This is a genomic window from Lysobacter sp. A286, from assembly GCF_054052105.1.
In genome coordinates this window covers 455,446-510,463 of record NZ_JBSVRJ010000001.1, presented here as the reverse complement: position 1 = coordinate 510,463, position 55,018 = coordinate 455,446, and the positions used below count along the sequence as shown (strand labels likewise).

61 protein-coding genes (2 of these 61 running past the window's edge) are annotated in these 55,018 nt (G+C 63.8%); 11 read left to right on the top strand and 50 right to left on the bottom strand.

Annotation, left to right across the window (positions count from 1 at the left end):
* The 3 genes in view from hutI to ACW7G0_RS02410 are tightly spaced (at most 55 nt apart) and all read left to right on the top strand, a layout consistent with a single transcriptional unit that may run on beyond the window.
* Positions 1-703, top strand: the 3' portion of a protein-coding gene (gene hutI / locus ACW7G0_RS02420) for an imidazolonepropionase (protein ID WP_456989432.1). It extends 491 nt beyond the left edge of the window; 703 of the gene's 1,194 nt are visible here — the last part of the coding sequence; its start codon lies beyond the left edge, outside the window; its stop codon occupies positions 701-703.
* 55 nt (positions 704-758) lie between these two features.
* The gene (locus ACW7G0_RS02415) at positions 759-1,793 is read left to right on the top strand and encodes a hypothetical protein (RefSeq protein WP_456987392.1); all 1,035 of its coding nucleotides are present in this window, start codon (positions 759-761) and stop codon (positions 1,791-1,793) included.
* A complete protein-coding gene (locus ACW7G0_RS02410; RefSeq protein WP_456987391.1) occupies positions 1,790-2,539 on the top strand; it encodes an ABC transporter ATP-binding protein in 750 nt (249 codons plus the stop codon). Before ACW7G0_RS02415 ends, ACW7G0_RS02410 begins: the two co-directional genes overlap by 4 nt.
* A gap of 51 nt (positions 2,540-2,590) precedes the next feature.
* Here ACW7G0_RS02410 and ACW7G0_RS02405 read toward each other — a convergent pair whose 3' ends face one another.
* Both ACW7G0_RS02405 and ACW7G0_RS02400 read right to left on the bottom strand, forming a co-directional pair.
* Positions 2,591-2,782: a 30S ribosomal protein THX gene (locus tag ACW7G0_RS02405; RefSeq protein WP_456962183.1), complete on the bottom strand. Its 192-nt coding sequence runs from the start codon at positions 2,780-2,782 to the stop codon at positions 2,591-2,593.
* A gap of 138 nt (positions 2,783-2,920) precedes the next feature.
* On the bottom strand, positions 2,921-3,328 hold the full coding sequence (locus ACW7G0_RS02400; RefSeq protein WP_456962184.1) for a MerC domain-containing protein: 408 nt from the start codon (positions 3,326-3,328) through the stop codon (positions 2,921-2,923).
* Positions 3,329-3,413: 85 nt separating this feature from the next.
* On the opposite strand from ACW7G0_RS02400, the gene ACW7G0_RS02395 reads away from it, so the two are divergent.
* Positions 3,414-5,630, top strand: coding sequence for a TonB-dependent receptor domain-containing protein (locus ACW7G0_RS02395; RefSeq protein WP_456987389.1), 2,217 nt, complete (start codon positions 3,414-3,416; stop codon positions 5,628-5,630).
* Positions 5,631-5,636: 6 nt separating this feature from the next.
* Here ACW7G0_RS02395 and ACW7G0_RS02390 read toward each other — a convergent pair whose 3' ends face one another.
* Positions 5,637-6,125 (bottom strand): transcriptional repressor, encoded by a 489-nt coding sequence (locus tag ACW7G0_RS02390; RefSeq protein ID WP_456987388.1) that lies wholly within the window; start codon positions 6,123-6,125, stop codon positions 5,637-5,639.
* A gap of 37 nt (positions 6,126-6,162) precedes the next feature.
* Positions 6,163-7,569 carry a glutamate--tRNA ligase gene (gene gltX / locus ACW7G0_RS02385; RefSeq protein ID WP_456987386.1) on the bottom strand — a complete coding sequence of 469 codons (1,407 nt, stop codon included), beginning with the start codon at positions 7,567-7,569 and terminating at the stop codon, positions 6,163-6,165.
* Positions 7,570-7,660: 91 nt separating this feature from the next.
* Between gltX and lpxH the strand changes: the two genes are divergently transcribed.
* Positions 7,661-8,395 (top strand): UDP-2,3-diacylglucosamine diphosphatase, encoded by a 735-nt coding sequence (gene lpxH, locus ACW7G0_RS02380; RefSeq protein WP_456987384.1) that lies wholly within the window; start codon positions 7,661-7,663, stop codon positions 8,393-8,395.
* Between the two features lie 95 nt (positions 8,396-8,490).
* Here lpxH and ACW7G0_RS02375 read toward each other — a convergent pair whose 3' ends face one another.
* From ACW7G0_RS02375 to ACW7G0_RS02330, 10 genes are all read right to left on the bottom strand, one after another.
* Positions 8,491-8,952, bottom strand: a complete 462-nt coding sequence (locus tag ACW7G0_RS02375; protein ID WP_456987383.1) for a COG3650 family protein — start codon at positions 8,950-8,952, stop codon at positions 8,491-8,493.
* Between the two features lie 52 nt (positions 8,953-9,004).
* Positions 9,005-9,838 carry a ferritin-like domain-containing protein gene (locus ACW7G0_RS02370; RefSeq protein ID WP_456987381.1) on the bottom strand — a complete coding sequence of 278 codons (834 nt, stop codon included), beginning with the start codon at positions 9,836-9,838 and terminating at the stop codon, positions 9,005-9,007.
* A gap of 8 nt (positions 9,839-9,846) precedes the next feature.
* Complete coding sequence (gene purF / locus ACW7G0_RS02365) at positions 9,847-11,316, bottom strand: amidophosphoribosyltransferase (protein ID WP_456987379.1); 1,470 nt, start codon at positions 11,314-11,316, stop codon at positions 9,847-9,849.
* Positions 11,317-11,387: 71 nt separating this feature from the next.
* Positions 11,388-11,978: a CvpA family protein gene (locus tag ACW7G0_RS02360; protein ID WP_456987377.1), complete on the bottom strand. Its 591-nt coding sequence runs from the start codon at positions 11,976-11,978 to the stop codon at positions 11,388-11,390.
* A gap of 19 nt (positions 11,979-11,997) precedes the next feature.
* Entirely contained in the window at positions 11,998-12,990 is a 993-nt protein-coding gene (locus tag ACW7G0_RS02355; RefSeq protein WP_456987375.1) for an SPOR domain-containing protein, read from the bottom strand.
* 84 nt (positions 12,991-13,074) lie between these two features.
* On the bottom strand, positions 13,075-14,412 hold the full coding sequence (gene folC / locus ACW7G0_RS02350; RefSeq protein ID WP_456987373.1) for a bifunctional tetrahydrofolate synthase/dihydrofolate synthase: 1,338 nt from the start codon (positions 14,410-14,412) through the stop codon (positions 13,075-13,077).
* Positions 14,413-14,468: 56 nt separating this feature from the next.
* Positions 14,469-15,110 (bottom strand): histidine phosphatase family protein, encoded by a 642-nt coding sequence (locus ACW7G0_RS02345; protein ID WP_456987371.1) that lies wholly within the window; start codon positions 15,108-15,110, stop codon positions 14,469-14,471.
* 10 nt (positions 15,111-15,120) lie between these two features.
* Positions 15,121-17,283 (bottom strand): S46 family peptidase, encoded by a 2,163-nt coding sequence (locus ACW7G0_RS02340; protein WP_456987369.1) that lies wholly within the window; start codon positions 17,281-17,283, stop codon positions 15,121-15,123.
* Between the two features lie 135 nt (positions 17,284-17,418).
* Positions 17,419-19,635, bottom strand: coding sequence for a S46 family peptidase (locus ACW7G0_RS02335; RefSeq protein WP_456987368.1), 2,217 nt, complete (start codon positions 19,633-19,635; stop codon positions 17,419-17,421).
* The gene (locus tag ACW7G0_RS02330) at positions 19,628-21,805 is read right to left on the bottom strand and encodes a S46 family peptidase (RefSeq protein WP_456987366.1); all 2,178 of its coding nucleotides are present in this window, start codon (positions 21,803-21,805) and stop codon (positions 19,628-19,630) included. The genes ACW7G0_RS02335 and ACW7G0_RS02330 overlap by 8 nt, the downstream gene beginning before the upstream one ends.
* 178 nt (positions 21,806-21,983) lie before the next feature.
* On the opposite strand from ACW7G0_RS02330, the gene tdh reads away from it, so the two are divergent.
* Together tdh and kbl are read left to right on the top strand one after the other, a co-directional pair.
* The gene (tdh, locus tag ACW7G0_RS02325) at positions 21,984-23,018 is read left to right on the top strand and encodes an L-threonine 3-dehydrogenase (protein ID WP_456989431.1); all 1,035 of its coding nucleotides are present in this window, start codon (positions 21,984-21,986) and stop codon (positions 23,016-23,018) included.
* A gap of 69 nt (positions 23,019-23,087) precedes the next feature.
* On the top strand, positions 23,088-24,281 hold the full coding sequence (gene kbl / locus ACW7G0_RS02320; protein ID WP_456987364.1) for a glycine C-acetyltransferase: 1,194 nt from the start codon (positions 23,088-23,090) through the stop codon (positions 24,279-24,281).
* Positions 24,282-24,361: 80 nt separating this feature from the next.
* On the opposite strand, the gene ACW7G0_RS02315 is transcribed toward kbl, so the two are convergent.
* From ACW7G0_RS02315 to ACW7G0_RS02300, 4 genes are all read right to left on the bottom strand, one after another.
* Positions 24,362-25,141, bottom strand: coding sequence for a hypothetical protein (locus tag ACW7G0_RS02315; RefSeq protein WP_456987362.1), 780 nt, complete (start codon positions 25,139-25,141; stop codon positions 24,362-24,364).
* A 192-nt stretch (positions 25,142-25,333) separates the two neighbouring features.
* Positions 25,334-26,422 (bottom strand): OmpA family protein, encoded by a 1,089-nt coding sequence (locus ACW7G0_RS02310; protein WP_456987361.1) that lies wholly within the window; start codon positions 26,420-26,422, stop codon positions 25,334-25,336.
* A 224-nt stretch (positions 26,423-26,646) separates the two neighbouring features.
* Positions 26,647-27,774, bottom strand: a complete 1,128-nt coding sequence (locus ACW7G0_RS02305) for an OmpA family protein (protein WP_456987360.1) — start codon at positions 27,772-27,774, stop codon at positions 26,647-26,649.
* A gap of 181 nt (positions 27,775-27,955) precedes the next feature.
* Positions 27,956-29,404, bottom strand: a complete 1,449-nt coding sequence (locus ACW7G0_RS02300) for a bifunctional 2-methylcitrate dehydratase/aconitate hydratase (protein ID WP_456987358.1) — start codon at positions 29,402-29,404, stop codon at positions 27,956-27,958.
* A 184-nt stretch (positions 29,405-29,588) separates the two neighbouring features.
* Here ACW7G0_RS02300 and ACW7G0_RS02295 point away from each other — a divergent pair, with 184 nt between their 5' ends.
* The 3 genes from ACW7G0_RS02295 (at position 29,589) to ACW7G0_RS02285 (ending at position 33,195) form a co-directional block, all read left to right on the top strand.
* Entirely contained in the window at positions 29,589-31,625 is a 2,037-nt protein-coding gene (locus ACW7G0_RS02295) for an oxidoreductase (protein WP_456987357.1), read from the top strand.
* A 380-nt stretch (positions 31,626-32,005) separates the two neighbouring features.
* Entirely contained in the window at positions 32,006-32,464 is a 459-nt protein-coding gene (locus tag ACW7G0_RS02290) for a cell wall hydrolase (RefSeq protein WP_456987356.1), read from the top strand.
* Positions 32,465-32,583: 119 nt separating this feature from the next.
* Positions 32,584-33,195: a glutathione S-transferase N-terminal domain-containing protein gene (locus ACW7G0_RS02285; RefSeq protein WP_456987354.1), complete on the top strand. Its 612-nt coding sequence runs from the start codon at positions 32,584-32,586 to the stop codon at positions 33,193-33,195.
* 117 nt (positions 33,196-33,312) lie between these two features.
* Here the strand turns inward: ACW7G0_RS02285 and prpC are convergent, their stop codons facing one another.
* The 4 genes from prpC to ACW7G0_RS02265 form a co-directional block, all read right to left on the bottom strand.
* Complete coding sequence (gene prpC, locus ACW7G0_RS02280; RefSeq protein ID WP_456987353.1) at positions 33,313-34,464, bottom strand: bifunctional 2-methylcitrate synthase/citrate synthase; 1,152 nt, start codon at positions 34,462-34,464, stop codon at positions 33,313-33,315.
* 99 nt (positions 34,465-34,563) lie between these two features.
* On the bottom strand, positions 34,564-35,550 hold the full coding sequence (locus ACW7G0_RS02275) for a malate dehydrogenase (RefSeq protein WP_456987351.1): 987 nt from the start codon (positions 35,548-35,550) through the stop codon (positions 34,564-34,566).
* A gap of 78 nt (positions 35,551-35,628) precedes the next feature.
* Positions 35,629-36,834, bottom strand: coding sequence for an aminotransferase class I/II-fold pyridoxal phosphate-dependent enzyme (locus ACW7G0_RS02270; protein WP_456987350.1), 1,206 nt, complete (start codon positions 36,832-36,834; stop codon positions 35,629-35,631).
* An 89-nt stretch (positions 36,835-36,923) separates the two neighbouring features.
* Entirely contained in the window at positions 36,924-37,424 is a 501-nt protein-coding gene (locus ACW7G0_RS02265) for a peptidylprolyl isomerase (protein ID WP_456987349.1), read from the bottom strand.
* Positions 37,425-37,573: 149 nt separating this feature from the next.
* Between ACW7G0_RS02265 and typA the strand changes: the two genes are divergently transcribed.
* Entirely contained in the window at positions 37,574-39,400 is a 1,827-nt protein-coding gene (gene typA, locus ACW7G0_RS02260; protein WP_456987348.1) for a translational GTPase TypA, read from the top strand.
* 112 nt (positions 39,401-39,512) lie between these two features.
* Here typA and ACW7G0_RS02255 read toward each other — a convergent pair whose 3' ends face one another.
* From ACW7G0_RS02255 to rplC, 28 genes are all read right to left on the bottom strand, one after another.
* Entirely contained in the window at positions 39,513-40,901 is a 1,389-nt protein-coding gene (locus tag ACW7G0_RS02255) for a class II 3-deoxy-7-phosphoheptulonate synthase (protein ID WP_456987347.1), read from the bottom strand.
* A gap of 94 nt (positions 40,902-40,995) precedes the next feature.
* Positions 40,996-41,499 carry a disulfide bond formation protein B gene (locus tag ACW7G0_RS02250; protein ID WP_456989430.1) on the bottom strand — a complete coding sequence of 168 codons (504 nt, stop codon included), beginning with the start codon at positions 41,497-41,499 and terminating at the stop codon, positions 40,996-40,998.
* A 197-nt stretch (positions 41,500-41,696) separates the two neighbouring features.
* Complete coding sequence (gene rplQ / locus ACW7G0_RS02245) at positions 41,697-42,071, bottom strand: 50S ribosomal protein L17 (protein ID WP_036196002.1); 375 nt, start codon at positions 42,069-42,071, stop codon at positions 41,697-41,699.
* A gap of 15 nt (positions 42,072-42,086) precedes the next feature.
* Positions 42,087-43,085, bottom strand: coding sequence for a DNA-directed RNA polymerase subunit alpha (locus ACW7G0_RS02240; RefSeq protein WP_456962212.1), 999 nt, complete (start codon positions 43,083-43,085; stop codon positions 42,087-42,089).
* A 57-nt stretch (positions 43,086-43,142) separates the two neighbouring features.
* Positions 43,143-43,772, bottom strand: coding sequence for a 30S ribosomal protein S4 (gene rpsD / locus ACW7G0_RS02235; RefSeq protein ID WP_456962213.1), 630 nt, complete (start codon positions 43,770-43,772; stop codon positions 43,143-43,145).
* A gap of 14 nt (positions 43,773-43,786) precedes the next feature.
* Positions 43,787-44,179 (bottom strand): 30S ribosomal protein S11, encoded by a 393-nt coding sequence (rpsK, locus tag ACW7G0_RS02230; protein ID WP_456962214.1) that lies wholly within the window; start codon positions 44,177-44,179, stop codon positions 43,787-43,789.
* Between the two features lie 10 nt (positions 44,180-44,189).
* Complete coding sequence (gene rpsM / locus ACW7G0_RS02225) at positions 44,190-44,546, bottom strand: 30S ribosomal protein S13 (RefSeq protein ID WP_456962215.1); 357 nt, start codon at positions 44,544-44,546, stop codon at positions 44,190-44,192.
* Positions 44,547-44,949: 403 nt separating this feature from the next.
* Positions 44,950-46,284: a preprotein translocase subunit SecY gene (gene secY / locus ACW7G0_RS02220; RefSeq protein WP_456962999.1), complete on the bottom strand. Its 1,335-nt coding sequence runs from the start codon at positions 46,282-46,284 to the stop codon at positions 44,950-44,952.
* Positions 46,285-46,312: 28 nt separating this feature from the next.
* A complete protein-coding gene (gene rplO, locus ACW7G0_RS02215) occupies positions 46,313-46,756 on the bottom strand; it encodes a 50S ribosomal protein L15 (RefSeq protein WP_456989429.1) in 444 nt (147 codons plus the stop codon).
* Complete coding sequence (gene rpmD, locus ACW7G0_RS02210) at positions 46,756-46,971, bottom strand: 50S ribosomal protein L30 (protein ID WP_456962216.1); 216 nt, start codon at positions 46,969-46,971, stop codon at positions 46,756-46,758. The genes rplO and rpmD overlap by 1 nt, the downstream gene beginning before the upstream one ends.
* The gene (rpsE, locus tag ACW7G0_RS02205; RefSeq protein WP_456962217.1) at positions 46,964-47,494 is read right to left on the bottom strand and encodes a 30S ribosomal protein S5; all 531 of its coding nucleotides are present in this window, start codon (positions 47,492-47,494) and stop codon (positions 46,964-46,966) included. The genes rpmD and rpsE overlap by 8 nt, the downstream gene beginning before the upstream one ends.
* Positions 47,495-47,634: 140 nt before the next feature.
* Positions 47,635-47,988, bottom strand: a complete 354-nt coding sequence (gene rplR / locus ACW7G0_RS02200) for a 50S ribosomal protein L18 (RefSeq protein WP_456978488.1) — start codon at positions 47,986-47,988, stop codon at positions 47,635-47,637.
* A gap of 94 nt (positions 47,989-48,082) precedes the next feature.
* Positions 48,083-48,610 (bottom strand): 50S ribosomal protein L6, encoded by a 528-nt coding sequence (gene rplF / locus ACW7G0_RS02195; protein ID WP_456962219.1) that lies wholly within the window; start codon positions 48,608-48,610, stop codon positions 48,083-48,085.
* A 15-nt stretch (positions 48,611-48,625) separates the two neighbouring features.
* A complete protein-coding gene (gene rpsH, locus ACW7G0_RS02190; RefSeq protein ID WP_456962220.1) occupies positions 48,626-49,024 on the bottom strand; it encodes a 30S ribosomal protein S8 in 399 nt (132 codons plus the stop codon).
* Between the two features lie 137 nt (positions 49,025-49,161).
* Positions 49,162-49,467 (bottom strand): 30S ribosomal protein S14, encoded by a 306-nt coding sequence (gene rpsN / locus ACW7G0_RS02185; RefSeq protein ID WP_456962221.1) that lies wholly within the window; start codon positions 49,465-49,467, stop codon positions 49,162-49,164.
* Positions 49,468-49,495: 28 nt separating this feature from the next.
* Positions 49,496-50,035 (bottom strand): 50S ribosomal protein L5, encoded by a 540-nt coding sequence (gene rplE / locus ACW7G0_RS02180; protein WP_456962222.1) that lies wholly within the window; start codon positions 50,033-50,035, stop codon positions 49,496-49,498.
* Between the two features lie 11 nt (positions 50,036-50,046).
* Entirely contained in the window at positions 50,047-50,361 is a 315-nt protein-coding gene (gene rplX, locus ACW7G0_RS02175) for a 50S ribosomal protein L24 (RefSeq protein ID WP_456987345.1), read from the bottom strand.
* A 14-nt stretch (positions 50,362-50,375) separates the two neighbouring features.
* On the bottom strand, positions 50,376-50,744 hold the full coding sequence (rplN, locus tag ACW7G0_RS02170) for a 50S ribosomal protein L14 (protein WP_043959547.1): 369 nt from the start codon (positions 50,742-50,744) through the stop codon (positions 50,376-50,378).
* Positions 50,745-50,760: 16 nt separating this feature from the next.
* Positions 50,761-51,030 (bottom strand): 30S ribosomal protein S17, encoded by a 270-nt coding sequence (gene rpsQ, locus ACW7G0_RS02165; RefSeq protein ID WP_456962224.1) that lies wholly within the window; start codon positions 51,028-51,030, stop codon positions 50,761-50,763.
* Positions 51,031-51,039: 9 nt separating this feature from the next.
* Positions 51,040-51,255, bottom strand: coding sequence for a 50S ribosomal protein L29 (gene rpmC / locus ACW7G0_RS02160; protein WP_456987343.1), 216 nt, complete (start codon positions 51,253-51,255; stop codon positions 51,040-51,042).
* The gene (gene rplP / locus ACW7G0_RS02155; RefSeq protein ID WP_456962226.1) at positions 51,255-51,668 is read right to left on the bottom strand and encodes a 50S ribosomal protein L16; all 414 of its coding nucleotides are present in this window, start codon (positions 51,666-51,668) and stop codon (positions 51,255-51,257) included. The genes rpmC and rplP overlap by 1 nt, the downstream gene beginning before the upstream one ends.
* Before the next feature lie 6 nt (positions 51,669-51,674).
* Positions 51,675-52,400 (bottom strand): 30S ribosomal protein S3, encoded by a 726-nt coding sequence (gene rpsC / locus ACW7G0_RS02150; protein ID WP_456962227.1) that lies wholly within the window; start codon positions 52,398-52,400, stop codon positions 51,675-51,677.
* A 2-nt stretch (positions 52,401-52,402) separates the two neighbouring features.
* A complete protein-coding gene (rplV, locus tag ACW7G0_RS02145; RefSeq protein ID WP_456962228.1) occupies positions 52,403-52,750 on the bottom strand; it encodes a 50S ribosomal protein L22 in 348 nt (115 codons plus the stop codon).
* Positions 52,751-52,760: 10 nt separating this feature from the next.
* Complete coding sequence (rpsS, locus tag ACW7G0_RS02140) at positions 52,761-53,027, bottom strand: 30S ribosomal protein S19 (RefSeq protein WP_456962229.1); 267 nt, start codon at positions 53,025-53,027, stop codon at positions 52,761-52,763.
* Between the two features lie 6 nt (positions 53,028-53,033).
* On the bottom strand, positions 53,034-53,861 hold the full coding sequence (gene rplB, locus ACW7G0_RS02135) for a 50S ribosomal protein L2 (RefSeq protein WP_456962230.1): 828 nt from the start codon (positions 53,859-53,861) through the stop codon (positions 53,034-53,036).
* A 10-nt stretch (positions 53,862-53,871) separates the two neighbouring features.
* Positions 53,872-54,168 carry a 50S ribosomal protein L23 gene (gene rplW / locus ACW7G0_RS02130; RefSeq protein WP_036196034.1) on the bottom strand — a complete coding sequence of 99 codons (297 nt, stop codon included), beginning with the start codon at positions 54,166-54,168 and terminating at the stop codon, positions 53,872-53,874.
* The gene (gene rplD, locus ACW7G0_RS02125; protein WP_456962231.1) at positions 54,165-54,776 is read right to left on the bottom strand and encodes a 50S ribosomal protein L4; all 612 of its coding nucleotides are present in this window, start codon (positions 54,774-54,776) and stop codon (positions 54,165-54,167) included. Before rplD ends, rplW begins: the two co-directional genes overlap by 4 nt.
* Positions 54,773-55,018, bottom strand: partial view of a 50S ribosomal protein L3 gene (gene rplC / locus ACW7G0_RS02120; RefSeq protein WP_456962232.1) — the 3' end only. 411 nt of this gene lie beyond the right edge of the window; the window shows 246 of its 657 coding nt (coding positions 412-657); its start codon lies beyond the right edge, outside the window; the stop codon is at positions 54,773-54,775. Before rplC ends, rplD begins: the two co-directional genes overlap by 4 nt.

Here is a 55,018-nt window from a genome sequence, read left to right as displayed (position 1 = left end):
CACCTATCTCGCCGCGCACGCATTGCCGCCGGAGTTCAAGGGCCGCAGCGATGACTACATCGACGCGGTGATCGAGTGGATGCCGCAGCTGCAGGCCGAGGGGCTGGTCGACGCGGTCGATGCATTCTGCGAGGGCATCGGTTTCAACCCGGAACAGACTCGCCGCGTGTTCAAGGCTGCGCGCGCGCTCGGTCTGCCGGTCAAGCTGCATGCCGACCAGCTGAGCGATCTGGGCGGCGCCGGGCTAGTGGCCGAGTTCGGGGGCTTGTCGGCCGACCATATCGAGCACAGCAGTGACGCCGGCATCCGTGCGATGGCGGATGCCGGCGCCGTCGCGGTGCTGCTGCCGGGGGCGTTCCATGTACTGCGCGAGACCACCCTGCCGCCGCTGGATGCCCTTCGCGAGCATGCCGTGGCCATGGCCGTCGCCACCGATTGCAACCCCGGCACCTCGCCGCTGATGTCCCTGCGCCAGGCGATGCAGCTGGCCTGTACTCACTTCCGGTTGACACCGGAGCAGGCACTGCGCGGCGCCACCGTACACGCGGCACGCGCGTTGGGCCTGCACGATCGCGGCGTGCTGGAAGTCGGTGCCCGCGCGGACTTCGTGCAATGGCGGATCAACCATCCTTCCGAGCTGGGGTATTGGCTGGGTGGTGATCTGGCGCAAGCCGTCCATGCCGGCGGGATACGACTGACGTGACCGGCGGACTCGAGTCGCTTTCCAAGCCGCCCGGTTCCCTGTGATCCAAGCCCGCATGTCGCCCCTGATCCCTCCGTGGCACCCCTGGTTTGCCGAGTCTGCGATCATCCTGCGTCGCCGGCTGACATCGGTGTGGATACCGGTAGCGCTGATCGGGTTGGGACTGGGGTTTGCCACCGCGCTGGGCGCCGGCTGGCCCCGCGCCAACGACACCTCTTTTGCCGCCGCAAGCCAGTCTCTGTTGACGCCACTGCTGAACTGGCCGCTGCTGTGCGCATTGATGGTCGGCATTGGCAGCTATGTGCTGGTCAACGCGCGACTGCAGGCCGTTGCCGCGCGACTGCACCAAGGATGGTGGGCGGCGATGCCCATCGATCCCCGCAGCGTAGTGATTGCGTTGTGCATCGTCGCCGGCACCGTCACGGCGCTCTACCTGCTGGCACTGGCATTGGCCCTGAGCGCACTCATCGCGCTGGGTGCGCATGGCGGTATCGGCTTTGCCAGCAGTTGCGCTGCGCTGGCGGTTATCCTTGGCGCCACTGGGGCGCTGGTCGTTGTGTTACGTCGACCACACACGGTCATTGCCGGGTTCGCTCACGTCCATGTCCGTACCCGCCGGGCATTTTTCAACACCGAGTGGTTGCAGGACCGTCAGTTGCCACACCTGTCCGACTGGCAGCGGCGCGAGGTGCGGCTCCGCTGGCGGACCGGCGCAAGCGCCATGCCGGCATGCGCCGCATTGATATTGCTCCCCGTGGGCGCGTCACCGCTGCTCCTGTTGGGGCTGCTGGTATTCCTGTTATCCGCCACCTGGCTTGGACTGGTGCTGCGCGCGTGGGTTCGGATTGCGGCATCGGCTAGCACCTTGTTGCGCGCAACTCCCGCAGGTCCATCGCGTCAACGTCGCGCGACGCGGCGTTATCCACTGTTCGCCTGTGCGTGTGCGTCGACATGCGGCGTGCTGGTCTCTGGGGCGGCGCACTCGTGGATGTTGCTGGTCGGCTGGTCGGTGTTGGTCGTATTGGTGGCCATTCCCGCGCTACCGGCGGCGTGGCGATTGTTCCGGGATTCGAGGATTCATACACGATGACAAACACGTCCTCCGACCGGTCTCCGGCCCTGCAGCTCAATCGGTTGCACTTTGGTTACCATCCGCGACAGCCGGTGCTGCACGACATCAACCTGCAGCTTCCATGCGGCGAATTCGTAGCCTTGATTGGGCCCAATGGCTCGGGCAAGAGCACCTTGCTGCAATGCCTGGTCGGCGGGCAGGCACCGACTACCGGCCAGGTGCTGGTCGACGGCATCGACATGGCCCTTGACCCTCGACGCGCGAAGTCGCAGCTCGGCTTCGCAATCGATCCGACCCTCCTGCCGACGTTGCTGACCGGCCGCGAAGCCCTGCAGCTGTTCTCAGCTACGCGTGGACTGGACGGCATTCCGGAGGCAAGCGTACTGCTCGCCGATGCATTCAAACTATCGCCAGTACTCGACCGACCCATAGGTCAGTACTCGCTGGGAACCAGGCAGAAGCTCGGCATCACGCTGGGCCTGCTCGGCGAGCCGCCCCTGCTGGTATTGGATGAACCGCTGAACGGACTGGATCCGCCGAGTGCGTGGACGCTCAAGCAGCACCTGCAGACGTTGACCCGCGAACACGGTACCACCGTGCTGCTGTCCACCCACTCACTGGATGTCGCCGAGCGTTTCATCGACCGCGCCGTGCTGCTGGTGGAGGGCCGCCTGCATTGCGATTGGGACCGTCACGCCTTGGCGGCAATCCGCAGCGATCCGGCCCAGTCGCTGGAGCAGGCGATGGTGGCGGCACTTGCATGAAAAAGCCCCGCAATGCGGGGCTTTTCAGTCACACCGGCAATGCGCCGATGCTTACTCCTTGGAGACGGTCTTCTTGGCCACGACTTTCTTCGTTGCAGCCTTGCTGACAGCCTTGCTGGCAGCGGACTTCTTCACCACTGGCGCGGCGGCGGTGCCGGTGGCCTTGGTTACGGCCGAGCGGGAGTTGCCGTAGCTGGAGTTGAAGCGCTTGCCCTTGGCGGTTTTACGGTCGCCCTTGCCCATGATGTTGCTCCCGGATGTATAGATGGAAAACTAGCGATAAACCCGCCCATGAGGCGCGGGCGCCGGCGCGAAGCACCAGGCCGCACGTGCCAGCGGGAAGCTGCGTAGCGTAACACGCCGATTATCGCCAGCGAACCGTCAATGCGCGCAGCTGGCGTCGTGGACGTGACTGTGGTTCAGCCGCAGATTGGCCACATGTGCCAACCCGACCAGGGTGCCGCCAAAGGTCATTGCGATCGCGTGCGGAACCAGGCTGTGGTGCAGCGGCGCGTACAGCACCGCCAGCCACAGCACCAGCAAACCGGGGATCAACAACCCCAACGCACGGACGACGCCATGGCGTCGATAACCCTGGATCAGGCTGAACAGCCCCAACAATGTCGCAAAGACCACGAATGCCTGTTCAAAGCGGTCGTTGCCCATGCTGATCAGCCCCAACGCGGGCAACAAGGCGATCACCACCGGTAACAGTGCGCAATGGATGGCGCACAGGATTGAGCCGTAAGCGCCGAGGCGATCGAGTGTGCGGCGGGTTTGTGGAGACATGGGGACCGTGACCTATGGGGGATGAGTTCGTATTGTTATACTATAACATTACGACTCCCCGTCCACGCCACTGTAGCCGATTCTTATGCCCAAACGCTCGTTCCCCCGTCAGCTGCCACTGGTTGCCGCGCTGGCCATCGCCCTGCCGGCGTTCGCCGCCGAGCCGCCCAGCGTGCCCCCCCACGACCACCAGCCGACCGACCTGAGCGCCGTGAAAGTGCGCGCCAACCTGCTGCCCGCTACCGCCGAAGATCTGGTTCACCCTGTGGAGATATTGACCGGCGAGCGACTCGATGCCGCCAAGGCCAGCTCTCTGGGGGAAACGGTGAACAAGCTCCCAGGCGTGCAGTCGTCCTACTTTGGGCCCGGCGTCGGCCGGCCGATCATCCGCGGTTTCGATGGCGCCCGGGTCCAGGTCCTCAGTGATGGGCTTGGCGCTGGCGATGTGTCGACCCTCAGTGCCGATCATGCCGTCAGTATCGAGCCATTCCTCGCCGAGCAGATCGAGGTCCTGAAAGGCCCTTCCACCCTGCTTTACGGTAGCGGCGCCATCGGCGGGGCGGTCAATGTGATCGACGGCCGCATCCCCGAGACGGTCACCACCGCACCGCTGCAGGGCCGCGCCGAACTGCGCGCCGGCAGCGTCAATGACGAGAAGACCGGGATGCTGCGGCTGGACGGCACGTCGGCATCGGGAAATCTGGTGTTTCATGTCGACGCGCTGCATCGCGAGACCGGCGACTACGACATTCCCGGTTTCCCCGAGAGTGCGCGCCAACTGGCCGAGGAAGGCGAAACCCCGGATCCGTCCACTGCCGGCATCCTGCCCAACAGCGCCGTACGTACCGACAGCGGCGCATTGGGCGTGTCATGGATCGGCGAGCGCGGCTTCATCGGTATCGGCCAATCGATGTTCAACACGCGCTACGGCGTGCCGGGCCATTCCCACGGCGCTGACGACGGTCATGACCACGGGCACGATCATGACGCGCATGACGAAGATGAGCACGGCGAAGACGCCGTCCGCATCGTCATGGACCAGCGCCGCTCGGAGCTGCGTGCCGGTCTGGACGAGGTCGGCATGTTCGAGTCGTTGCGGCTGAAGTTCGCCAATACCGAGTACACCCATACCGAATTAGAAGGCCACGATGTCGGAACGGTATTCGACAACACCAGCAAGGAAGCGCGCCTGGAGCTGGTACACAAGCCATGGGGCGCATGGCGTGGCGCGTTCGGAGTGCAGCTGTCGGAACGCGACTTCAACGCGGTAGGCGCGGAGGCATTCGTGCCGGCCACCGAGGGTCGCGACACCGGCCTGTTCTGGATCGGCGAGCGCAACTTCGGCCCGGTCAAGCTGGAGCTTGGTGCCCGCCACGACCGCAACCGGATTGATTCCGCCGCGCAGGCCTTGGCGCCGGAACGGCGCACCTCTCGTAAGTTCGAGGCCCAAAGCGCGTCGGCTGCGGTGAAGTGGGAGGTCAACGACACGTTCCACATGTCGCTGGGCCTGGATCGCGCGCAACGCGTACCGACCGCCGAGGAGCTCTACTCCAATGGCTTGCACGTGGCGACCGGCACAATCGAGATCGGCGATGACGCCCTGGAGGTGGAAACCGCGAACAGGCTCGAGCTCGGCTTCCGCTGGCACGGCGAACGCGTGCAGTTGGGCCTGGCCGCCTACACGATCCAGTACGACGATTTCATCTACCTGAGCACGTTGGAGTCGTTGCGCGATCCGGGCACGACGCTGACCGATGGCGGCACCACCGTCCACCTGTGGAACCAGGCCGATGCGCGCTTCCACGGAATGGAGGCCGAAGCGACGGTCATGCTGGCCGACAACGCCAGCGGTGCATGGGACCTTCGCGTGTTTGGCGACATCGTGCGTGGCGAGCTGGACGAGGGCGGCAGCCGCGATGTCGATCTGCGCGTATTCCACGGCGAGCACGTCCATGGGCACTCCGCCCGGATCGCACTGGACGGCAACCTGCCACGCATCGCCCCGGCCCGCGTCGGCAGCGAGCTTCGCTGGGACCAGGGTCCGTGGCGCGCCTCCGTGGGTGCCGTGCGTTACATGAAGCAGGACCACGTGGCTGCGGATGAAACCGCCACGCCGGGCTACACCCTGGTCGACGCGCACCTGGCCTGGCACGTGGACACCGCGCATGGCAACGCATGGGAGATCTTCCTGGACGGCAGCAACCTGCTCGACGAGGAAGCACGCCCGCACACCTCGTTCCTGAAGGACCTGTCACCACTGCCCGGCCGAGGCATCGCGTTTGGCGTGCGCGCGTTCTTCTGAACGCAGCTACGCCGCTTCCCTGGCGCACTGGGCGCACAGACCGTGGACTTCCAGGGTCTGTGCGCGGGGCAGGAAGCCCAGGGCGCGGGCACGCTTTTCCAATGCCTCCACGATGGAGTCGTCTTCCAGCTCGGTGGCGGACTGGCAGTTGTCGCAGATCAGGAATGGCACCGCGTGTTGTTCGCCACCGGGGTGATGGCAGCCGACAAAGGCGTTGATCGAGGACAGCTTGTGGATGAAGCCGTGTTCGAACAGGAAGTCCAGCGCACGATAGACCGTCGGCGGTGCGGCGGCGTCATGGGTCACCTTCATCTGGTCGAGCAGCTCGTAAGCCTTCATGGGCCGGCCGGCGTCGGCGATCAGGCGCAACGCGCTGGCCCGCAGCGGCGTCAACCGCAGGTTGCGTTGCTCGCAGACACGCTCGACCTCGCGCACGAAGGCATCGCCATCGTGGACGTGGTGTTTCGGATCGGTACAGGCGTGGGCGCGGGTCATGGCCAGGACCTCATATGACCTTTCGTTGTTGCATGATCTAGGTCTCGACCGCCACTTTATCAAGGGCCGCATCGATCCGCTTCAGTGCCTCGACCTGTCCGGCCAGGTACACGGTGTGCGAGATATCCGGGCTGATCTGGGTGCCGGTGATCGCCACCCGTAGCGGCTGGGCAACCTTGCCCATGCCCAGCTCCAATGCGGCGGCGGTCTCGTGCAGGGCGACGCCAACATTGTCGGCGGTCCATTCCGGCAGCGCGGCGAGCCGTTCACGCGCACCGGCCAAAGGTGCACGCGCCGCCGGCTTGAGATGCTTGGCAACCGCGGCCTCGTCGTACTCGAGCAGCGGACCAAACCAGACCGCGGCGCGCTCGGCCATCTCCTTCAGGGTTTGCACGCGGTCACGCAGGGCCACCACGATATCCGCCGCCGCCGGCCCTTTGTCCAGGTCAAACCCCTGTTGTTGCAGGTGCCATTGCAGGTGCTTGCCGACGGCAACCGGATCGTCGCTCTTGAGGTATTGCTGGTTGAGCCAGCCCAGCTTGGCCGGGTCCAGCCGTGCGGGCTTGGAGTGGACATCCTTGAGATCGAACAGCGACTTCATCTCGTCAATCGAGAAGATCTCCTGGTCGCCATGCGACCAACCCAGACGCGCCAGATAGTTGAGCAACGCGTGCGGCAGGTAGCCGGCGTCGCGATACTCGATGACATCCGCCGCGCCGGTGCGCTTGGACAGCTTGGCGCCTTCCGGATCCAGGATCATCGGCAGGTGGGCGAAGTGCGGCACGGTCGCACCGAGGGCCTGGTAGATGTTGATCTGGCGCGGGGTGTTGTTGACGTGGTCGTCGCCGCGGACGACATCGGTGATGCCCATGTCGAGATCGTCCACCACGACGGCGAAGTTGTAGGTCGCGTAACCATCTGGACGGAAGATCACCAGGTCATCCAGCTCGGTGTTGCTGATCTCGATCCGGCCTTTGACCTTGTCGTCCCAGGCGACTACGCCATCGCGCGGATTCCTGAAGCGGATTACCCGGTTGGGATCCTCGCGGTAGCCCGCATCCTGGTCGCGGTAGGCGCCGTTGTAGCGCGGCTTCTCATTGGCAGCGACCAGGGCCTCGCGCATGGCCTCCAACTCGGCCTTGGTCTCGTAGGCGTAATACGCGTGACCGGACGCGACCAGTTGCTCGGCCACCTCGCGGTAACGCTCCAGCCGATGGGTCTGGTAGATCGGGCCTTCATCAAAATCCAGCCCCAGCCATTGCATCGCCTGCAGGATGGCGTCGATTGCGGCCTGGGTGCTGCGCTCGCGATCGGTGTCCTCGATCCGCAGGATGAACTCGCCACCGCGACGACGCGCCTCCAGCCAGCAGTACAACGCAGTACGTGCCCCGCCGATGTGCAGGTAACCAGTCGGGCTGGGGGCGAAGCGGGTGCGGCAGCTCATGCGGGACAACTCCAGGTGGGTGTCCGTCGATTTTAGCCGCTGCCGCTGCCGACCGTGCGGGACGGACGGTTTCGCCCCCTACAATGCCGCAATGACCACGCTCTTCATCTCCGACCTCCACCTCGACGCCGAGCGACCGCAGATCACCGAGCTGTTTGGCCGTTTCCTGCGCGAGGAAGCCGCCGGCGCGGACGCGTTGTATATCCTCGGCGACCTGTTTGAAGCCTGGGTCGGTGACGACGATCCGTCCGATACCGGCGCCTTCGTCGCCCGCGAGCTGCAGGCGGTGAGCGCAGCGGGAACCCCGGTGGCGTTCATGCATGGCAATCGCGATTTCCTGCTCGGCAACGACTATGCCCGTCGCGCCGGCATGACGATCCTGCCCGACCCCAGCGTGGTGGTGCTGTACGGTCGCCCCGCCCTGTTGCTACACGGCGATACCCTGTGCACCGATGACCTGGCGTACCAGCAGTTCCGCGCCCAGACCCGCAACCCGGCGTGGCAAGCGCAATTCCTGTCCCAGCCATTGCCCGCCCGCCTGGCATTCGCGCAGCAGGCGCGAGCGGCCAGCAAGGCGCACCAGTCAGGGCTCAAGTCGGAAGGGACGATGGAGACCATCACCGATGTCGCGCCGGCGACGGTCGCGGAAACCTTCGCCCGCTTCGGCATCGACACGATGATCCACGGCCACACCCATCGGCCGATGGTGCATTCAATCGAAGTTGCCAGCCGCGCCTGCGAGCGAATCGTGCTGGGCGACTGGTACGAACAGGGTTCGGTGCTGCGCGTGACCCGCGAAGGCCACGCGCTGGAATCACTGGGATAGCTCCCGAATCGGGACACTGGAACACGGCTACGAAAGCAGGGCTACGAAACCAGGGCCGACGCCTCAGCGCAATGGGACGGCATCGGCGTTACGGGTCATTCGGAAACCGCACCTGCGCAGCCGGTCATTTCATTGTCGCCGTAGGTGAACGAAGACGTGTACTCGAACATTTCGCCCGACATCGAGTCCTGGCACTGCCCGCCCGTGACGTCCAGGACGAAGGCCTTGTCACCATCGGTACCGTTGAAGGTGACACCTGCGGCGTGGTCACTGCGCTCGGCCGTCAGCTGCTTGCCCGGTTGCATCTCGGGCGTGGTGTAGGTCAGCGTGTCGCCATCGACCTTTACCGACCAGAACGGCTCGTTGCCACGTGCGTGCAACCGGCTGATCGGTCGGTCCGGTTCATTCACCGCCGGCGCATCGATGGCCATATCCGCAGAGCTGACGACGGCCGGCGTGGTGTCCGCCGGGGTCGGCGATTGCGGTTGGCAGGCCAGCAGGGCGGCCGCCGTGCAGGCGGAAATCGACAGCAACAACAGCGGGCGAATCTTCATCATGGAGTGTTTCCATTGGCCAGTCAGATGGATCCCGGAAGCTAGCAGGTTCCGATCAACGCCCGGTGACTGCGGCCCGGCCTTCCACCGCGTCCAGCAACATCGCCAATTCTTCCTCGTCAAATCCCGCCTCGCTGCGCGCCTGCAGGTTGAAGGGCCCGTACAGGACATCGCGGGCGTATTCGCTCAGCAACTGGCGGAACGTCGCTCCAGGTGCGACCCCGGCGCGCGCGCAATACCAGCGGAACCAGCGCGAGCCGGCGGCCACGTGGGCGACCTCTTCGCGCAGGATCACCTCCAGGATGGCAACGGTGGCGTGGTCACCCAGCCCGCGTAGCTTGTCGATCATGCCCGGGGTAACGTCCAGCCCCCGCGCCTCCAGCACCCGCGGCACCAACGCCATCCGGGTCAGGCCGTCGTGCGCGGTCTTCACCGCCATCTCCCACAAGCCGTTGTGGGCGTCGAAGTCGCCGTAGTCGTAACCCAGCTCCTGCAGGCGATTGCGCAGCAGCGTGAAATGCCGCGCCTCGTCCACCGCCACGCCGACCCAGTCCGCGTAGAACGCCGGTGGCAGCCCGCGGAACCGATACACCGCGTCCCATGCCAGATCGATGGCATTGAACTCGATGTGCGCGATGGCATGGATGAATGCCGCGCGCCCCGCGTCCGTGCCGAAGCCGCGTTTGGGCAACTGGCGCGGCGACACCAGCGCCGGCCGCGAGGGGCGTCCGGGCATACCGATCGGCATTGGCGGCGGCGACGACGGCGGAATCAGCAACGTCCCGCACCGGAAGGCCTCGCCTGCCGCCACGGTCGCGGCGACCTTGTCGTGCGCCGTGGCCGCCTCCAGGCAGGCACGCGCCGCCTGGAACAGGTCGTGCGAGGCCACGCTACCGGTCACGAAGCCCGGCGCGTGGTCTTCGCCTCATCCGAGCGCAGGCGTTTTACCCGTTCGAAATAGTCGGCCTCGGTGCCGGTCACGTAGTCGCCGTCGAAGCACGATGAGTCGAAATTTTCCAGCCGGTGCTTCGGCCCCGAAACCGCATCCTCAAGGTCGGCCAGGTCCTGGTAGATCAGCCAGTCACAACCCAGCAATTTCTCGATCTCGTCCTCGGAGCGCTGATGGGCGATCAGCTCCTCGCGAGTCGGCATGTCGATGCCGTAGATATTGGGGTGACGCACCGGCGGCGCCGCCGAAGCCAGGTAGACCTTGCGCGCACCCGCTTCCCGCGCCATCTGCACGATCTGGCGCGAGGTGGTACCACGCACGATCGAATCGTCGACCAGCAACACGACCCGGTTGCGGAACTCCAGCGGGATCGGGTTGAGCTTGCGGCGCACCGATTTGGCGCGCTGTTCCTGACCCGGCATGATGAAGGTACGGCCGACGTACCGGTTCTTGATGAAGCCTTCGCGGTACTTCACTCCAATCACATTGGCCACTTCCAGCGCCGCGTCACGCGAGGAATCGGGGATCGGTATCACCGTGTCGATGTCATGGTCCGGGCGCAGGCGCAGGATCTTCTCGCCCAGCTTCTGGCCCATCCGCATCCGTGCCTTGTGCACCGAAATGTCGTCGATCATCGAGTCGGGCCGGGCGAAATACACGTACTCGAAGATGCACGGTGTATGCACGCCGGGCGTCGCGCATTGGCGGGCATGCAGTACACCGTCAGCGGTGATCACCACCGCTTCGCCGGGCAACACGTCGCGCACCCGCTGGAAGCCGGTCAGGTCGAACGCCACCGACTCGGACGCCACCGCGTACTCATCGCCATTGGCGCCGGTACGCTTGCCCAGCACCAGGGGCCGGATGCCGTTGGGGTCGCGGAAGGCCACCAGCCCCAAGCCCAGCACGGCTGCGACCACCGCGTAGCCACCGACGCAACGCCGGTACACCCCGGTGACCGCCTTGAACGCGGTTTCCGGTGAGGGCGCCTCGCCGTTGCCCAGCTCATGCGCGAACACGTTCAACAACACTTCCGAGTCGGACTCGGTGTTGACGTTGCGGCGGTCCTGCTGGAAGACCTCCCGGCGCAGGTCATCGGCATTGATCAGGTTGCCGTTGTGCGCCAACGCGATGCCATAAGGGGAATTGACGTAGAAAGGCTGGGCCTCGTCATCCCCCTCGCTTCCTGCGGTCGGGTAACGGCAATGGCCGATGCCGACATGACCGACCAGACGTCGCATCGAGACGTCGTCGAGCACGTCGCTGACAAGCCCGCTGCCCTTGCGCAACCGAAGGTGCCGGCCGTCGGCGACGGCGATGCCGGCCGCGTCCTGGCCACGATGCTGGAGCACCATCAGTCCGTCGTAAAGCTGAGCCGCGACGTCGTTGTGGCCGACGATTCCGATAATGCCGCACATGGCTGTGTGTCCTGGTTGCTGGGGTTGTTGCGAAAAACAGAAGCTCTGGCGAGCGCGAAGGTTGCCCTGAATTATCCCGGGTCGTCCGCCGGTCCAGGCAAGACCGGCATTGGCAGCACCGGCAATGCCTGCATCCGGTCCGGGGAAATCAATGCCGGCGCGTCCGAATCGCCGCGCAGGTCCACCTGGCTGGCGACCCACTGCGGCAGCCACGCCTGCATCATTTGCGCGCCCGGCACGAACACCGGCACCAGTTGGGAGTCCTGCCACGACTTCTCGCGGGGCAACTCGGTCAGCCCGAGCAGCAGCAGCAGCGCGCAAGCGATAAACGCCCCGCGCGCGACGCCCAGCAGCAGGCCCAGCATCCGGTCCGGTCCCGACAGGCCGACGGAATGGATCATCTTGCGCACCGCCCAACCCACCAGTCCAACCACCAGCAGCACCACGATGAACGCCAGCGCATAGCCGGCAAACAAATGGCCCGCGCCTGGCTCACCATCGCGAGCCAACATCAACGCGACTTGCGCGCCGAACTGGAATGCCGCCCAACCCGCCAGCACCCACGCCGCCAGCGAAGCCAATACGCCAATCAGGCCCCGCATCAGGCCCAATAGCGCTGACACGCCAACGATTGCCAGCAACACCCAGTCGATTGGACTCATCGCAGCAACCACTCAGCCCTCACGGGTGTGAGTGGACGAAACCGGTGATGCCCAACTTGGCTGCCGCCTGCGCCTTGAGCTTCTCGGCCGCGGCGCGATCTGCCACCGGTCCGATCTGTACCCGGTTCAACGCGCCCTTGTCGGTCGTGACGGTTTCGACAAAGGCACTCAAACCCAGAGAGCGCGCGCGATCACGCAACTTGGTGGCGTCCGCGTGGCTGGCAAATGCCCCCAACTGGACGGCAAAGCCCACCGCGCTGGCTGCTGGGGCGGGATCTGCGGGGGTAGGATCCGCGGGCTTGGCGGCTGCGACCGGTTTGGGTGAAGCAGGCGTGGCGGCGGGCTTGCTGGCTACCGGGGTGGGCTCTTCAGCCGGCGGTGGTACTGGCTTCGAAGCCGCTGGTTCGGTCGCGGCGATCGGCTTTTTTTCCGCTTCGGCGGTATCGGCGTTCAATACGACCACTTTGGAGCCTACGTCGTCACGCACACGCGCGGCACCCAGGCGACCGGCCTCGGCGGCGGCGCGTGACTGGTACGGTCCGACTCGCACCCGGTACAGCGTGCGGCCGCCGGTAGTCGTGGTCTCCTGGTAGCCTGGCAGCTGTGCGTTGCGCAGCGCCTCTACAACCCGATTGGCGTCGCCAGCGCTGGCATAGCTTCCAAAGCTGACGGCGTAATTACCGTCCGCGCCCGGTGCGGCATCGACGCTGCCGCTGTCGGCGGGCCCGGTATCTGCCGCCCGGGTATCCACCGTCGGCAAGTTGCCGTCATCGGCAGGATCCACCGGACGGGCGCCCAAGCCGGTCACGCTGGATCCATCGGCAGCCGCGGGCGTAACCAACGGCAGCTCGCGGGTTTCGAACCCGCCCTCGGGCGCATTCGGCATCTCCAGCGGAACATCGGACACGCCGCTCTCTGGCGCCGGGCCCTTGATCAGCATCGGCAGAAAGATTACCGCGATCGCGACCAGCACGGCGGCGCCGATCAGGCGCTGTTTCAAGGCAGGTTCCATCGGATCTCGCAAGCAACAAGGTGAGGAGCCCGGCCGATTATACGCGTGTGCCGCCAGGCAGCCGTGCGCGTTGGCCGGTGGTGTTCAGACTGGTGCGGCGGCGGCCTGGTCCAGCACCGCCAACGCCGCCGCTGCCGTATGGAACGAACCGAATATCAGTATCCGGTCACCCGCTCGTGCCTGGTTGCGAGCGGCGGCGATAGCGTCCGGAACACTGGCGTGGCGGCTGCCCGAGGCGGCCTCGGTGCCCACCAGGCGCGCGGCGAAATCCTCCACCGCGATTCCGCGTGGAGCCTGCTCGACCAGCCCGGCCAGGTGCCAGTGATCAATCACTTCGGCCAATGCCCCGACCACCGCAACCACGTCCTTGTCGGCCAGCGCGGCATACACCGCGTGGGTGGCGCCGGCGGCCGTCAGCGGCGCGGCGCGCAACCACCCGGCCAGCTCGCGCGCTGCCTGCGGGTTGTGGCCGACATCGACCACCAGCTCCACGCCGTCGCGTACGAAGCGTTGCAGGCGGCCGGGAATATCCGCGGTTTCCACGCCGCGGATCATCGCGGCCACCGATGGCGGCGACTCCAGCGCGCGCAACGCGGCGATCGCAATAGCCGCATTGCGCAGCTGCACCGGAGCCGCCATCCGCGGCAATGGCAAGTCGATTTGGCAACCCACCTCACGCCAGCGCCAATGCCCGGGCGACACGGTGTCAACGTCAGCCGCGTCGACTGCAGCATCATCACCGGCCAGGTCAGTACTGGCGACGTCGATGAAGAAATCACAACCGATCCGGATCGTCGAGGCGCCGATCGCATACGCATGGCGCAGCACGCTGGACGGTGGATCGTCATCGCCCAGCACCAGTGGTTTCCATCCACGCGCAATCCCGGCCTTCTCGCGGCCGATCGTCTCGCGGTCATTACCCAGGTAATCCTGATGGTCCAGGTCCACGGTGGTGATGACCGCCACGTCGGGGTCGACGATGTTGGTCGCATCCAGCCGTCCGCCCAGACCTACCTCGAGGATCGCCAGATCCAGCCCGGCACGCTCGAACAACCACAGCGCTGCCAACGTGCCGTACTCGAAATACGTCAGCAATACCTCGCCACGGGCGGCCTCGATCGCCTCGAACGCCGCGACGATGTCGGCATCGCTGGCCAAGGCGCCGTCGATGCGTACCCGCTCGTTATAGCGCCACAGGTGCGGTGACGTGTAGCTACCTACCTTCCAGGCCGCGGCGCGTGCCATCGCCTCGATGAATGCGACGGTCGAGCCCTTGCCGTTGGTACCGCCCACGGTGATGACCTCGCGTGCCGGCCGCCGCAGACCCAACTGGCCGGCAACCTGCTGCACACGCTCTAGGCCCATGTCGATCGACTTGGGATGCAGACGCTCGATCCGCTCGAGCCATTGGGTCAGATTCATTGCCGCAGGTCGCAGGACTGGGATGGGCATGGGCGCGGGATGGACATGATCCGCGCTTACAGCGCGCGATGCACGGCCTCGCCGAACAGCGCGGTGTGGTGACTGCAATCGTTCAGGCGAACCACGTCGAGATGGTCGATATCCGGACCTTCCAGCAGGTTCAACGTGGTCGGTGCCTGGCGAAAACCCCACAGCCGGCGCAGCGGAATGCCCAGCACATGGCATAGCAGGACCCGATTGACCGCATCGTGGGCGACCACCAACAGGGTGTCGTCGTCGCCCAGGCCATCGCCCGCGCGGAGCAGCGCACGCCAGGCGCGGTCGAATACGTGCTGCAGTGACTCGCCCTGCGGCATCAGCACCTCCTGCGGGGCGTCCCGCCATGCCCGTAACCGGTCGGGATCACGCTCGCCAATCTCGCTCGCCAGCAGTCCTTCCCAGGTGCCGTGGGCGATCTCGCTGAAGTCCGGGTCGATCGCCAGCATCCCGGCGCGATCACCGAGCGCCAACTCGGCGGTGCGCCGGGCGCGTGACAACGGCGAGGCCACCGCGCGGGTGATGGACACCTCGCGCAGCCGCTCTCCCAACGCGCGGGCCTGACTCTCACCGATCTCAGACAGGGGGATATCGGCCTGGCCCTGGTAGCGGCCTTCCGCGTTCCAGCGCGTTTCCCCGTGACGGGCAAGCAGGATCTTCATGGCGACCGGCTCACTCCTGCTCGGGCACGCCCAGTTCCTGCAATACCTGCGGCGCCGGGAATACTTCCTGCATGATCCAGCGCAGGTAGCGGCCGTCGACGGCGATCACCCGGGTCATGGCCGGATCGAACACCCAGTTGGAGCTGACGCTCTCCCAGTTCATATCGAACACCAAACCGACCAACTCACCGCGCGCGTCCATTACCGGCGAGCCGGAATTGCCACCGGTGATGTCCAGGTCGGCCATGAAGTTGACCGGCACCGTACTCAGTTCGTCACTGGCCAAGCCGCCGTAGTTCTTCGCCGCGATCGCATCGAGCTGCGCCTGCGGGGCATTGAACGGCTCCACACCTGTGGCCTTGGCGGCCACCTGTTCCAGGGTCGTGAATGGCGGCAGGCGGGTGCCATCGGGCTTGGTGTAGCCCTGCACGTTGCCGAAGGTGATCCGCAGCGATGAGTTCGCATCCGGATACACCGACTCATCCTGGCTGGCCTTGTAGTCCGCGACAGCCTGTAGGTACGCCGGTCGCGCCAACAACGCGTCGCCTTGACGGGTCTCGGTCTGTTCCTCGCTGGCCAGTATCGCCGGCATCACCGCCACCGCGAGCTGCAAGGCCGAATCGGCACTGGCCTCGATGGCGGCGCGGTCTGCCTTCAACAACGCCAGGCGCGTGTCCAGGTCACCCAGCCCGGTCTTTGCCAGCCGGTCCAGTGCCGCTTGTACCGCCGCCTCGTCATTGCCACCCAGCCACGCGTCCAACGCAGCGATATGTTGCGCCTGCGGCAAGTCGACATATTCGCGCAGCCAGTACTGCTGCAACTGACGATCCATGCCGGCATCGTAGCGGCGCTCCATCTGCTCCAGCGAGCCCTCGAACCTCACCAGGTCGCGCTCCTGATAGCCGGTCTCACGCTCGGCGTCGGGCTTGTCGGCCTCGATCGCAAACCGGTACAGACCCACCGCGGCGCCAATCACTCCGGTGCGGCGCAACTGGCCAAACACCAGGTCACGGTCGCGGGTTGCATTGTCGGCCTCGTTCAGCTCAAGCAAGGTCGCGTGTGCCGCCAGCGCGCCCTCACCTTCGGCACCTTGTCCGCGCAACCAATCCAGTACCGCCGCCTCTTCGGCGTGCTTGGTCTTGCTGGCATCGATCCGTTCGAAACCCTCCAGCTGACCGCCGTAATTCTTCATCGTGTTCTGCCAGCCACGGATGGTGCTGGCGTACTTGACCTTGATGGCTTCATCGCGCGCACCGGCCGTCTCGACCATATCCGCCAGCGCCTGGTAGTGCGCCTTGACGGTCGGATACGTCCATTGCGCGGTCTGGTCGAACTCCTCGGCCAGCGCATAGCGCGCGGTACGCCCCGGATAGCCTGCCACCATCACGAAGTCGCCGATCTGCAATGGCTGGCTGGCGAACTTCAGCCAGTGCGGCGGCTGGTAGGGCACGTTGTCCTGCGAATACGCCGCAGGCTTGCCGTCCTTGCCGACATAGGCGCGGTAGAACGAGAAGTCACCGGTATGGCGCGGCCACATCCAGTTGTCCACGTCGCCACCGAAACTGCCGATGCTGTTGGGCGGCGCGTACACCAACCGCACGTCCTTGATCTCTAGGTTCTTGAACAACCGGTAGCTGTTGCCGCCGGAGAAACTGTAGAACTGGCAGCGGAAACCCGGATCGGCCTCGCAGTCGGCGACCAGTTGCTTCTGGGTCTTCTCCAGCGCCTGGGCGCGACCAAGCGCGTCAGGAGCGGCGTCAATCGCGGCCTGGACCTGGGCGGTGACCTCCTGGATCGAATCAAGCGCATAGATTCGCGCGTTGGGTCCTGCGGACAACTCCTGGGCCGGGGTTGCGGCATTGAACCCGTCCTGGATCAGGTTGTTTTCCGGCGTCGAGTTGAGCTGGATCGCGCCATAGGCGCAATGGTGATTGGTTACCACCAGCCCTTGCGGCGACACGAAGCTGGCGGTGCAGCCGCCCAGCGATACCACCGCGCCCATCGGGTCGCCGGTCAGGTTCGCCAACTGCTCCGGTGGCAACTCCAGGCCAGCTTTCTGCAACGCATCAGAGATCTGCGGCAATTGCTGCGGCACCCACATCCCCTCACCGGCCGTCGCCGACCCCACCACCGCCGCCAGCGCAATGGCTGCGGCCAACACCGAATAACGCATGCATCCACTCCGAAGAAAAATAGAAAATCCAACAATCGATACCTGAGTCTAGCCCCGCAGCCCGGCTCGCATGCGCGTAGCCATGACCGACAGTGCCGGACCCACCTTGACGCCGTTGCGATCCGCCGGTTGGCTTCACTGCACCGGCAAATTCATCTCTTCCAGTAAATACGGCGCGGGGTAGACCTTGGCCAGCAACCACCGCATGTAACGCAGGTCGACGTGGATCGCACGCTTGTAGCGGGGATCGAACATCCAGCTGGCACTGACCGCTTCCCAGTTGCTGTCGAAGTGCAGGCCGATCAACTGCCCGCGCGCATCCAGTATCGGTGAGCCGGAATTGCCCCCCGTCGTGTCCAGGTTGGTCATGAAGTTGACCGTCTGGGTGCCCAGCTCCGGATCCATGGCGCTGCCGAAGTCGCCCTCGGCGATGGCATCCAGCAACGGCTTGGGCGCATCGAACGGGGCCTGCCCGGTGTGTTTCTCGACGATGCCCTCGACCGTCGTCAACGGCAGGTAACGCACGCCATCACGTGGCTCCATCGTGCTGACCTGGCCGTAGCTCACCCGCAATGTGGAGTTGGCATCGGGATACACCGCCTCGCCGCGTGACTGGCGATAGGCAATCAGCGCGCGCATGTAGGCCGGGCGCAGGCGCAGCAACTCGCCGGCGCGGGCCTTGTCTTCGGCTTCCATGCGCATGATCGCCGGCATCAGTGCCGCGGCGACTTGCAGCAAGGGATCATCCGCCGCGGCCACCGTGGCCGGATCGGCATGGAACCACTCCAGCCGCGCTGCTTCCTGATCCAGTCCGGAACCGGCATACATGGCGTCGAGGCTGGCATTGACCGCGTCCGGCGTGGTGCCAAACACCGCGTCGAACTCGGCCACATGTTGTGCGGCAGGCAACGCGTTGTACTGGGCCAGCAGGTCCGCCAGGACCGCTTTTTCAACCGACTCCACGTAACGGCGCTGGACTTGTTTCAGTCCGCCTTCGATCAAGGCTTCGTCGCGTTGCTGGTAGCCCGACTCGCGCTGTGGGTCAGGCTCGCCACGTTCCAGGGAGAGCCGCTGCAAGGTCACGGCGGAATCGAGCAACTGGGTCCGCCGGATGATCGTGCTCAACAGCTGGTCGCGCTCACGCACGTCCCGGGCCTCATCCAGGATCGCTTGCGCTGCCACGATGTCGGCCCTGGTCGCCGCCGCATCCGGCTGCGTGTCAAGCCAATCCAGCATGGCCTGCTGGTCGGCACGGCGCACGGCGACCGCGTTGCTCACGGCCAGACCGTCCAGTTCACCCTGGGCACGCTTGAGACCGTTCTCCAGGCCAGCCAACGTTGATGCGTAACGAACCCTGGCATCGGCGTCGTCGCCGATGGCCGCCTCGATGGTCGTAATCAGTCCGTCGTACAGAGCGACCCGCGACGGCAGCTGCCATTCGACCTGGCTTTCGAACTCCGATGCCATCCGGTGCCGATAGGTCCGGCCTGGGTAACCGGCCAGCATCGCAAAGTCGCCGGCGACGACGGGCTCGGTCGCGACCTGCAGGTGGGCCGGCGGCGTGAAAGGCACGTTGTCGGTCGAGTAGGCGGCCGGGTGACCGTCGGGGCCCACATAGGCCCGCAGCAAGGTGAAGTCACCGCTGTGGCGTGGCCACATGAAATTGTCGACCTCCCCACCAAACCCGCCAATCGCATCGGGCGGCGCATAGACCAGCCGCACGTCGCGCAGTTCCAACTGGGTGATCAGGTAGAAATCGGCACCGTAATGCATGTTGGCGACGCTGCACCGGTTACCCGCGACCTGCTCGCACTCGGCCACGACCGCCTTCTCGGCCTCGTCGATCGCATCAAAGTAGGCACGTCCCTGCTTGCCCTTCGCATTGGCCACGATACGGTCGGTGATCTTGTCGAAGCCGGTCGTCACCCGGACCCGGAAGTCCGGGCTGGCCGGCAGCTCGCCGGCACGGTCGGCGGCGATGAAGCCCTCCTCGATCAGGTCACGCTCGGCGCTGGCGTTGTACTGGATCACGCCGAACGCAACATGGTGATTGGTCAGCAGCAAACCATCCGCGGACACGAAGGCACCGGTGCCGCCACCGACCTTGACCACCGCGTTCATCGGTGGCCGCGTCAGGTCGGCCAGCGCCGCCGGGTCGCCTTCAAAGCCGGCATCGCGCAGTTGGGTGGCGATCTGCGGCAGTTGCGAGGGCAGCCACATGCCCTCGTCGGCGTTGACGGCGAAGGTCGCGCACGACGCCGCGACTGCGGCCAGTACCGCCAGCCGCAGCGACTTGCCGGCCGAGCCAACGCGCGGCGATGACCCGCATCCCACCAGACGATGGTCAGTCATGTGGCAACCCCATTTCCTCCAGCAGGCGGTCGGCATGGTCGACCTCGTCCATCACCCAGCGCATGTAGCGCGTGTCGACGTGGATCGAACGGGTCAGCTCCGGGTTGAAGATCCAGCCGGCGCTGAGGCTTTCGTAGTTGCCATCGAACAACAGGCCGACCAGCTCGCCATTGGCGTTGAGCGTGGGCGAGCCGGAATTGCCGCCGGTGGTGTCCACGTCGCTGAGGAAATTGACCGGCACGTCACCCAGCGATTCCATCCGGTACTGCGCACCCTTGCCTGCGGCAATCGCATCCAGCTCGGCCTGCGGGGTGATGAACGGCTCCTCGCCGGTGGTCTTGGCGACGATGCCGTCCAGGGTGGTGAACGGGATCATCTCGACGCCATCACGCGGGGAATAGCCGCGCACCGTGCCAAAGGTGATCCGCAACGAGCTGTTCGCGTCCGGGTACACCGGCTTGCCCTGGGACTGGTTGAAATCAATCATCGCCTGCATGTATTGCGGACGCAGCGCCGAGATCCGGCCGCTGTGTGCTTCGTCGGCAGCCTCCATCCGCAGCCGCGCCGGCATCATCGCCACCGCAAAATCCAGCGCCGCATCATCGGAAGCTTCGATGGCGGCCTTGTCGGCCTCCAGCCACTTCAGGCGGGCGTCAACATCGTCGAGCGTGGAGCTTGCGTACAAAGTGTCCAGCTTGGCATCGAGGCCGGCAATGGCCTTGTCATCGGCACCGATGCCCAGCCACTGGTCCAGCTCCGGCACCCGCTGCGCCGCCGACACGCGCTCGGCATAACGTGTCAGGCGCAGCGCCATCAAGGCCTTGTCGACCTTGGGGTCATAGCGCTTGTCGAACGCGGTCAGGCGGCCGGCGATGCGTGGCGCATCACGGTCCTGGTAGCCGACACGACGCTCGGCGTCAGGCTTGGCTTGCTCGATCGCGTTGCGATAGAGGCTCACGGCCACCCCGCTCAGCCCACCGCCAACCGCACTGTCGAACCACAAATCACGTTCGCGGGTCGTGCGTGCGTTTGCCAGCTCTCTTTCCAGCGCATCGATGGCTTCCAGCGGTGCCTCGCCCTGCGCGCCGCGTTCGGCCAGCCAGGCCTCCAATGCCTGCTCGCGGGCCTGCTTCATCCCGACCGGATCGTCCATCTGGGCAAACCCGTCCAGGTTTCCCTGATACAGCTTGAGCACGTTGTTGACGCCCGCCACCGTGGAGGCGTACTTCAATGCCGCCGCCTTGTCGCCCTTGGTGTTGCGCTCAATCGCCGCGAGGTAATCGCCGAAGTAGGCGATCATTGTCGGGTAGCGCCATTCGATCGCCTGGCGTATCTCGCCTGGCAGACGGTAGCGATCGGTGGAACCCGGATAGCCGGTCACCATCACGTAATCACCTTCGAGCAACGGCTGTTGCGAAACCGTCAACCAGCTCTCGGGCTGGTACGGCACGTTGTCGCTCGAGTACGCGGCCGGCTTGCCATCGGCACCCACATAGGCACGCAGGAAGCCCCAGTCGCCGGTGTGGCGCGGCCATTCGAAGTTGTCTTCGTCGCCACCGAACTTGCCGATCGAGTTCGGCGGGGCATACACCAGCCGCACGTCGCGGATCTCCAGCTGCCGGATCAGCGAGAACTGCAGGCCACCGTTGAAATTGTAGACATTGCAGCGCAGGCCACCGGGTTGCTCACACTCGGCCACCAATGCCTTGTTGCGCGCCTCGATAGTGTCGAAACGTGCCTTGCCGTCCAGACCCTCCAGATCGGCGGTGACCTGGTCGGTCACGTCGCGGATGTCGTGGGTGACGTAGATACGCGCATTGGGCTCGGCGGGCAGCTCCTCGGCCAGGGTCCCGGCAACAAAGCCGTTGGCCAGCAGGTCGCGCTCGGGGGTGGAGTTGTACTGGATCGCGCCGTAGCCGCAATGATGGTTGGTCACCACCAGGCCCTGGGGCGAGACGAAACTCGCGGTGCAACCGCCCAGGCTGATGACCGCGTTGAGCGGCTTTCCGGCCAGGTTGGACAACGCGGCGGGGTCCATCTGCAATCCGCGCGCTTTCAGTTGCGCGGCCAGCTCGGGCATTTGTTCGGGTTGCCACATGCCCTCGTCGGCAACTGCGGCAGTGGACGCGAACGCGACAATCAGCGCCACGGGCAATATTCGAAGGTTCATGTTGGCCCCGGTATTCATGTTCGAACCGTTGACCATAGGCAAAGCAGGCCACTGTCGGCAACCGCCAACGGTCACGGCACGGATGGATAACACCGCAGCGGTACAATTGGCGCCTCACTCGTCAGACTCCGTCAGGCCCGAAATGCCCTCTATCGCAGCCCAACCCACCCAGCGCCAGATCCCGCAAACCATGAGGGCGCTGGTCAAGCGCGAAGCCACCAAAGGCATCTGGATGGAGGAGGTACCGGTGCCGGAAGCCGGAGCCAACGAGGTGCTGATCAAGGTCGAGAAAACCGCGATCTGCGGCACCGACCTGCACATCTACCTGTGGGACGAATGGAGCCAGCGCACGATCAAGCCGGGACTGGTGATCGGCCACGAATTCGTCGGGCGGATCGTCGAGGTCGGCCCGGGCGTGACCGGCTACAAGGTCGGCCAGCGCGTGTCGGCCGAGGGCCACATCGTCTGCGGGTATTGCCGCAATTGCCGCGGCGGCCGCCAGCATCTGTGCCCCAACACGGTCGGCATCGGGGTCAACCGCAACGGCGCATTCGCCGAATACATCGTGATGCCGGCCACCAACCTGTGGCCGATCCCGGACCAGATCCCCAGCGAACTGGCCGCGTTCTTCGACCCCTACGGCAACGCCGCACACTGTGCACTGGAGTTCGATGTGGTCGGCGAGGACGTGCTGATCACCGGTGCCGGCCCGATCGGCATCATTGCCGCCGGCATCTGCAAGCACATCGGCGCGCGCAACGTGGTGGTTACCGACGTCAACGACTACCGGTTGAAGCTTGCGGCCGACATGGGTGCGACGCGCGTGGTCAACGTCGCCAACACCTCACTCAAGGACGTGATGAAGGACCTCCACATGGAGGGTTTCGATGTCGGCCTGGAGATGAGCGGCAACCCGCGCGCGTTCAACGACATGCTCGATTGCATGTACCACGGCGGCAAGATCGCGATGCTTGGCATCATGCCCCAGGGCGCCGGCGCGGACTGGGACAAGATCATCTTCAAGGGCCTCACCCTGCACGGCATGTACGGCCGGAAGATGTACGAGACCTGGTACAAGATGACCCAGCTGGTGTTGGGCGGCTTCCCGCTTGGCAAGGCCTTGACTCACCAGTTGCCGGTGGACGAGTTCCAGCAGGGTTTCGACCTGATGGAAGCCGGCAAGTCCGGCAAGATCGTGCTCAGCTGGAATTGACTCGAGGCGGGCACTGACCCGCCGACACACATCATGGCGGGCCGTGACCCGCCCTACGCGGAGCACTTCATGTCACTGACGACCGGTTACATCCACGAACTCGAAACCATCCGCGAGCAGGGTCTGTTCAAGGCCGAACGCATCATTACCGGCCCGCAATCGGCCGAGATCACGCTGGCCGATGGCCGGACGGTATTGAACTTCTGCGCGAACAACTACCTTGGCCTGGCCGACCATCCGGACCTGGTCCAGGCCGCCAAGGACGCGTTGGACAGCCACGGCTTCGGCATGGCCTCGGTGCGCTTCATCTGCGGTACCCAGGACTTGCACAAGCAGCTCGAGCAGACCATCGCCACATTCTTCGGCACCGAGGACACCATCCTCTATGCGGCATGCTTCGACGCCAACGGCGGCTTGTTCGAGCCGCTGCTCGGCCCCGATGATGCGGTCATCTCCGACAGCCTCAACCATGCCTCGATCATCGATGGCGTGCGCCTGTGCAAGGCGCAGCGCTTCCGTTACGCCAACTGCGACATGGCCGATCTGGAAAGCCAGCTGCAGGCGGCCGATGCCGCGGGCTGCAAGACCAAGCTGATTACCACTGATGGCGTGTTCTCGATGGATGGCTTCATCGCGCCACTGGACGAGATCTGCGCGCTGGCAAAAAAATACGGTGCGTTGGTGCACATCGACGAATGCCACGCGACCGGCTTCCTTGGCGCCACCGGCCGCGGCTCGGCCGAGGTCAAGGGCGTGCTGGACAAGATCGACATCGTCACCGGCACCCTGGGCAAGGCCATGGGCGGCGCGGTGGGCGGGTTCACTACGGCGAAGAAGGAGGTCATCGAACTGCTGCGCCAGCGTTCGCGGCCGTACCTGTTCTCCAACTCGTTGCCGCCGCACGTGGTTGCTGCCGGCATCAAGGCGTTCGAGATGCTGGATGCCGCCGGCGACCTGCGCGAGCAACTGGCCGCGAATACCGCGTACTTCCGCGAGCAGATGAACAGCGCCGGCTTCGAAATCCAGCCCGGCACCCACGCGATCGTCCCGGTCATGCTGCACGATGCCCCGCTGGCACAGAAATTCGCTGAGCGCCTGTTGGAAGAAGGGATTTATGCGATCGGGTTCTTCTTCCCGGTGGTGCCACAGGGAAAGGCACGCATCCGCACCCAGATCAGCGCCGCGCATACGCGCGAGCACCTGGATCGGGCCATTGCCGCGTTCACCGGTATCGGTCGCGAGCTGGGCGTCATCAAGGGTTGATCCTATCCCGACCAATGAAGCAACGGCCGCATGAGCGGCCGTTGTCGAGTGTGAAGCCTGTCGCTTGAATTACGCGACGGTTAACCGCCCTCGTCCGGTTCAATCGCCTCTGTCGGCGCTTCAACTGGCAACGTTGAGGCGTCGGGCGATGGCGTTTCGGGCACCGCCGTTTCAGTGGTGGGTGCTTCGACTGGCGTCGCGCTGGCAGCGGTCATTTCGGAAGTTGCTGTTTCGGGCACCGTCACTGCAGGAGCTTCTCCGGCGGGCACCACGATCGAGCCATCCACCGCGACACCGCTGACTGGCACTGCCGCCACCGGTTTGGGTGCCGCACCCTTGGCCACGCGCACGCCCTTGGACTCCATCCACGCCGCGAAGGCATCCGCCGTCATCTGCTCGCCGTTCTGGTTCATGTTGAACCGCCACGGGGTATTGTCGAATTCGGTACGGGGCTTATAGGCCGCCGGATCGGCTGCCGTCGGCATCGCAGTGCTGGCGGTTGCCGGCACGACGGTGGCGACAGGCGCGGCAACACCAACTGCGGCACCGGTGTCGGCAAGGGGAGGACTCACCGGCGGTGCTGCCGGGATCACGCTGGCGACAACACCGCAACGCTCGACCTGGAGGCGGAACAGCACCTGGTCAACCGCCAGCGATTCGCCCAAGGCTTGGGACAATACCCCCGTTGGCGCCCCCAACTGGTGGCGCGGGGCACCGAACTCGGCGATTACCGGTGCGATCACGGTCGGCTGCACCGACATTGCCTGGGGCGCGACCAGGGCGCCACACTGGATGGAATCCTGCGCGTGCGCCAAGCCGGCGGACGACAACAGCACCATTACGACGGCAGCACGCAACATGACTCATCTCCTTGGGAAACCGGGGGCTGGCACCCCGCAGGACGCACGTCAGTGTAAGCGCGCGCCCCAATGCGAACAACCAGCCACGACACGGTCAGGGCACGTCACCGCACAAAAACAAAGCCCGGCACTTGGCCGGGCTTTGTGTGTCACATCGGTGGCTGCGAACAGCCACCTGTAGCTGTTACGTGCTTAGTTCTGCACGTTCAACTCGGTGCGGCGGTTCTGCGCACGACCTTCCGGATTATCCGAACCGTCCGGGTTGGTGTTCGGCGCGATCGGGCGGCTCTCGCCGTAACCGTTCGGGCCCACCATGCGCGAGGCGTCGACACCATTGCTGCTCAGGTAGTCATACACCGCGGTGGCGCGACGCTCCGACAGCGACTGGTTGTACGCGTCGGTACCCTTGGAGTCGGTATGACCGGCAACCTCGACCTTCAGGTCGGGGTAACGCTGCAGGATCTGCACCGCCTCGCTCAGGATCGCAACCGCGTCCGGACGCAGGGTCGACTTGTCGAAGTCGAAGTTCACGCCCTTCAGGTCGATCGAGACCGGCACCGGGCAACCATCCGGACCAATGGTCTGGCCAGCCTGCGAATCCGGGCACTTGTCGTCGCAGTTGTTGACGCCGTCACCGTCGTCATCCAGGTCCGCGCAGCTCGGGGCAACCGGCGCCGGGGCAACCGCTGCAACCGGCTCCGGACCCAGCGGCACGACTACGCCAACGGAGGCCAGCAGGTCGCCGAACCAGTCTTCATTGGGGGCCGCCACGCTCTGATCATCGAAATCGGCACGGTAGGCCAGTTCGGTACGCACACCGACGCGACCCACGTCGCCCTGGAGGCCGAAACCGACCTTTGCCGCTAGGTTGCCGTCTTCGCGCTCACCGGGCGAGTTCGCACTGGGGAAGTTGTCGTATTCCTCTTCCGCGCGCTGGTAACCCAGGCCAAACAGGGCATACGGGTTCCAGCTGCGGCCCTCGGCCAGGAAGTGACGACGCAGGTCAAGCGAAACGCCGTACTGGCTCCAGTTCATGTCCTGGTTGGCGTCGAAATTGGGGTTCTGGTAGTTCAACTCACCATCAACCGACCAAGTGGGGCTGACAAACTTGCCCACGCCCAGCGTCACGAACGGGGCATCGTTCGTTTCACGCTTGGTGTCCTGGAGATTGAAACCAGTCGATCCGGTCAGGTACCAGCGATCATCGAAATCCTGCGCATTTGCTGCCGACGCAAACGCCAGGCCGGCAAGCAACGCCGTGCTCAACAGGCGAATTTTCATAACTCACACTCCTTACTAAAGGACAACAGGGGGGTTTTTGGCGAACTCTGCCGTAACTGGTGGAACTGCAGTGCACACCGGCAGGCTGGTCGCACCGCTGGCGCCTGATGATACACACCCATGACGCTTTATTAACAGCGTTAAATTACGCGAAGCCCGGCACATGGCCGGGCTTCGCTTGTTGCATTGGCGGCGTCAAAGCGCCACCGGTAACGGCAACGTGCTTAGTTCTGCACGTTCAACTCGGTGCGGCGGTTCTGCGCACGACCTTCCGGATTATCCGAACCGTCCGGGTTGGTGTTCGGCGCGATCGGGCGGCTCTCGCCGTAACCGTTCGGGCCCACCATGCGCGAGGCGTCGACACCATTGCTGCTCAGGTAGTCATACACCGCGGTGGCGCGACGCTCCGACAGCGACTGGTTGTACGCGTCGGTACCCTTGGAGTCGGTATGACCGGCAACCTCGACCTTCAGGTCGGGGTAACGCTGCAGGATCTGCACCGCCTCGCTCAGGATCGCAACCGCGTCCGGACGCAGGGTCGACTTGTCGAAGTCGAAGTTCACGCCCTTCAGGTCGATCGAGACCGGCACCGGGCAACCGTCCGGACCAATGGTCTGGCCAGCCTGCGAATCCGGGCACTTGTCGTCACAGTTGTTGACGCCGTCGCCGTCGTCATCCAGGTCCGCGCAGCTCGGAGCAACCGGCGCCGGGGCAACCGGGGCAACCGGCTCCGGACCCAGCGGCACGACTACGCCAACGGAGGCCAGCACGTCGCCGAACCAGTCAGCACCGTCGTCACGCGGCACGTCGTCGGTCATGAACGCGCCAATGCTGTCGTCGTCGGCATCAATGCGGTAGGCCAACTCGGTGCGGATCTTCACCCGGCCGACGTCACCCTGTGCACCAAAACCGAGCTTGCCAGCCACGTGGCCATCTTCGCGCTGGAAAGGACCGTTGGGGCTGTTGCTACCCACGTCCTGCGGCGCGTACTCCTCTTCGGAGCGCTGGTAACCCAGGCCCATCACTACATACGGGTTCCAACTCCGACCCTCGGCCAGGAAGTGGCGGCGCAGGTCGAATGAAATACCGTACTGGCTCCAGTTCAAATCCCGGTTGCGCTCGACATTCGGGTTCTGGTAGTTCAGCTCACCGTCCAGCGACCAGTTGGGGTTCAAGTACTTACCAACACCGATCGCTGCAAATGGGGCGTTGCTGGTGTCCCGATTGCTGTCCTGGATATTCATGCCCGCTGAGCCGGTGAGGTACCAGCGATCATCGAAGTCCTGCGCGTTGGCCGCGCCTGCAACAGTCAAGCCACCCAGCAAGGCGGCGCAGAGAAGTTTCTTATTCATTGGGTATCTCCGTATTGGTTCTAATCAGGAAACCGCTTCTGCGTGATTCCGTACCGTTCAAGACGGCAGCCGGTATGACGCCATCGAGGGAGAGGTTAGGTTCGGCCACGTGAAGGTGGTGTTAACAAACGCCTAACATCCGTCCAAGTTCCGCAGACGGCGTCTCGTCCTCAGCCGCTATTCAGCTAGCGAACAAATCCATCAACTCGGTGATCGGCATTGCTTCCAGCTCATCGGGAGCCGCCGCCAGCGCCACCAGACGGTCGGCCTTCGCCGCTGGCAACTTGCCGCGCACGGCCGCCTCGAACTTCTTCATCAGCACCGGAATGCCTTCGTCGCGACGCTTGCGATGGCCGATCGGGAAATCGATCGAGACCTTCTCGGTACTGCTGCCGTCCTTGAAGAACACCTGCACCGAGTTGCCGATATAGCGCTTGGCCGGGTCAAAGTAGTCCTTGGTGAATTGTTCGTTCTCGCTGACCGTCATCTTGGCGCGCAGCGCATCGATGCGCGGATCGGCGGCCACCGCATCGCTGTAGTCGTCGGCGACCAGGCGGCCGAAGATCAACGGTACGGCCACCATGTACTGCAGGCAATGGTCGCGATCGGCATAGTTGTGCAGCGGGCCGGTCTTGTCGATGATCCGCACCCCGGCTTCCTGGGTCTGCAGTTCGATGCGCTCGATGTCCTCGATTCGGTCCTTGACCTGCTCGTGCAGCTTCATCGCGCACTCGACGGCGGTCTGGGCGTGGAATTCGGCCGGGAAGCTGATCTTGAACAGGACGTTCTCCATCACATAGCTTCCGAACGGACGCTCGAACTCGAACTGCTTGCCCTGGAAGGCGATGTCATAGAAGCCCCAGGTCGGCACGCTCAGCGCGCTTGGGTAGCCGACCACGCCCTTCACTGCGTTCAATGCGTGGGTGACGGCGCGGCGGCAGGCATCCCCGGCAGCCCAGCTCTTGCGCGGCCCGGTATTGGGCGCGTGGCGGTAGGTGCGCAGCATGCCGTTGTCGATCCAGCTGTGCGAAACCGCGGTCCAGATCGCTTCCTTGTCACCGCCAAGCATCTTGGTGGCCACCGCGGTCGAGGCCAGGCGCACCAGGATCACGTGGTCCAGGCCGACCCGGTTGAACGAGTTCTTGATCGCGTAGCCACCCTGGATCTCATGGGCCTTGATCGCGTAGCCCAGCACGTCCTTGACCGTCAACGCCTTGGCGCCATCAGCTTCGGCCTTGCGGCCCAGGTAATCGGCGACGCCCAGGATCGCGCCCAGGTTGTCGGACGGGTGGCCCCACTCGGCGGCCAGCCAGGTGTCGTTGAAGTCGAGCCAGCGGATCTGCACGCCGATGTTGTAGGCGGCCTGGACGGGGTCGAGCTCATGGGAGGTATAGGGCACCCGGGCTCCGCCCTTCATCTCCGCACCAGGCACCAGCGGCCCGAGGTGCTTTACGCATTCCTCGTGGTCCATCGCCAGTGCGGCGCAGGCCAGCGAATCCAGCAGCATGTAGCGCGCGGTGTCGTAGGCCTCGGTGGAATCGATCTGGTAACCGGTGACGTACTCGGCGATGTCGAGCATCGGCTGGTCGGGGGTCGGACGGACGGTGGAACGGATGTCGTGCTGACTCATGCAAAAGGATCCGATCAGGGGGGGAGCCGTTCATTTTGCCAGATCGGCGCGGCCGCGGCTTGCATGCACCTTTGCCGTGCGTCCATGCGGTCTTTCCCGGCTCACCAATCGCGGCCCCTTCCAGCGGCTTGCCGGGCACCGGCTTTCCCGGCATCGTGATGCATCCATACGCCGACGTACTCCCATGCCGCCCACTGATCCGCACCCGCTCTACCCCCACCTGTTCACTCCGCTCGACCTGGGGTTCTGCACCCTGCCGAACCGGGTACTGATGGGATCGATGCACACCGGGTTGGAGGATCGGGCGCGCGACTTCCCGAAGCTCGCCACCTACTTTGCCGAGCGCGCCGCCGGCGGGGTCGGGCTGATCGTCACCGGCGGCTTCTCGCCCAACATCGTCGGCTGGCTCAAGCCGTTCGGCGGCACGCTGGGCTGGTCGTGGCAGGCGCGCAAACACCGCCAGGTCACCGATGCCGTGCACGCCTATGGCAGCCGCATCTGCCTGCAGATCCTGCACGCCGGACGCTACGGCTACCACCCGCTGCAGGTGGCGCCGTCGCGGATCAAGTCGCCGATCAACCCATTCACTCCGCGCGCGTTGTCAGCCCGCGCGGTCGAGCGCCAGATCGACGCGTTCGTCGACACCGCCCGGCTCGCTCGCGATGCCGGATATGACGGCGTCGAGGTGATGGGCTCGGAGGGCTATCTGCTCAACCAGTTCACCGCGCCCCGCACTAACCGGCGCGATGACGCGTTCGGTGGTGACGCAACGCGGCGGATGCGTTTCGCGGTCGAGATCGTCCGCCGTATCCGTGAGGCCTGTGGGCCGGATTTCATCCTGATCTACCGGCTGTCGATGATCGACCTGGTCGACGGCGGCCTGGCCTGGGACGAGGTTGTCGCCCAGGCACGCGCGGTCGAGGCTGCGGGCGCGACACTTATCAACACCGGCATCGGCTGGCACGAGGCACGGGTGCCGACGATCGCCACCTCGGTGCCGCGCGGCGCGTTCGCCGGCATCACCGCGCGCCTGAAGCCCGAGGTCGCAGTGCCACTGATCACCACCAACCGGATCAACATGCCCGAAACCGCCGAGCATATTCTTGCCGCCGGCGAGGCCGACATGGTGTCGATGGCGCGGCCACTGCTGGCCGACCCGCAATGGGTGGCGAAGGCGCAGGCCCGACGCAGCGACGAGATCAACACCTGCATCGCCTGCAACCAGGCGTGTCTGGATCATGTATTCGCCAACCAGCGCGCGAGCTGCCTGGTCAACCCGCGGGCCTGCGCGGAGACCGAGTTGAATTATCCATCGACCACCGCTGCCAGGAAGATCGCCGTGGTCGGCGCCGGTCCTGCTGGCCTGGCATGCGCGACGATCGCCGCCCAGCGTGGACACCAGGTGACCTTGTTTGATGCCGCCAGCGAGATCGGCGGCCAGTTCAACCTCGCCAAGGAGATTCCGGGCAAGGAGGAATTCCACGAGACATTGCGTTACTACGGGCGCCAGATCGAGCTGACCGGCGTGGAGTTGCGTTTGCAGACGCATGTTGATGCGGAAGCGCTGGCCGATTTCGAACACGTCGTGCTGGCCACCGGCGTGGTCCCGCGGAAAGTGGACTTCCCCGGTGCTGGGCATCCCAAGGTTGTCAGCTACCTGGAGGTGCTGGGTGGCCACGTGACGGTGGGACGCAAGGTCGCGATCATCGGTGCCGGCGGCATTGGCTTTGATGTCGCCGAATTCCTGGCCCACCAGGGGGAATCGTCGAGCTTGAATGCGGATCGTTGGCGAGACGAATGGGGTGTCGACCTGGCCTACACCAACAATCGGGGCGGTCTTGTAAGCGCGAAGCCGGAACTCGCCGCGCGCGAGGTCTGGCTATTGCAGCGCAGTGCCGGCAAGTTGGGTGCCCGCCTCGGCAAGACCACCGGCTGGATCCATCGGGCAACGTTGAAAGCCAGGCACGTCCACATGCTGGGTGCGGTGGAATACCTCGGGGTCGATGATCAGGGCCTGCGGATCCGCGTCGGCAATGTCGAGCGGACCCTGACGGTGGATCAGGTTGTGGTGTGCGCGGGACAAGAGCCCTTCAAGCCTTTGCAAGCGCAGTTGATCGGGCATCCGGGCCAGGTGCACGTGATTGGTGGCGCGGACCGTGCTGTCGAGCTGGATGCCAAACGGGCGATTGAACAGGGAAGCCGGCTGGCCGCATCCTTTTAGCGCGCATTTGCGACGCTTTGCTACCGGCTGTCGTAAGTGACGAAACTGAACAGGACCCCTGGCGACAACGACCGTGTACGTCCGCAGAACGTCGCTGGTGCTGGTTCTGGACAATTCCTGCGTGACTGAATCATGATTTTTCCAAGCTGAACGGGGATAGCTGTTCAGGCTGGATTTAAATTATGACCGCTACCGTGCCGCAACTTTCGAGTCACCACGCAGGTGACACCCACGCCGGCCCGCACTCAGCGAGGTCAGGTGAAGGGGCAAAGCGCGCCAGAGAGCCGCAGCCTCCCCAGTACGCGATGCCAGCGATGTCCCGCTCTCCGCTTTACCGCGGTGGACAGGACACGTCGGCGCAACGGAGCAAGGAGTTCGTCATGAAACTGGCCTGGATTTTGTGGTTGGCCTCGGTACTGTCACCACAAAGCGCAGACTCGCTGTGCTTGAGCACCACCTTGTACCTGGAAGCCCGTGATCAATCGGTCCAGGGACAGCAGGCGGTCGCCGAAGTGGCATTGCGCCGTCGCGACAGCGGCATCTGGGGCGACAGTGTGTGCGAGGTGGTGACTGCGCGTAAGCAGTTCGCGCCCTCCCTGGTGTCACCCAACATGCGCCTGAGCAATACCGAGGCCTGGGCCGAGTCGGTCACCATTGCACTGGAAGCACAGCGCAACTGGGCGTTGCCGGCCGGCGAGCGCCGCGAGATCGTACCCGGGGCAAGCCATTTTGCCGCGCTCGCGATCGCCAGCCCAAACTGGCGCAATGCCTACCAGGTCGCCACCATCGGTGACCACACCTTCCTGAAGGTACAGAACCTGGCCCCACAGGGCTCCTGACGGCGCCCGGTTCGCGGGCAGCCCGTAACGCAGGATTACGATCGACGGCGGATAATCAACAGACGGGTCGGTGCCACGGTATCGGCCCGTCTTTCGCTTATTCCCACTCCGGAGATCGCATGAAGCTCTATACCAAGCCCGGTGCCTGCTCTACCGCCGACCACATTGCGCTGCAATGGACCGGCCAGCCATTCGAATTCCAGGTAATGACCGCCGAGGCGATGAAGTCGCCGGAATACCGGGCGATCAACCCGGTCGGCGCCGTACCCGCTCTGGTCGAGGGTGATTTCCAGCTGACCCAGAATGCCGCCATCATGGGCTACATCGCCGATCGCTACCCCGATGCCGGCTTGGCCGGCGATGGCAGTGCCCGGCAGCGTGCCCAGGCGACTCGCTGGCTGGCGTTTGTCAATGCGGACCTGCACCCTGCCTTCGTGCCGCTGTTCAGTCCAGGTGCGTTCCACGCGGACGCCAGCCAGCACGATGCCGTCAAGGACGCCGCAAAGAAACGGCTGCGCGGCCTGTTCGAGCGCGCCGATACACAGCTCGACGGCAAGCAGTGGTTGGTGGGCTTCCGCAGTTTCGCCGACCCCTATCTGTACATCACCCTGCGCTGGGCCGGCGCAGTTGGCATCGACTTGTCCGGCCTGGACAACCTGACGGCATTCAAGTCGCGGATGGACGCCGATGCCGGCGTGCAGGCGGCGCTCAAGGCCGAAGGGCTGAGCTGAGCCGGACCGACCGGACTGGCTGCCAATCTGGACTGGCCAGAAGCAGAAACGCCGCGCGGTTGCGCGGCGTTTCCATTTCACGTGAACGCCCCATGCCGGGGCACTGCACAACCACCCTCAGCGCTGGCTGATCTCCACGTAGTCGCGATCTTCCGGCCCGACATAGTTCGCGCTGGGACGAATGATCTTGCCGTCCTCGCGCTGCTCGATCACGTGCGCGCTCCAGCCGGTGGTGCGGGCGATCACGAACAACGGCGTGAACATCGCCGTCGGGATGCCCAGCATGTGATACGCCGACGCGCTGTACCAATCCAGGTTGGGGAACATCTTCTTGGTGTCCATCATCAGGTTCTCGATGCGCTCGGACACGTCGAACAGGACCTGGTTGCCACCTTCGGCGCACAACTGGCGCGAGATCTCCTTGATGATCGGGTTGCGCGGATCGCCGACGGTGTAGACCGGGTGGCCGAAGCCGATCACTATCTCTTTGCGTTCCACTCGCGCGCGGATGTCGGCCTCCGCCTCATCAGCGGTGGCATAGCGCGAGATGATGTCCATCGCCACCTCATTCGCGCCGCCGTGTTTGGGACCACGCAACGCGCCGATCGCACCGGTCAGGCAGGAGTACATGTCCGAGCCGGTACCGGCAATCACGCGACCGGCAAACGTGGAGGCATTGAACTCGTGCTCGGCATACAGCACCAGCGACTTGTCCAGCGCGTCAGCGTGCAGCGCGCTTGGCGGCGCGCCGTGCAGCAGGTGCAGGAAGTGCCCGGCAACCGAGTCGTCCTCGGTCTCCACGTCGATCCGGCGGCCGTTGTGGGTGAACTGCCACCAATACAGCAGCATCGAACCGAAACTTGCGATCAGCCGGTCGGCGATGTCACGCGCCTCGGACGCTGCGTGGGTGTCGCGCTCTGGCAATACCGTACCGAGCATCGAGCAGCCGGTACGCAGCACGTCCATCGGGTGGGCATTGGCGGGGACCAGCTCCAGCGCTTCGGTAACCAGCGCCGGCAAGCCGCGCAGGCGCTGCAGCTTGGTCTTGTAGGCGGCCAACTGGGCTGTGGTCGGCAACGCGCCATGCACCAGCAGGTGGGCGACTTCCTCGAAGGTCGACTTCGTCGCCAGGTCCTTGATGTCGTAACCCCGGTAATGCAGGTCGTTGCCGCTACGGCCGACGGTACACAGCGCGGTGTTGCCGGCGGCAGTGCCCGACAGGGCGACCGATTTCTTCGGCTTCGGCAAGGTGTTGGTGTTCTCGCTCATCTTGGTTCCTCTTTTAGCCACCCCTTCCGGTTGGAAGTAGCGGCATGATTACGACCCGCGGCTTGTGCTGGTCGCGTTGCGCATCAAGGTGTGGCGCGCTCAGTCCAGCAAATGGGCGACGCCGGCCCGCTCTTCCTCGAGCTCGGCCAGGGTCTTGTCCATCCGCTCGCGACTGAAGGCATCGATTTCCAGGCCTTCGACCCGCGCGTACTCGCCAGCCTTGGTAGTCACCGGGACGCCGTAGATAACGCCTTCGGGGATGCCATAGCTGCCATCGGACGGCACGCCCATCGTCACCCAGGCGCCATCGCTGCCGAGCACCCAATCGCGGATGTGGCAGATGGCCGCATTGGCCGCCGAGGCTGCCGATGACAGGCCACGCGCCTCGATGATCGCCGCGCCGCGCTTGGCCACCACCGGGATGAACGTATCGGCGTTCCAGCCGGCATCACCGATCTTGTCCTGCAGCGACGCACCATTGACGGTTGCGAAGCGATAGTCCGGATACATGGTCGAGCTGTGGTTGCCCCAGACGGTGAATTTCTCGATATCGCCGACCGACACACCGGCCTTGCTGGCCAGCTGCGACAGTGCGCGGTTGTGGTCCAGCCGCAGCATCGCAGTGAAGTTCTTCGCCTTCAGGTCGGGTGCCGACTTCATCGCGATATAGGCATTGGTATTGGCCGGATTGCCGACCACCAGCACCTTGACGTCGCGACTGGCGACCTTGTTCAGCGCCGCGCCCTGGGCGGTGAAGATCTTCGCGTTCTCCAACAGCAGGTCCTTGCGCTCCATGCCGGGCCCGCGCGGACGCGCGCCGACCAGCAACGCGATGTCGGCATCCTTGAACGCGACCTCGGCGTCATCGGTGCCAACCATGCCGGCCAGCAGCGGGAACGCGCAGTCTTCCAGCTCCATCATCACGCCCTTCAGCGCGGCCTGGGCCTTCTCCATCGGCAGCTCCAGCATCTGCAGGATGACCGGCTGGTCCTTGCCGAGCATCTCGCCTGAGGCAATACGGAACAGCAGGGAATAGCCGATCTGGCCGGCAGCACCGGTAACGGCAACGCGGACGGGTTGTTTCATGGTTTGGATCCTCAATGCATCGTGGGCAGGCCTTGGCCCACCGCGTGGGAGATGGTGGGCCACGGCCCACCCTGCGGCTCAGCGCAATTCGGCAAAAAATTCCTGGATACGCTGCAAACCCGGCGCCAGCTGCGGCGTCGGACAGGTGTAACTGATACGCATGGCACGCGGCTCACCGAATGCCGACCCGGGCACGCAGGCCACGCCCTTGGCCTCCAGCAGCGCGCTACATAACGACAGGTCATCATCGACTTTCAGGCCGCTGGGCGCGTGGGTCTTGCCAAACGCTACGCTGACGTCCGGGAACGCATAGAACGCCCCTTGCGGGCGCGGACACACCAACCCCGGAATCGCATCCAGCGCCTGCATCACCTGGTCGCGCTTGGCCTGGAACTCCTTGCACTTGGCTTCCGGCACGTCCTGCGGACCGGTGAATGCCGCGATCGCCGCGACCTGGGCCGCCTCGGGGATGCTGGTGATGTGGTTGGAGTTGAGCGTAGCCACCGCTTTGGCGACCGACTCGGGTCCGGCCAACAGGCCGACCCGCCAGCCCGGCATGCCGTAGGTCTTGGACAGCGAGTCGACGAAGATCACCCGGTCGCGCAATTCGGGGCGGGCGTGGACGAAGTTGTGGTAGCCCAGTCCGTCAAACACCATCCGGTTGTAGATGTCATCGGTGATGACCCAGGTGTCGGGATAACGCACCAGCACATCGGCCAGAGCCGAGATCTCGTCCTGGCCGTACACCATGCCGGTGGGGTTGGACGGATTATTGAACAGGAACACCCGCGGCTTGTTTTCCAGCGCGGCTTCCAGTTGCCTGGGGGTGAGCTTGTAGTCCTGCTCCGGCGGGCACGGCAGCAGTTCGACCTTGGCATTGACGATCTGCGCAATGTCCAGGTAGCTGGTCCAGTACGGCACCGCGAAGGCGATCGTGTCGCCCTCGTCGAGCAGCGCCTCGGCCAGGTTGTACAGCACCTGTTTGGCACCGATGCCGACGCCCAGATTGGAACGGGTATAGCCGGTCAACCCGATCTTGCCGATGTGCGCAAGAAACGCATCCAGCAAGGCATCCGAGCCCCGATTGCTGCCGTACTGGCCGCTGTCGCTTGCCAGCGAATCGCGGGCGGCCTGGTAGACATGCTCACCCGGCAGGAAGTTCGGCACGCCAATCGAGAAGCTGATGATATCGCGGCCTTCGGCTTTCAAGCGCTTGGCTTTCTCCGAGACCTGCATGATCGCACTGGGCCGGGCGCGACCGATACGGCGGGCAAACTGGGGCATCGCAACAACCTCGTGGAAAATCGGATCATGCGGTGGACGCCAGCGACGGTGGTCCGCCGCGGACGTCACGCCATCGGTTTACCGCCTGCTTACGCGTTGGCGTCCAGGGTCTTGTTCCAGTCCGCGACACGGTCGGCCTTGGCGGCCAGCGCGGCATCAACATCGCCTTCAAGCGTGACCGCGTTGATCTTGTCGCCCTGCTTGACGCTATCCACGATGTCCTGGCCCTCGAGCACCTTGCCGAACACGGTGTGCTTGCCGTCCAGCCATGGGCACGGCACGTGGGTGATGAAGAATTGGCTGCCGTTGGTGCCCGGACCCGCGTTGGCCATCGACAATACGCCGCGCTCGTGACCCAGGCCGTTGCTGGCCTCGTCCTCGAAACGGTAACCCGGGCCACCGGTACCGGTGCCCTGCGGGCAGCCGCCCTGGACCATGAAGTCGTTCAGGACGCGGTGGAAATTCAGGCCGTCGTAGTAACCGCGCTTGGCCAGGTTGACGAAATTCGCAACCGTCAGCGGCGCCTTGTCGGCGGCAAGCTCGACGCGGATCGGGCCGCGTTCGGTATCAAAGGTGGCGGTCAGGGTCATGGATCACTCCGGAATCTGTGGGGGCGTGTCTAGGTGAACGCCAGACCGCCAAGTTTAACCCACGCTCAATCAATCCTCGCGCATCTATTGCATAGGGATATACTGGTTGACTTCCCTATCGAAAAGAAGCGCCCTTGGCGCCCGTCCCCATGTCCATCGAACGCTTGCGCAATATCGCCATCGTCGCCCACGTCGACCACGGCAAGACCACCCTCGTCGATTGCCTGCTCAAGCAGTCCGGCACGTTCTCCGAACGCACCATGCTCGCCGAGCGCGTGATGGACAGCAACGATCAGGAAAAGGAACGTGGCATCACGATCCTGTCCAAGAACACCGCCGTCACCTGGCAGGGCAACCGCATCAACATCGTCGACACCCCGGGACACGCCGACTTCGGCGGCGAGGTCGAGCGCGTGCTGTCGATGGTCGACTCGGTGCTGATCCTGGTCGATGCGATGGACGGACCGATGCCGCAAACGCGCTTCGTGACCCAGAAGGCGTTCGCGATGGGCTTCAAGCCGATCGTGGTGGTCAACAAGATCGACCGGCCAGGCGCACGCCCGGACTGGGTGATCGACCAGGTGTTCGACCTTTTCGACAAGCTCGGCGCCACCAACGAGCAGCTCGATTTCCCCATCGTGTATGCCTCGGCGCTGCATGGTTATGCAGGGCTCGACGACAGCGTTCGCAGCGGCGACATGACCCCGCTGTACGAGGCGATCATGGAGCACGTCTCGCCGCCGCAGGTCGATCCGGACGGCCCGTTCCAGATGCTCATCAGCCAGCTGGACTACAACAACTTCGTCGGACTGATCGGCGTGGGGCGCATCCAGCGCGGCAAGGTCCACACCAACATGCCGATCACTGTCATTGACCGGGAAGGCAAGAAGCGCCAGGGCAAGGTACTGCAGGTGCTCGGGTTCATGGGTCTGGAGCGGGTTGAGGTCGAGGAAGCCGAGGCTGGTGACATCATCGCCATTTCAGGCGTCCAGGGCCTGAGCATTTCCGACACCCTGTGCGCGGTGGACGCTCCGGAAGCCCTGCCCGCGCTGACCGTGGACGAGCCGACCATCAGCATGACCTTCCAGGTCAACAACTCGCCGTTCGCCGGTCGCAAGGACTTCAGTGGCGGCAAGTTCATCACCAGCCGCCAGATCCGTGAACGGCTGGAGCGCGAGACCCTGCACAACGTCGCGCTGAAAGTGGAGGAAGGCTCGGATCCGGACAAGTTCCTCGTCTCCGGTCGCGGCGAGCTGCACCTGTCGGTCCTGATTGAGACCATGCGGCGCGAGGGCTTCGAGCTGGCGGTATCGCGCCCGGAAGTCATCATCAAGGAAGTCGATGGCCAGATGATGGAGCCGGTCGAGCAACTCGTGGTCGACATCGAAGAGCAGCACCAGGGCGGCGTCATGGAGAAACTGGGCATCCGCAAGGGCCAGCTGAAAAACATGGAATCCGACGGCAAGGGGCGCGTGCGACTGGATTACATGATCCCCGCCCGCGGACTGATCGGCTTCCAGAATGAGTTCAAGACGCTGACCCAGGGCACCGGCCTGCTGTTCCATGTATTCGACCATTACGGCCCGCGCGCGGTCGGCGCGATCGCCAAGCGCTCCAACGGCGTGATGATCTCCAATTCCGCCGGTGCCACTCCTGCCTATTCGCTGGGGCCACTGGAAGAGCGCGGCAAACTGTTCGCTGCAGAAGGCGACAACGTGTACGAAGGCCAGCTGATCGGCATCCACTCCAAAGACAACGACCTCACGGTCAATGCCATCAAGACCAAGCCGCTGACCAACATGCGCGCCTCGGGCAAGGATGATGCAATCAAGCTGACACCCGCGATCAAGTACACGCTGGAACAGGCACTGGATTTCATCGAGGATGATGAGTTGGTGGAAGTCACGCCGATGGAAATCCGCCTGCGCAAGAAGCATCTAACCGAGAACGACCGGAAGCGCGCGAGCCGCGGCTGACCCACCCGTGCACGGTACGGCCCGGCATTTTCGTGCCGGGCCGATGAAAAAGCCGCCCAGTCCGGGCGGCTTTTTTTGTGACGACGGTTCCGAACGGATCGGGGCGAGGCGCCTAACCTGCCGCGGTCAACTGCGCCTGCTTGCGCACGATCAGCATCGCCACTTCCAGCGCCTGCTCATAATTCAGGCGCGGATCGACGGTAGAGCGATACGCACGCTCCAGGTCGACCTCGGTCAGATCACGTGCGCCGCCCAGGCACTCGGTGACATCCTCGCCGGTAAGCTCCAGGTGCACGCCGCCCAAACGCGTGCCCGCGGCAGCATGCAAGTCGAACGCCTGCTCCAGCTCGCTGCCGATGTTCGCAAAACGACGGGTCTTGTAGCCGTTGGTGGTCGCTTCGGTATTGCCGTGCATCGGATCGCAAACCCACAACACCCGTCGCCCATCCCGTCGAATCGTGTCCAGCAGCGGCGGCAGGCTATCGGCAATATTCGCCGCGCCCATCCGGTGGATCAGGGTGAGCTTGCCGGCCTCGTTCTCGGGGTTCAGCACATCGATGACCCGCAGCAACTGGTCCGGGGTAGTCGACGGCCCGACCTTCAGCCCGATCGGGTTGCGGATGCCGCGGAAGTACTCGACGTGGGCGCCATCGACCGCTGCCGTACGCATGCCGATCCACGGGAAATGGGTACCTAGGTTGAACCAGCCCCAATGCCGCGGCACCTGCCGGGTCACTGACTCCTCATACGGCAACAACAACGCTTCGTGCGAGGTGTAAAAATCCACCCGCTCCAGGTTCCTGACCGAACCGCCGGACAGCGTTTCCATGAAACGCACCGCACCGCCGATCGAGTCGACCATTTGTCGATACTCGTTCGCCAGCGGCGAATGCCCCACCCAGTCGAGATTCCAGTATTCAGGATGCCGGAGGTCTGCAAAGCCGCCATCGATCAACGCGCGCACGAAATTCATCGTCATCGCCGAGCGCGCATGCGCCTTGACCATGCGGCGAGGGTCGGGTCGCCGGGCGACGGCATTGAATTCCGGCGCGTTCACCATGTCACCGCGGTAGGAGGGAACGGTCACGCCGTCGATGGTTTCGGTATCGGCCGACCGTGGCTTGGCGTACTGACCCGCAAACCGCCCGACGCGCACCACGGGTTTGCGCAACCCATGCACCAACACCAGACTCATCTGCAACAACACCTTGAGCCGGTTGGAAATCACGTCCGAGGAGCAGGCATCGAAGGTCTCGGCGCAATCACCTCCCTGCAGCAGGAAGCATTTACCGTCCTGTGCATCGGCAACTTGCTGTTTGAGCGCGAGGATCTCCCAGGACGTTACCAGTGGCGGCAGCGCACGCAGCTCCTGCAGCACACCGGCCAACTCGTCGGCATCGTCGTAGCGCGGCTGCTGCAACGCCTTCATCCCGCGCCAGGACGCAGGGGCCCAGTTGGCGGGCAAGTTCACTGGATGGAGGTTACGGTCGGGACTCGGCATTGGATCAAACAGCTATATTGCAGGGCAGCATTGCATCATCCACGTGGACGACGCGCCTTGCAATGCGCGCAGTCGCCGGCCGCGCCACGACCCATCACGAACGCCGAAACCCAGCGAACACCGCCCACAGCGCAAGCACCACGAATGCCATCAAACTCCAGGTTGGCATCGACAAACCGAGCAGCGACCAGTCGACCTCTGCGCACTCACCCGAGCCGGTCATTACCCGGCGCACGACGCCGCTGATCGGCATTGCCTCGAGCATGTAATCCAGGCCCGGACCGCAAGCCGGGACCTGATCGGCAGGCAGGTGCTGCAGGCGTACGTGATTACCCGCGATCGCGACCCCCACCCCTGCCACCATCAACGCAATCACGCCATACGCGCGCCGCCCGAAGGTGCTCCCTGGCCCATGCAGGCCGCCAACAAGAAATACCAGGCCCAGCCCAGCAAACGCGACGCGCTGGAAGATGCACAGCGGGCACGGCAGCAAGCCGCCATAAAACTGCGTATACAGCGCATAACCGATCAGTCCGGCGCAGGCAACAAAGCCGAGCAGGAAGCGGAGGCGAAACTGCGAAATGGGGTTGGTTGGCATAGTCATGGATCGACACAATACGGATTTGTAGCCGCCATGCAATGTGCAATCCACACCAGCACCTCCTGGACCGGCCAAAAAGCCCGTGACACGCCGAACGGAGGTGATGCCCGCTGAACGCAAAAACCCCGGCACCAAGCCGGGGTATTCACGTCATCGACCGGGCGGCGAAGGCCACCCATCGATTCTCCGGTCGACTACTCCGCGACTGCTTGCGGACGATCGACCAGTTCAACGTAGGCCATCGGCGCATTGTCGCCAGCGCGGAACCCGCACTTGAGGATGCGCAGGTAGCCGCCTGGACGCGCGTTGTAACGCGGGCCCAGCTCGACAAACAACGTGCCGACCGCTTCCTTGTCACGCAAGCGCGAGAAGGCAAGGCGGCGGTTGGCCACCCCATCGGTCTTTGCCAGGGTGATCAGCGGCTCCGCTACGCGGCGCAGCTCCTTGGCCTTTGGCAGGGTGGTACGGATCGCTCCGTGCTTGATGAGCGACGCGGCCATATTGGTGAACATCGCATCGCGATGGGCACTGGTACGGTTGAACTTGCGTCCTGATTTCTGGTGGCGCATGGTCTTGTTTCCTGTTTAGCCCATCATGCCGTGCGAGGCGATACCCGCTGGCGGCCAGTTTTCGAGCTTCATACCGAGCGACAGGCCGCGCTGGGCAAGCACTTCCTTGATCTCGGTGAGCGACTTCTTGCCGAGGTTCGGCGTCTTCAGCAATTCGACTTCGGTCTTCTGGATCAAGTCACCGACGTAGTAAATACTCTCGGCCTTGAGGCAGTTGGCCGAGCGCACGGTGAGCTCCAGGTCGTCGATAGGACGCAACAGGACCGGATCGATGCCAGTGGGAGCCGTCTTGGGAGCACCGCGTTCGCGCTGGGTGAAATCACCAAACACCGACAACTGGTCGCTCAGGATCTCGGCGGCCGTGCGAACGGCTTCCTCGGCGTCGATCGTGCCGTTGGTCTCGATGTCCAGGATCAGCTTGTCCAGATCGGTACGCTGCTCGACTCGGGCAGCTTCGACCGAATAGGCGACGCGACGAATCGGGCTGAAACTCGCATCCAGCATCAGAAGACCAATCGTGCGGGTCTCCTCGTCCGGACGGCGACGCGCAGTCGCCGGCTGGTAGCCATAGCCACGTTCGACCTTGATTTCCATCTTGAGCGACGCGTCCTTGGTCAAGTGGGCGATCACGTGGTCGCCGTTGATGACCTCGACGTTGTGGTCGGTCTTGATGTCGGCCGCGGTCACGACGCCTGGGCCCTGGCTGCTCAGCGACAGGGTCGCCGATTCGCCAGTGTGCATGCGGACGGCGACGTCCTTGAGGTTGAGCAGGACTTCAAGTACATCCTCCTGCAACCCCTCGACCGTGGTGTACTCGTGCAGCACGCCTTCGATCGCGACTTCGGTGATGGCAAAACCCGGAATCGACGACAGCAGCACGCGGCGCAACGCGTTGCCCAGGGTGTGGCCATAGCCCCGCTCGAGCGGTTCAATGACGACCTTGGCGCGGTTGCCAGAAAGGCTTTCGATCTGGGGACCGCGTGGGCGCAGTACCTGATTGGCGGTAACCGTCATGTTGTGGAGTCTCCTGTGAGCCTGGGGCCTGAGGCCCGCAGCTCAAGAACAGATGAATTACTTCGAGTACAGCTCGATGATCAGCGCTTCGTTGATGTCGGCAGGCAGATCGGCGCGATCCGGTACCGCTTTGAACACGCCGGTGAACTTCTTGCCGTCCACCTCGATCCAGGCTGGCGACAGGTCCATCTGCTGTGACACGGTCAGCGACTCCTGCACGCGCAACTGCTTCTGCGCGCGTTCTGACAGCACCACCGCATCGCCTGCCTTGATCTGGTAGGACGGCAGGTTGACCGACTTGCCGTTGACGGTAACGCCGCGGTGCGAGACCAGCTGGCGAGCCGCCGGACGGGTCACTGCAAACCCCATGCGGTACACGACGTTGTCCAGGCGGGTCTCGAGGAGCTGCAACAGGATTTCACCCGTGTTGCCCCGCTTGGCCGCAGCCTTCTTGTAGTAGTTCCGGAACTGGCGTTCCAGCAAGCCATAAACGCGCTTGACCTTCTGCTTTTCACGGAGCTGGTTTGCGTAATCGGACATCTTGCCGCGACGAAGCGTCGCGCCATGTTGACCGGGCTTCTGCTCAAGCTTGCACTTGGAATCGAGTGCACGTGACGGCGACTTCAGACCGAGGTCGACGCCTTCGCGACGGGCGAGCTTGCAGGTAGGACCAATATAACGAGCCATTCTTCTTCAGCTCCTCAGACGCGACGCTTTTTCGGCGGGCGGCAACCGTTGTGCGGAATTGGCGTCACGTCGATGATGTTGATGATCTTGTAGCCGACGTTGTTCAGCGAACGAACGGCGGACTCCCGACCCGGACCCGGGCCCTTGATGCGCACTTCCAGCGACTTGACGCCGTAGTCCAGCGCAGCGCGGCCGGCCTTCTCGGCGGCCACCTGGGCGGCAAACGGGGTCGACTTGCGCGAACCGCGGAAGCCCGCGCCGCCCGAAGTCGCCCACGACAATGCATTGCCCTGGCGGTCGGTGATCGTGATGATGGTGTTGTTGAACGAAGCGTGGACGTGGGCGATGCCGTCGGTGACGACGCGCTTGATCTTCTTCTTCGTTTTCGTAGCGGTTGGCTTGGCCATGATCTACCCCTTACTTCCTGATGGCCCGACGCGGACCCTTCCGGGTACGTGCGTTGGTTTTTGTGCGCTGGCCACGCAGCGGCAGGCCACGGCGATGCCGCAGGCCGCGGTAGCAGCTCAGGTCCATCAGGCGCTTGATCGACATGCCGATCTCGCGGCGCAGATCACCCTCGACGACGAACTTGCCGATTTCGCCGCGCAAACGCTCGACCTCGGGCTCGGACAAGTCGCGGATCTTGGTCGACGCGGTAACGCCGGCTGAATCACACACTTGCTTGGAACGAGTACGGCCAATGCCGTAAATGCTTTGCAACCCGACCCAGACGTGCTTCTGGGCAGGCAGGTTGACGCCCGCAATACGCGCCATAACGCGATCTCCAACTGGTTTGGCAACCGGATCCTGACAACCCGGTAGAGAGGTTCACTGAAAAAGTGAATCGGAAATTTTATCAAGGTCTCGGGTTAATAGGAAGCCCCGCCACGCCGAAGCGTTGCGTTGCGACGGCATGGGGAGTGTGCCCATGCTCCGGCGACGAGTTCGAACTGCCGAGGCGCGCGGTGTCAAGCCGCCCTCCCCGACACCGCGCGCTACTCTGGCGCGCAGATCGGTCCGAACCCACTCGCGCGCGAGACACCGCACGAGTCGCCCTGCTGGAACCGGGGTGTGGTAGCCCCGTGCTCCGTGTTACCTGTATCAGCGATCCGGACATTGAACCCGGTCGCCTTGTCGCCTCGGGCATCCGGCACCGTGCCGGACGACCAGGGAGCCATCAGCGGGCGAGGCCGCTCTTGGATCCCTTTAGATTTGCCTTCTTGAGCAAGCTCTCGTACTGGTGTGACATCAAGTGCGCCTGGATCTGCGAGATGAAGTCCATTACCACCACCACAACGATGAGCAACGAGGTACCGCCAAAATAGAAGGATATCCCCATTTTCGCGCGCATCAACTCCGGCAGCAAACAGACCAGCACCAGATACGCCGCGCCGGCCGCGGTCAGCCGCGTCAAAACCCCGTCAACATAGTCGGCAGTCGCCTTGCCGGGCCGAATGCCAGGAATCAGGGCGCCCGACTTCTTGAGATTGTCAGCGGTTTCCTGCGAGTTGAAGACCAGCGCAGTATAGAAGAACGTAAAGCCCGCGATCAGGCCACCGTAGATCAGCAGATGCAACGGTTCACCCGGGTTCAGCCACTGACTGACCTTGAGCATGAACGACGAGGAATCACCCTGGCTGAACCAGGTTGCCGCAGTCGCCGGAAACATCACGATGCTGGAGGCAAAAATCGGCGGGATGACGCCGGACATGTTGAGCTTGAGCGGCAGGAACGAGGACTGGTTCATGTATGCGTTGCGGCCACCCTGGCGCCTCGCATAATTAACCGTGATCCGACGTTGCCCGCTCTCCACGAACACTACGAAGTAGGTCACGCCCAGCACGATGGCGGCCACCGACATTGCGGTCAGCGTACCCATCTCGCCGTTGCGGACCTGCTCGAACATGTTCAGCACGGCCGAAGGCAATCCGGCGACGATACCGGCGAAGATGATCAGCGAAACGCCGTTGCCGATGCCGCGCTCGGTCACCTGTTCACCCACCCACATCAGGAACATGGTGCCGGCCGTCAGGGAAATCACCGCCGTCAGTACAAATCCTGCGCCGGGGCTGTAGACCACCGGGATACCCTGGCTCGCACCTCCGGCCTGCAAAGCAGTGGCGATGCCCCAGGCCTGGAAAACCGCCAGCGGGATTGCGCCCAGCCGGGACCATTGGGTGATCTTGCGCCGACCCGATTCACCCTCTTTCTGGACCGCCTTCAGGCTGGGCAGTATCTGCACCATCAACTGCATGATGATGGACGCCGAGATGTACGGCATCACGTTCAGTGCGAACAGGCTGAAGCGCTCCAGCGCACCACCGGAGAACATGTTGAACATGTCGACGATGGTGCCTTCCTGTGTCTCCATCAGGCGCAGCATGGCCTCCGGGTTGACCCCGGGCACGGGGATGTAGCAGCCGACGCGATACACCAGCAGTGCACCAACCACGAACATCAGACGCTGGCGAAGCTCGGTGAACTTCCCGAGCCCTCCGCCTACGCCGCTCATCGCGTTACTGCTGCGCGCCATGCCCGACTTACTCCTCGACCTTGCCGCCGGCCGCTTCGACCGCAGCCTTGGCACCGGCAGTGGCGAGCACACCCTTGAATACGAACTTCTTGGTCACTTCGCCCTTCAGGACCAACTTGGCCCGCTTGGCAGTGCTCGGCACCAGTTTGGCCGCACGCAAGGTCGCGAAATCGATATCGCCGGCATCCAGCTGATCGAGCTGGTACAGCATCACTTCGGCAGTGTCGTTCTTGGTCTTGCTACGGAAACCGACCTTCGGCAACCGGATATGCATTGGCATCTGGCCGCCTTCGAAACCGGCCCGGATCTTGCCTTTACCCGAACGCGCGAAGGAACCCTTGTGGCCGCGGCCTGCGGTCTTGCCCAGGCCCGAACCGATACCGCGTCCGACGCGCTTGCGGTCTTCGCGGGCGCCCTCTGCGGGCGATAGTGTATTGAGACGCATGATGATTACTCCTCGACCCGGACCAGGTAATGGACCGTGTTGATCAGGCCACGGACCTGGGGGCTGTCCTTCAGTTCGCGCATGTCATTGATCTTGCGCAGCCCGAGCGCCTTCACCGAAAGGCGATGGCGTCCCTGGGTCCCACGCAGTCCCTTGACCAGGCGCACCTTGACGGTACCGCCCTTGGGCGCATCGGTTTTGTTCTCAGTCGACTTAACCATGTTGCAGATCCTCGACCTTCTTGCCGCGCTTGGCTGCGATCTTGGCGGGCGAATGCATCTGGCCGAGACCGATCAGCGTCGCGCGAACCAGGTTGATCGGGTTGCGGGAACCAATGGCCTTGGCCAACACGTCTTTCACCCCGACCGCCTCGAGCACGGCGCGCATCGCGCCGCCGGCGATTACCCCGGTACCTTCCGAAGCGGGCTGCATGTAGACCCGAGCCGCTCCGTGGCCGGACTTCACCGAATGCCACAAGGTGCCATTGTTGAGGTCGACGTGCTTCATGTCCTTGCGGGCATATTCCATCGACTTCTGGATCGCCATGGGCACTTCGCGGGCCTTGCCGTAACCGAAGCCGACCTTACCAGCGCCGTCACCGACGACGGTCAGTGCGGTGAAGGTGAACTGGCGGCCACCCTTAACAGTCTTGCTGACGCGGTTGACCGTGATCAATTTCTCGATCATTCCGTCGTCTATTTCTTCGCGCCTGCCGCGTCCGCGCGAATCACGTTCGTTAGCCATGTTTGATTCCTGGAAATGGAAAATAATTTGCGGCGTAGCCGCTTATCGTTGTTGAGTCGATCCGGTGGTGCGTGACAGCGGAAACCCACCGGCACGCCCGACGCAACCCGCGTCGGCAGGAATGTTACGGGCAGGCCGTATCAGAACTGCAGCCCACCTTCGCGCGCGGCGTCAGCCAACGCCTTGATGCGGCCGTGATAGCGATAGCCCGAGCGGTCAAAGGCGACCTTTTCGATACCCGCAGCCTTGGCGGCGGCGGCTATCGCCTGACCCACCTTGGCGGCGGCTTCGGCATTCTTCAGGCCTTTCAAGCCTTCACGAACCGCGACCTGGGTGGTCGAGGCCGCAGCCAGCACCGCGGAACCATCGGCAGTAAAGACCTGGGCGTACATGTGCTGGCCGGTACGCAGCACCGACAGGCGAGGCACGCCGAGCTTGCGGATGTGGCTGCGGGTCGACTTGGCGCGACGCAGGCGGGCAGTATTCTTGTTCATTAGTCTGGGTTCTCGAAAAACTACCAAGGGAGCGATTTTGTTCAGAAGTCCGGCCACGAATGGCCGGGTGCTTGCGGACGGATCCGCGGCGAACTTACGCCTTCTTGGCTTCCTTGCGAATGATGGTTTCCCCGGCGTACTTCACGCCCTTGCCCTTGTAGGGCTCCGGCGGACGGAAACCGCGAATCTTGGCGGCCACCTCACCGACGCGTTGCTTGTCAGTGCCCTGCACCAGAACTTCGGTCTGGGTAGGCGTACTGATGGTGATGCCGTCGGGGGAGGCAAACGTTACCGGATGGGAGAAACCAAGCGACAGGCTCAGGTCTTTTCCCTGCATCGCGGCGCGGTAGCCAACGCCGACCAACTCAAGCTTGCGCTCGAAGCCTTCGGAGACGCCTTGCACCATGTTGGCAATGATCGACCGCAGCGTGCCGGTCAGCGCGATGCGCTCGACATCCTGGGTCGAGAGCAGCGCGTGGCCGTCTTCGATCTTGATCTCGATATCGGTCGGCTTGGCGATCGACAACGAGCCCTTGGGCCCCTTGACGGTGACGCTGTCGGACTGGACGTTGAGCTCGACACCCTTGGGAAGGGCAATCGGCTTCTTGGCAATTCGGGACATACGTTCGTTACTCCCTTAAGCCACGAAGCACAGGACTTCACCGCCGACGCCCTGCTGGCGCGCCTGGGTGTCGGTCATGATGCCTTTCGAGGTGGAGATGATGGACACACCAAGGCCATTCAGGACCCGGGGCAAGTCGTCCTTGCCGCGGTACTGACGCAGCCCGGAGCGGGAGAAGCGCTTGAGCTGCTCGATCACCGGCTTGCCTTCGTAGTACTTCAGCTCGATCTGCAGCTCGTTCTTGCCGCCGCCGATGTCGCTGACGTTGGCAGCCAGGATGTAACCCTCGTCCTTCAAGACCTTGGCGATGGCCACCTTGATGTTGGACGACGGCATTTTCACCGTGGGCTTGCCGACCGCCGCCGCATTCCTGATGCGGACGAACATATCGGCGATGGGATCAGTCATGCTCATGTGTAATTACCTGATGAGTGCACCGATATCCGCTCAATTGCGAATTCAGTTGTGACGCCACGGCTGGACCGCCATGACGCGTGGAACTTTTGGAGCCGGTAAGTCTAGCAGACTTATCGGCTCCGTTTGACAATCAATTACCAGCTGGCCTTGCGAAGCCCCGGCACGTCTCCGCGCATGGTGGCTTCACGCAATTTGTTGCGACCCAGGCCGAACTTTGCATAGACGCCGCGCGAGCGCCCGGTCAGGGCACAGCGATTGCGCTGCCGGCTGGGGGACGAGTCGCGTGGCAGCTTCTGCAGCTTGACCACCGCCTCTTCCTTTTCTTCGTACGTAGCGCTGACGCTGGAGATGATCTTCTTCAGCTCTTCGCGCTTGACCGCGTACTTCGCGGCCAGCTTGGCCCGCTTGATGTCGCGGTTGACCATGGAGGTCTTTGCCATGTGTGGATCCTCGAATCAGTGCGTGGTGTTAGGTGCGGAACGGGAAGCGGAACGCTTCCAGCAGTGCGCGGGCTTCGGCATCGGTGTTCGCGGTCGTGGTGATCGCGATGTCCATGCCGCGCAGCGCATCAACCTGGTCGTAATCGATTTCCGGGAAGATGATCTGTTCCTTGACGCCCATGTTGTAGTTGCCGCGGCCATCGAAAGACTTGGCCGACACGCCGCGGAAATCGCGCACGCGCGGCAGCGAGACGTTGATCAGGCGATCCAGGAACTCGAACATCTTGGCCCGGCGCAACGTGACCTTGCAGCCGATCGGCCAGCCATCGCGGATCTTGAACGACGCCACGGACACGCGGCTGTTGGTCACGATCGGCTTCTGCCCGCAGATCTTCGCCATGTCGGCGACGGCGTTCTCGAGCACTTTCTTGTTGGTGGCCGCCTCGCCCACACCCATGTTCAGGGTGATCTTGGAGACGCGGGGCACCTGCATCGGGTTCGTGTAACCGAACTTCTCGGTCAGCGACGGCACCACTTCTTCTTTGTAAAATTTTTCAAGCCGTGTCATTTCAGCATTCCTCAGGCGTCGACCGCCTCACCGCTGGAGCGGAACACACGCAATTTGCGTCCATCCTCCAGCACCTTGATACCGATGCGCTCACCCTTGCCGGAAGCCGGGTTGAACAGCATGACGTTGGAAATATGGATCGGCGCCTCACGCTCGATCACGCCGCCAGGCTGGCCGGCTTGCGGATTCGGCTTGGTGTGGCGCTTGATGATGTTGATGTTGGACACCAGGACCTTGTCCCCTGCCACTCGCACCACATCACCTTTCTTGCCCTTGTCCTTGCCGGCAGTGACGATTACTTGATCGCCCTTCTTGATACGGTTCATGTCAATTCCTCCGCTCAGAGTACTTCTGGGGCGAGCGAGACGATCTTCATGAACTTCTCGGAACGCAGTTCACGGGTCACGGGCCCGAAGATACGGGTGCCAATCGGCTCCTGCTTGTTGTTCAGCAGGACCGCGGCATTGCCGTCGAAGCGGATCAATGAGCCATCCGAACGGCGCACGCCCTTGCGGGTACGCACCACGACGGCGTCATAGACATCGCCCTTCTTGACCTTGCCCCGCGGGATCGCATCCTTGACGGTCACCTTGATGACGTCGCCGATCGCGGCGTAACGGCGCTTGGAGCCACCGAGCACCTTGATGCACATCACTTCCTTGGCACCGGAGTTGTCGGCCACGGTGAGATAGCTTTGCATCTGGATCATGGTTCAGCCCTCCTCGTTATTCGGCCGCACGGGTGACAATTTCCACCAGTCGCCAGTTCTTGGTTTTCGACATCGGCGCGATCTCGGAGATCCGGACCACGTCGCCCTCGTTGCAGGAATTATCCCCGTCGTGTGCGTGCAGCTTGGACGAGCGACGGATGTACTTGCCGTACAACGCGTGCTTGACCTGGCGCTCGACGAGCACGGTGATGGTCTTGTCCATCTTGTTGCTGACCACGCGTCCTTCGACCGTGCGCAGCGCCTTCTCTGTATTGTTGTCGGTCATGGCGGGTCCTTACTTCTTCTCGCCCGAGTCGGCCGGGCTCGCTTGAGCCTGGCCGATCAGGGTGTTGACGCGGGCAATCTCACGACGCACCCGACGGGTCTCGTGGGTCTTGGTCAGCTGGCCGGTAACCTGCTGCATGCGAAGGGCGAAGCCCTCCTTGTGCAGGTCGGTCAAGTGGGCCTTGAGCTCGTCAGCCGACTTCTCTCGCAGTTTATTGAGTTCCATCAGCGCACCGTCCGCGTCACGAAAGTGGTGGTGACCGAAAGCTTGGCGGCGGCCAGGCGGAACGCTTCGCGCGCCACGTCCTCTGCCACACCTTCGATCTCGTAGATCACGCGTCCGGGCTGGATCAGCGCGACCCAGTACTCGACGCTGCCCTTGCCCTTACCCATACGCACTTCGATCGGCTTCTTGGTGATCGGCTTGTCGGGGAACACGCGGATCCACATCTTGCCGCCACGCTTGACGTAGCGACTGATGGAACGGCGCGCGGCCTCGATCTGGCGCGCGGTGATCTGGCCGTGCGCGGTCGACTTCAGGCCGTACTCGCCGAAGCTGACGGCATTGCCGCTCCAGGCCAGGCCGTCGTTGCGGCCTTTGTGTACCTTCCGGTACTTGGTTCGTTTTGGTTGCAACATGATCCGTTACCTCTGTTCGCGCGGCGGACGGGGCGCACGGTCGCGGCGGTCGCCGCGATCACTGCGCGGACTGTCGTCCGGCTTTTCCTGGCCAACCTGGGAAAAATCAAAGATCTCGCCCCGGTAGACCCACACTTTGATGCCAATGATGCCGTACGTCGTCTTGGCTTCTGCGAAGCCGTAGTCGATATCGGCGCGCAGGGTGTGCAGCGGCACGCGACCCTCGCGGTACCACTCCGAACGCGCAATTTCGGCACCATTGAGACGGCCACCAACATTGACCTTGATGCCCAGGGCGCCCAGGCGCATCGCATTGCCAACCGCACGCTTCATGGCGCGGCGGAACATGATGCGGCGCTCCAACTGCTGCGCAATCGACTCGGCCACCAGTTGCGCGTCGAGCTCGGGCTTGCGGACCTCGGTGACGTTGATGTGCGCCGGGACGCCCATCATGTCGCTGACTTCCTTGCGCAGCTTGTCGATATCCTCACCACGCTTGCCGATCACCACGCCCGGACGGGCGGTGTGGATGGTCACGCGGGCATTGTTGGCCGGACGCTCGATGAGAATCTTCGAAATTCCGGCCTGGGCCAGCTTCTTGCGCAACATCTCGCGGACTTTAAGGTCGGCGATCAGGTACTCGGCGTACTGCTTCTTGCCGGCAAACCACTTGGAATTCCAATCCTTGGAGATACCCAGGCGGATGCCGGTGGGATGAACTTTGTGACCCATAATCAGACTCCGCCTTGCTTGCCGGCGCCCACGACCACAGTAATGTGGCTGGTACGCTTGAGAATGCGGGTGCCGCGACCCTTTGCCCGCGCCATGAAGCGCTTCAGGGTCGGACCCTCGTCAACCATGATGGTGGTGACCTTGAGCTCGTCGATATCGGCGCCCTGGTTGTTCTCGGCATTGGCGATCGCAGACTCCAGAACCTTGCGGATCAGGTCGGCGGCTTTCTTGTCCGAGAACTTGAGCTGGTTGACGGCGCTCTCAGCGGTAAGGCCGCGCACCTGGTTGGCAACCAACCGGGCTTTCTGAGCGGAGATGCGCGCACTGCGCAGGATGGCTTTAGCTTCCATGGTCATCTCCTTATCGGCTCTTCTTGTCGCCGACGTGACCCTTGAAGGTGCGCGTCAGGGAGAATTCGCCGAGCTTGTGGCCAACCATGTTCTCGTTGACCAGCACCGGGATGTGGTTGCGGCCGTTGTGCACCGCAATGGTGAAACCCACCATTTCCGGCAACACCATCGAGCGACGCGACCAGGTCTTGATCGGGCGTTTGTTGTTGGCCGCGGCCTCCACCTTCTTGATCAGGTGGTGGTCAACGAACGGACCTTTTTTCAGTGAACGTGCCATTGCCGATTAGCTCCTGCGATCGCGAACGATGAACTGCTGCGTACGCTTGTTGTGCCGCGTCTTGTAGCCCTTGGTCGGCACACCCCATGGGGTGACCGGATGCGGGTTGCCCTGGCCAGCCTTGGCCTCACCACCACCGTGCGGATGATCCACCGGGTTCATCGCCGCGCCGCGAACGGTCGGCCTGATACCGCGCCAGCGCTTCGCGCCGGCCTTGCCGAGCTTCTGCAGGCTGTGCTCATCGTTGCCGACTTCGCCGATGGTGGCCCGGCAATCGACTGCAACCTTGCGCATCTCGCCGGAACGAAGACGCAGCGTGGCGTAGCCCTGCTCACGTGCGACCAGTTGGACGCCGGCGCCGGCAGCGCGTGCAATCTGTGCGCCCTTGCCCGGCTTCATCTCGATGCAATGCACGGTGGAGCCCACCGGGATGTTGCTCAGCGGCAGTGTATTGCCGGTGCGGATGGGTGCATCACGACCCGCAATTACCTGGTCGCCGGCTTTCAGCCCCTTGGGAGCAATGATGTAGCGGCGCTCGCCATCGACATAGCACAACAGGGCCAGGTGGGCGGTGCGGTTGGGATCGTATTCGATCCGCTCCACGCGCGCCGGAATGCCTTCCTTGTTGCGCTTGAAATCGACGATGCGGTAGTGCTGCTTGTGGCCACCGCCGATATGCCGGGTAGTGGTCCGGCCGTGATGGTTGCGGCCACCGGTCTTGCTCTTCTTCTCGAGCAACGGCGCGTACGGCGCACCCTTGTGCAGGTCGGGCGTCACCACCCGGACCATCGAGCGACGGCCGGGTGAAGTGGGTTTGAATGTCATCAATGCCATGGGTCGATCCTCAAGCCTTGGCCATAACGTCGATCGACTGGCCATCGGCCAGCGTCACGTATGCCTTGCGCCAGTCGGGGCGACGGCCCATGCGGAACTTGAAGGCTTTTGCTTTGCCCTTCACGTTGAGCACGTTGACCGCCTCGACCTTGACGTCGAACAGCTTCTCGACCGCAACCTTGATGTCAGCCTTGGTTGCCGTCGTCGCCACTTCGAAGACGTATTGATTGGAAACTTCCTGCAGGCGCGCGGTCTTCTCGGACACACGCGGCGCACGAATCACGTTGTAGAGCTTGGCGTCGTTCATGCCAGCCACTCCTGAATCTTCTTGATCGCCTCGGTGGTGACCACGACCGTATCGGCGCCAACCAGCGCAACCGGATCCAGGCCCTGCACGTCACGAACCTCGACATACGGCAAGTTGCGCGCCGAGAGGTACAGATTCTCGGTGGCATCCTCGGTGACCAGCAACGGGCGACGACCGGCTTCCAGGCCCTTGAGCATCGCGATCATGCCCGAGGTCTTCGGCGAGTCCAGTTCGAGCTTGTCGACGACCGTGATCCGGCCCTGGCGGTTGAGCTCGGACAGGATCGAAGCCATCGCGGCGCGGTACATCTTGCGATTGACCTTCTGCGCGAAGCTTCGCGGCTGGGCCGCAAAAGTGACGCCGCCGCCGCGGAAGATCGGAGCCGTCAGCGCGCCGTGGCGAGCGCCACCGCCCTTCTGGTTCTTCGACTTCTTGGTGGTGCCGGCAACCTGCGAACGGGTCTTCTGCGCCTTGGTGCCGCTGCGACCGGCGTTGCGGTAGGCAACGACGACCTGATGGACCAGGTCTTCACTGAACTCGCGGCCGAAGATATCGTCGGAAACCGACAACTTCTCGCTGCTGTTATTGATGGCAAGTTCCATCGTCATACTCCCTTGGTCGTCGGACGGACGATCACGTCGCCGCCCGGCGCGCCTGGTACTGCGCCCTTGATCGCGATCAAGCCGCGTTCGGCGTCGACCTTGACCACTTCCAGGCCCTGGGTGCTCTGCTGTACAAAGCCCATGTGACCGGACATTTTCTTGCCCGGAAACACGCGGCCCGGCGTCTGCCGCTGACCGATGGAACCCGGCGAACGGTGCGACAGCGAGTTACCGTGGGTCGCATCGCC

Excerpts from the sequence above, each read along its gene's own strand:
- ACW7G0_RS02415 (WP_456987392.1), top strand. The coding sequence starts at position 759 with ATGTCGCCCCTGATCCCTCCGTGGCACCCCTGGTTTGCCGAGTCTGCG.
- ACW7G0_RS02410 (WP_456987391.1), top strand. The coding sequence starts at position 1,790 with ATGACAAACACGTCCTCCGACCGGTCTCCGGCCCTGCAGCTCAATCGG.
- ACW7G0_RS02405 (WP_456962183.1), bottom strand. The coding sequence starts at position 2,782 with ATGGGCAAGGGCGACCGTAAAACCGCCAAGGGCAAGCGCTTCAACTCC.
- ACW7G0_RS02400 (WP_456962184.1), bottom strand. The coding sequence starts at position 3,328 with ATGTCTCCACAAACCCGCCGCACACTCGATCGCCTCGGCGCTTACGGC.
- ACW7G0_RS02395 (WP_456987389.1), top strand. The coding sequence starts at position 3,414 with ATGCCCAAACGCTCGTTCCCCCGTCAGCTGCCACTGGTTGCCGCGCTG.
- ACW7G0_RS02390 (WP_456987388.1), bottom strand. The coding sequence starts at position 6,125 with ATGACCCGCGCCCACGCCTGTACCGATCCGAAACACCACGTCCACGAT.
- gltX (WP_456987386.1), bottom strand. The coding sequence starts at position 7,569 with ATGAGCTGCCGCACCCGCTTCGCCCCCAGCCCGACTGGTTACCTGCAC.
- lpxH (WP_456987384.1), top strand. The coding sequence starts at position 7,661 with ATGACCACGCTCTTCATCTCCGACCTCCACCTCGACGCCGAGCGACCG.
- ACW7G0_RS02375 (WP_456987383.1), bottom strand. The coding sequence starts at position 8,952 with ATGATGAAGATTCGCCCGCTGTTGTTGCTGTCGATTTCCGCCTGCACG.
- purF (WP_456987379.1), bottom strand. The coding sequence starts at position 11,316 with ATGTGCGGCATTATCGGAATCGTCGGCCACAACGACGTCGCGGCTCAG.
- ACW7G0_RS02360 (WP_456987377.1), bottom strand. The coding sequence starts at position 11,978 with ATGAGTCCAATCGACTGGGTGTTGCTGGCAATCGTTGGCGTGTCAGCG.
- ACW7G0_RS02355 (WP_456987375.1), bottom strand. The coding sequence starts at position 12,990 with ATGGAACCTGCCTTGAAACAGCGCCTGATCGGCGCCGCCGTGCTGGTC.
- folC (WP_456987373.1), bottom strand. The coding sequence starts at position 14,412 with ATGAATCTGACCCAATGGCTCGAGCGGATCGAGCGTCTGCATCCCAAG.
- ACW7G0_RS02345 (WP_456987371.1), bottom strand. The coding sequence starts at position 15,110 with ATGAAGATCCTGCTTGCCCGTCACGGGGAAACGCGCTGGAACGCGGAA.
- ACW7G0_RS02340 (WP_456987369.1), bottom strand. The coding sequence starts at position 17,283 with ATGCGTTATTCGGTGTTGGCCGCAGCCATTGCGCTGGCGGCGGTGGTG.
- ACW7G0_RS02335 (WP_456987368.1), bottom strand. The coding sequence starts at position 19,635 with ATGACTGACCATCGTCTGGTGGGATGCGGGTCATCGCCGCGCGTTGGC.
- ACW7G0_RS02330 (WP_456987366.1), bottom strand. The coding sequence starts at position 21,805 with ATGAACCTTCGAATATTGCCCGTGGCGCTGATTGTCGCGTTCGCGTCC.
- kbl (WP_456987364.1), top strand. The coding sequence starts at position 23,088 with ATGTCACTGACGACCGGTTACATCCACGAACTCGAAACCATCCGCGAG.
- ACW7G0_RS02315 (WP_456987362.1), bottom strand. The coding sequence starts at position 25,141 with ATGTTGCGTGCTGCCGTCGTAATGGTGCTGTTGTCGTCCGCCGGCTTG.
- ACW7G0_RS02310 (WP_456987361.1), bottom strand. The coding sequence starts at position 26,422 with ATGAAAATTCGCCTGTTGAGCACGGCGTTGCTTGCCGGCCTGGCGTTT.
- ACW7G0_RS02305 (WP_456987360.1), bottom strand. The coding sequence starts at position 27,774 with ATGAATAAGAAACTTCTCTGCGCCGCCTTGCTGGGTGGCTTGACTGTT.
- ACW7G0_RS02300 (WP_456987358.1), bottom strand. The coding sequence starts at position 29,404 with ATGAGTCAGCACGACATCCGTTCCACCGTCCGTCCGACCCCCGACCAG.
- ACW7G0_RS02295 (WP_456987357.1), top strand. The coding sequence starts at position 29,589 with ATGCCGCCCACTGATCCGCACCCGCTCTACCCCCACCTGTTCACTCCG.
- ACW7G0_RS02290 (WP_456987356.1), top strand. The coding sequence starts at position 32,006 with ATGAAACTGGCCTGGATTTTGTGGTTGGCCTCGGTACTGTCACCACAA.
- ACW7G0_RS02285 (WP_456987354.1), top strand. The coding sequence starts at position 32,584 with ATGAAGCTCTATACCAAGCCCGGTGCCTGCTCTACCGCCGACCACATT.
- prpC (WP_456987353.1), bottom strand. The coding sequence starts at position 34,464 with ATGAGCGAGAACACCAACACCTTGCCGAAGCCGAAGAAATCGGTCGCC.
- ACW7G0_RS02275 (WP_456987351.1), bottom strand. The coding sequence starts at position 35,550 with ATGAAACAACCCGTCCGCGTTGCCGTTACCGGTGCTGCCGGCCAGATC.
- ACW7G0_RS02270 (WP_456987350.1), bottom strand. The coding sequence starts at position 36,834 with ATGCCCCAGTTTGCCCGCCGTATCGGTCGCGCCCGGCCCAGTGCGATC.
- ACW7G0_RS02265 (WP_456987349.1), bottom strand. The coding sequence starts at position 37,424 with ATGACCCTGACCGCCACCTTTGATACCGAACGCGGCCCGATCCGCGTC.
- typA (WP_456987348.1), top strand. The coding sequence starts at position 37,574 with ATGTCCATCGAACGCTTGCGCAATATCGCCATCGTCGCCCACGTCGAC.
- ACW7G0_RS02255 (WP_456987347.1), bottom strand. The coding sequence starts at position 40,901 with ATGCCGAGTCCCGACCGTAACCTCCATCCAGTGAACTTGCCCGCCAAC.
- ACW7G0_RS02250 (WP_456989430.1), bottom strand. The coding sequence starts at position 41,499 with ATGCCAACCAACCCCATTTCGCAGTTTCGCCTCCGCTTCCTGCTCGGC.
- rplQ (WP_036196002.1), bottom strand. The coding sequence starts at position 42,071 with ATGCGCCACCAGAAATCAGGACGCAAGTTCAACCGTACCAGTGCCCAT.
- ACW7G0_RS02240 (WP_456962212.1), bottom strand. The coding sequence starts at position 43,085 with ATGACGGTTACCGCCAATCAGGTACTGCGCCCACGCGGTCCCCAGATC.
- rpsD (WP_456962213.1), bottom strand. The coding sequence starts at position 43,772 with ATGGCTCGTTATATTGGTCCTACCTGCAAGCTCGCCCGTCGCGAAGGC.
- rpsK (WP_456962214.1), bottom strand. The coding sequence starts at position 44,179 with ATGGCCAAGCCAACCGCTACGAAAACGAAGAAGAAGATCAAGCGCGTC.
- rpsM (WP_456962215.1), bottom strand. The coding sequence starts at position 44,546 with ATGGCGCGTATTGCGGGCGTCAACCTGCCTGCCCAGAAGCACGTCTGG.
- secY (WP_456962999.1), bottom strand. The coding sequence starts at position 46,284 with ATGAGCGGCGTAGGCGGAGGGCTCGGGAAGTTCACCGAGCTTCGCCAG.
- rpmD (WP_456962216.1), bottom strand. The coding sequence starts at position 46,971 with ATGGTTAAGTCGACTGAGAACAAAACCGATGCGCCCAAGGGCGGTACC.
- rpsE (WP_456962217.1), bottom strand. The coding sequence starts at position 47,494 with ATGGCTAACGAACGTGATTCGCGCGGACGCGGCAGGCGCGAAGAAATA.
- rplR (WP_456978488.1), bottom strand. The coding sequence starts at position 47,988 with ATGAACAAGAATACTGCCCGCCTGCGTCGCGCCAAGTCGACCCGCAGC.
- rplF (WP_456962219.1), bottom strand. The coding sequence starts at position 48,610 with ATGTCCCGAATTGCCAAGAAGCCGATTGCCCTTCCCAAGGGTGTCGAG.
- rpsH (WP_456962220.1), bottom strand. The coding sequence starts at position 49,024 with ATGAGCATGACTGATCCCATCGCCGATATGTTCGTCCGCATCAGGAAT.
- rpsN (WP_456962221.1), bottom strand. The coding sequence starts at position 49,467 with ATGGCAAAGACCTCCATGGTCAACCGCGACATCAAGCGGGCCAAGCTG.
- rplE (WP_456962222.1), bottom strand. The coding sequence starts at position 50,035 with ATGACACGGCTTGAAAAATTTTACAAAGAAGAAGTGGTGCCGTCGCTG.
- rplX (WP_456987345.1), bottom strand. The coding sequence starts at position 50,361 with ATGAACCGTATCAAGAAGGGCGATCAAGTAATCGTCACTGCCGGCAAG.
- rplN (WP_043959547.1), bottom strand. The coding sequence starts at position 50,744 with ATGATCCAGATGCAAAGCTATCTCACCGTGGCCGACAACTCCGGTGCC.
- rpsQ (WP_456962224.1), bottom strand. The coding sequence starts at position 51,030 with ATGACCGACAACAATACAGAGAAGGCGCTGCGCACGGTCGAAGGACGC.
- rpmC (WP_456987343.1), bottom strand. The coding sequence starts at position 51,255 with ATGGAACTCAATAAACTGCGAGAGAAGTCGGCTGACGAGCTCAAGGCC.
- rplP (WP_456962226.1), bottom strand. The coding sequence starts at position 51,668 with ATGTTGCAACCAAAACGAACCAAGTACCGGAAGGTACACAAAGGCCGC.
- rpsC (WP_456962227.1), bottom strand. The coding sequence starts at position 52,400 with ATGGGTCACAAAGTTCATCCCACCGGCATCCGCCTGGGTATCTCCAAG.
- rplV (WP_456962228.1), bottom strand. The coding sequence starts at position 52,750 with ATGGAAGCTAAAGCCATCCTGCGCAGTGCGCGCATCTCCGCTCAGAAA.
- rpsS (WP_456962229.1), bottom strand. The coding sequence starts at position 53,027 with ATGGCACGTTCACTGAAAAAAGGTCCGTTCGTTGACCACCACCTGATC.
- rplB (WP_456962230.1), bottom strand. The coding sequence starts at position 53,861 with ATGGCATTGATGACATTCAAACCCACTTCACCCGGCCGTCGCTCGATG.
- rplW (WP_036196034.1), bottom strand. The coding sequence starts at position 54,168 with ATGAACGACGCCAAGCTCTACAACGTGATTCGTGCGCCGCGTGTGTCC.
- rplD (WP_456962231.1), bottom strand. The coding sequence starts at position 54,776 with ATGACGATGGAACTTGCCATCAATAACAGCAGCGAGAAGTTGTCGGTT.